The organism is Blattabacterium cuenoti (assembly GCF_014251575.1).
Lineage (GTDB): Bacteria > Bacteroidota > Bacteroidia > Flavobacteriales > Blattabacteriaceae > Blattabacterium > Blattabacterium cuenoti_N.
Map to the genome: position 1 here is coordinate 403,700 of NZ_CP059191.1, position 55,932 is coordinate 459,631.

General features: G+C 27.0%; 71 protein-coding genes and 1 other RNA gene (2 of these 72 only partly in view). 23 read left to right on the forward strand and 49 right to left on the reverse strand.

Going from position 1 to position 55,932, the window contains the following annotated elements; all coding sequences use genetic code 11:
• From rplO to rplM, 29 genes are all read right to left on the reverse strand, one after another.
• Nucleotides 1–214, reverse strand: partial view of a 50S ribosomal protein L15 gene (gene rplO / locus H0H67_RS01935; protein WP_185859098.1) — the 5' end (the start) only. Its footprint begins 263 nt before the window's first position; the window shows 214 of its 477 coding nt (coding positions 1–214); it begins with the start codon at nt 212–214; its stop codon lies beyond the left edge, outside the window.
• The gene (rpsE, locus tag H0H67_RS01940; RefSeq protein ID WP_185859099.1) at nt 207–719 is read right to left on the reverse strand and encodes a 30S ribosomal protein S5; all 513 of its coding nucleotides are present in this window, start codon (nt 717–719) and stop codon (nt 207–209) included. The genes rplO and rpsE overlap by 8 nt, the downstream gene beginning before the upstream one ends.
• A 5-nt stretch (nt 720–724) precedes the next feature.
• Nucleotides 725–1,048: a 50S ribosomal protein L18 gene (gene rplR / locus H0H67_RS01945; protein ID WP_185859100.1), complete on the reverse strand. Its 324-nt coding sequence runs from the start codon at nt 1,046–1,048 to the stop codon at nt 725–727.
• Between the two features lie 12 nt (nt 1,049–1,060).
• A complete protein-coding gene (rplF, locus tag H0H67_RS01950; RefSeq protein WP_185859101.1) occupies nt 1,061–1,606 on the reverse strand; it encodes a 50S ribosomal protein L6 in 546 nt (181 codons plus the stop codon).
• Nucleotides 1,607–1,629: 23 nt separating this feature from the next.
• Nucleotides 1,630–2,013, reverse strand: a complete 384-nt coding sequence (gene rpsH / locus H0H67_RS01955; protein ID WP_185859102.1) for a 30S ribosomal protein S8 — start codon at nt 2,011–2,013, stop codon at nt 1,630–1,632.
• A gap of 17 nt (nt 2,014–2,030) precedes the next feature.
• Nucleotides 2,031–2,300: a 30S ribosomal protein S14 gene (gene rpsN, locus H0H67_RS01960; protein WP_185859103.1), complete on the reverse strand. Its 270-nt coding sequence runs from the start codon at nt 2,298–2,300 to the stop codon at nt 2,031–2,033.
• Nucleotides 2,293–2,856 carry a 50S ribosomal protein L5 gene (gene rplE / locus H0H67_RS01965; RefSeq protein WP_185859104.1) on the reverse strand — a complete coding sequence of 188 codons (564 nt, stop codon included), beginning with the start codon at nt 2,854–2,856 and terminating at the stop codon, nt 2,293–2,295. The genes rpsN and rplE overlap by 8 nt, the downstream gene beginning before the upstream one ends.
• Complete coding sequence (gene rplX / locus H0H67_RS01970; protein ID WP_185859105.1) at nt 2,853–3,083, reverse strand: 50S ribosomal protein L24; 231 nt, start codon at nt 3,081–3,083, stop codon at nt 2,853–2,855. The genes rplE and rplX overlap by 4 nt, the downstream gene beginning before the upstream one ends.
• Before the next feature lie 11 nt (nt 3,084–3,094).
• Entirely contained in the window at nt 3,095–3,466 is a 372-nt protein-coding gene (gene rplN / locus H0H67_RS01975) for a 50S ribosomal protein L14 (RefSeq protein ID WP_185859609.1), read from the reverse strand.
• Between the two features lie 2 nt (nt 3,467–3,468).
• Complete coding sequence (gene rpsQ / locus H0H67_RS01980; protein WP_185859106.1) at nt 3,469–3,747, reverse strand: 30S ribosomal protein S17; 279 nt, start codon at nt 3,745–3,747, stop codon at nt 3,469–3,471.
• Complete coding sequence (rpmC, locus tag H0H67_RS01985; protein WP_185859107.1) at nt 3,731–3,931, reverse strand: 50S ribosomal protein L29; 201 nt, start codon at nt 3,929–3,931, stop codon at nt 3,731–3,733. Before rpmC ends, rpsQ begins: the two co-directional genes overlap by 17 nt.
• A complete protein-coding gene (gene rplP, locus H0H67_RS01990; RefSeq protein ID WP_185859108.1) occupies nt 3,928–4,347 on the reverse strand; it encodes a 50S ribosomal protein L16 in 420 nt (139 codons plus the stop codon). Before rplP ends, rpmC begins: the two co-directional genes overlap by 4 nt.
• A 12-nt stretch (nt 4,348–4,359) precedes the next feature.
• Nucleotides 4,360–5,058: a 30S ribosomal protein S3 gene (gene rpsC / locus H0H67_RS01995; protein ID WP_185859109.1), complete on the reverse strand. Its 699-nt coding sequence runs from the start codon at nt 5,056–5,058 to the stop codon at nt 4,360–4,362.
• A 7-nt stretch (nt 5,059–5,065) separates the two neighbouring features.
• The gene (locus H0H67_RS02000; protein WP_185859110.1) at nt 5,066–5,437 is read right to left on the reverse strand and encodes a large ribosomal subunit protein uL22; all 372 of its coding nucleotides are present in this window, start codon (nt 5,435–5,437) and stop codon (nt 5,066–5,068) included.
• 7 nt (nt 5,438–5,444) lie between these two features.
• Entirely contained in the window at nt 5,445–5,729 is a 285-nt protein-coding gene (gene rpsS / locus H0H67_RS02005; RefSeq protein ID WP_185859111.1) for a 30S ribosomal protein S19, read from the reverse strand.
• A gap of 9 nt (nt 5,730–5,738) precedes the next feature.
• Nucleotides 5,739–6,563: a 50S ribosomal protein L2 gene (rplB, locus tag H0H67_RS02010; protein ID WP_185859112.1), complete on the reverse strand. Its 825-nt coding sequence runs from the start codon at nt 6,561–6,563 to the stop codon at nt 5,739–5,741.
• A complete protein-coding gene (gene rplW, locus H0H67_RS02015) occupies nt 6,563–6,853 on the reverse strand; it encodes a 50S ribosomal protein L23 (protein ID WP_185859113.1) in 291 nt (96 codons plus the stop codon). Before rplW ends, rplB begins: the two co-directional genes overlap by 1 nt.
• Before the next feature lie 11 nt (nt 6,854–6,864).
• Nucleotides 6,865–7,494 carry a 50S ribosomal protein L4 gene (gene rplD / locus H0H67_RS02020; RefSeq protein WP_185859114.1) on the reverse strand — a complete coding sequence of 210 codons (630 nt, stop codon included), beginning with the start codon at nt 7,492–7,494 and terminating at the stop codon, nt 6,865–6,867.
• On the reverse strand, nt 7,491–8,117 hold the full coding sequence (gene rplC, locus H0H67_RS02025) for a 50S ribosomal protein L3 (protein ID WP_185859115.1): 627 nt from the start codon (nt 8,115–8,117) through the stop codon (nt 7,491–7,493). Before rplC ends, rplD begins: the two co-directional genes overlap by 4 nt.
• A gap of 5 nt (nt 8,118–8,122) precedes the next feature.
• Nucleotides 8,123–8,428 (reverse strand): 30S ribosomal protein S10, encoded by a 306-nt coding sequence (rpsJ, locus tag H0H67_RS02030; protein ID WP_012840772.1) that lies wholly within the window; start codon nt 8,426–8,428, stop codon nt 8,123–8,125.
• 1 nt (nt 8,429) lies between these two features.
• A complete protein-coding gene (fusA, locus tag H0H67_RS02035; RefSeq protein WP_185859116.1) occupies nt 8,430–10,538 on the reverse strand; it encodes an elongation factor G in 2,109 nt (702 codons plus the stop codon).
• Nucleotides 10,539–10,547: 9 nt separating this feature from the next.
• Nucleotides 10,548–11,024, reverse strand: coding sequence for a 30S ribosomal protein S7 (gene rpsG, locus H0H67_RS02040; RefSeq protein ID WP_185859610.1), 477 nt, complete (start codon nt 11,022–11,024; stop codon nt 10,548–10,550).
• A 4-nt stretch (nt 11,025–11,028) separates the two neighbouring features.
• Complete coding sequence (gene rpsL, locus H0H67_RS02045; RefSeq protein ID WP_185859117.1) at nt 11,029–11,406, reverse strand: 30S ribosomal protein S12; 378 nt, start codon at nt 11,404–11,406, stop codon at nt 11,029–11,031.
• Nucleotides 11,407–11,472: 66 nt separating this feature from the next.
• Complete coding sequence (gene map, locus H0H67_RS02050) at nt 11,473–12,300, reverse strand: type I methionyl aminopeptidase (RefSeq protein ID WP_185859611.1); 828 nt, start codon at nt 12,298–12,300, stop codon at nt 11,473–11,475.
• Nucleotides 12,301–12,307: 7 nt separating this feature from the next.
• Entirely contained in the window at nt 12,308–13,855 is a 1,548-nt protein-coding gene (gpmI, locus tag H0H67_RS02055) for a 2,3-bisphosphoglycerate-independent phosphoglycerate mutase (protein ID WP_185859118.1), read from the reverse strand.
• 21 nt (nt 13,856–13,876) lie between these two features.
• The gene (gene tsf, locus H0H67_RS02060) at nt 13,877–14,692 is read right to left on the reverse strand and encodes a translation elongation factor Ts (protein WP_185859119.1); all 816 of its coding nucleotides are present in this window, start codon (nt 14,690–14,692) and stop codon (nt 13,877–13,879) included.
• Entirely contained in the window at nt 14,689–15,405 is a 717-nt protein-coding gene (gene rpsB, locus H0H67_RS02065) for a 30S ribosomal protein S2 (RefSeq protein WP_185859120.1), read from the reverse strand. Before rpsB ends, tsf begins: the two co-directional genes overlap by 4 nt.
• A 28-nt stretch (nt 15,406–15,433) precedes the next feature.
• Nucleotides 15,434–15,811 (reverse strand): 30S ribosomal protein S9, encoded by a 378-nt coding sequence (rpsI, locus tag H0H67_RS02070; RefSeq protein ID WP_185859121.1) that lies wholly within the window; start codon nt 15,809–15,811, stop codon nt 15,434–15,436.
• Between the two features lie 7 nt (nt 15,812–15,818).
• Nucleotides 15,819–16,265 (reverse strand): 50S ribosomal protein L13, encoded by a 447-nt coding sequence (gene rplM / locus H0H67_RS02075; protein ID WP_185859122.1) that lies wholly within the window; start codon nt 16,263–16,265, stop codon nt 15,819–15,821.
• Nucleotides 16,266–16,468: 203 nt separating this feature from the next.
• On the opposite strand from rplM, the gene dnaK reads away from it, so the two are divergent.
• The gene (gene dnaK / locus H0H67_RS02080; protein ID WP_185859123.1) at nt 16,469–18,367 is read left to right on the forward strand and encodes a molecular chaperone DnaK; all 1,899 of its coding nucleotides are present in this window, start codon (nt 16,469–16,471) and stop codon (nt 18,365–18,367) included.
• Between the two features lie 20 nt (nt 18,368–18,387).
• On the opposite strand, the gene H0H67_RS02085 is transcribed toward dnaK, so the two are convergent.
• The 4 genes from H0H67_RS02085 to rsfS are packed head-to-tail and all read right to left on the reverse strand — an operon-like array spanning nt 18,388 to nt 22,247.
• Entirely contained in the window at nt 18,388–19,056 is a 669-nt protein-coding gene (locus H0H67_RS02085) for a phosphatidylserine decarboxylase family protein (protein ID WP_185859124.1), read from the reverse strand.
• 13 nt (nt 19,057–19,069) lie between these two features.
• Nucleotides 19,070–19,888 (reverse strand): phosphatidate cytidylyltransferase, encoded by an 819-nt coding sequence (locus tag H0H67_RS02090; protein WP_185859125.1) that lies wholly within the window; start codon nt 19,886–19,888, stop codon nt 19,070–19,072.
• 39 nt (nt 19,889–19,927) lie between these two features.
• On the reverse strand, nt 19,928–21,880 hold the full coding sequence (ftsH, locus tag H0H67_RS02095) for an ATP-dependent zinc metalloprotease FtsH (RefSeq protein ID WP_185859612.1): 1,953 nt from the start codon (nt 21,878–21,880) through the stop codon (nt 19,928–19,930).
• 49 nt (nt 21,881–21,929) lie between these two features.
• On the reverse strand, nt 21,930–22,247 hold the full coding sequence (rsfS, locus tag H0H67_RS02100) for a ribosome silencing factor (protein ID WP_185859126.1): 318 nt from the start codon (nt 22,245–22,247) through the stop codon (nt 21,930–21,932).
• Nucleotides 22,248–22,469: 222 nt separating this feature from the next.
• On the opposite strand from rsfS, the gene H0H67_RS02105 reads away from it, so the two are divergent.
• Nucleotides 22,470–23,105 carry a biotin--[acetyl-CoA-carboxylase] ligase gene (locus H0H67_RS02105; RefSeq protein WP_238784565.1) on the forward strand — a complete coding sequence of 212 codons (636 nt, stop codon included), beginning with the start codon at nt 22,470–22,472 and terminating at the stop codon, nt 23,103–23,105.
• Here the strand turns inward: H0H67_RS02105 and yidC are convergent, their stop codons facing one another.
• Both yidC and H0H67_RS02115 read right to left on the reverse strand, forming a co-directional pair.
• Nucleotides 23,106–24,845, reverse strand: coding sequence for a membrane protein insertase YidC (gene yidC / locus H0H67_RS02110; protein ID WP_185859127.1), 1,740 nt, complete (start codon nt 24,843–24,845; stop codon nt 23,106–23,108). It abuts the gene before it with no gap.
• On the reverse strand, nt 24,842–26,479 hold the full coding sequence (locus H0H67_RS02115; protein WP_185859128.1) for a CTP synthase: 1,638 nt from the start codon (nt 26,477–26,479) through the stop codon (nt 24,842–24,844). The genes yidC and H0H67_RS02115 overlap by 4 nt, the downstream gene beginning before the upstream one ends.
• A gap of 143 nt (nt 26,480–26,622) precedes the next feature.
• On the opposite strand from H0H67_RS02115, the gene ffs reads away from it, so the two are divergent.
• Nucleotides 26,623–26,723, forward strand: an RNA gene (ffs, locus tag H0H67_RS02120) — signal recognition particle sRNA small type.
• 27 nt (nt 26,724–26,750) lie between these two features.
• Nucleotides 26,751–27,965 (forward strand): ATP-dependent Clp protease ATP-binding subunit ClpX, encoded by a 1,215-nt coding sequence (gene clpX / locus H0H67_RS02125; protein WP_185859129.1) that lies wholly within the window; start codon nt 26,751–26,753, stop codon nt 27,963–27,965.
• A 3-nt stretch (nt 27,966–27,968) separates the two neighbouring features.
• Here clpX and obgE read toward each other — a convergent pair whose 3' ends face one another.
• The 3 genes from obgE to lpdA all read right to left on the reverse strand — a co-directional run bounded on the left by obgE (nt 27,969) and on the right by lpdA (nt 31,050).
• Nucleotides 27,969–28,949 carry a GTPase ObgE gene (gene obgE, locus H0H67_RS02130; protein ID WP_185859130.1) on the reverse strand — a complete coding sequence of 327 codons (981 nt, stop codon included), beginning with the start codon at nt 28,947–28,949 and terminating at the stop codon, nt 27,969–27,971.
• A 4-nt stretch (nt 28,950–28,953) separates the two neighbouring features.
• Entirely contained in the window at nt 28,954–29,544 is a 591-nt protein-coding gene (locus tag H0H67_RS02135) for an adenylate kinase family protein (protein ID WP_185859131.1), read from the reverse strand.
• A gap of 114 nt (nt 29,545–29,658) precedes the next feature.
• A complete protein-coding gene (gene lpdA, locus H0H67_RS02140) occupies nt 29,659–31,050 on the reverse strand; it encodes a dihydrolipoyl dehydrogenase (protein ID WP_185859132.1) in 1,392 nt (463 codons plus the stop codon).
• A 143-nt stretch (nt 31,051–31,193) separates the two neighbouring features.
• Between lpdA and fsa the strand changes: the two genes are divergently transcribed.
• A complete protein-coding gene (gene fsa, locus H0H67_RS02145; protein ID WP_185859133.1) occupies nt 31,194–31,856 on the forward strand; it encodes a fructose-6-phosphate aldolase in 663 nt (220 codons plus the stop codon).
• Here fsa and H0H67_RS02150 read toward each other — a convergent pair.
• The 5 genes from H0H67_RS02150 to H0H67_RS02170 form a co-directional block, all read right to left on the reverse strand.
• Nucleotides 31,853–32,167: a hypothetical protein gene (locus tag H0H67_RS02150; RefSeq protein WP_185859134.1), complete on the reverse strand. Its 315-nt coding sequence runs from the start codon at nt 32,165–32,167 to the stop codon at nt 31,853–31,855. The two genes, fsa and H0H67_RS02150, sit on opposite strands and share 4 nt — an antisense overlap.
• Nucleotides 32,164–32,691 (reverse strand): outer membrane protein assembly factor BamD, encoded by a 528-nt coding sequence (locus H0H67_RS02155; RefSeq protein WP_185859135.1) that lies wholly within the window; start codon nt 32,689–32,691, stop codon nt 32,164–32,166. Before H0H67_RS02155 ends, H0H67_RS02150 begins: the two co-directional genes overlap by 4 nt.
• 29 nt (nt 32,692–32,720) lie before the next feature.
• Nucleotides 32,721–33,215 carry a ferritin gene (locus H0H67_RS02160; RefSeq protein WP_185859136.1) on the reverse strand — a complete coding sequence of 165 codons (495 nt, stop codon included), beginning with the start codon at nt 33,213–33,215 and terminating at the stop codon, nt 32,721–32,723.
• A gap of 8 nt (nt 33,216–33,223) precedes the next feature.
• The gene (gene dapA, locus H0H67_RS02165; protein ID WP_185859138.1) at nt 33,224–34,108 is read right to left on the reverse strand and encodes a 4-hydroxy-tetrahydrodipicolinate synthase; all 885 of its coding nucleotides are present in this window, start codon (nt 34,106–34,108) and stop codon (nt 33,224–33,226) included.
• A 113-nt stretch (nt 34,109–34,221) separates the two neighbouring features.
• The gene (locus H0H67_RS02170; RefSeq protein WP_185859139.1) at nt 34,222–34,494 is read right to left on the reverse strand and encodes an RNA recognition motif domain-containing protein; all 273 of its coding nucleotides are present in this window, start codon (nt 34,492–34,494) and stop codon (nt 34,222–34,224) included.
• A 157-nt stretch (nt 34,495–34,651) separates the two neighbouring features.
• Here H0H67_RS02170 and pncB point away from each other — a divergent pair, with 157 nt between their 5' ends.
• The 7 genes from pncB (at nt 34,652) to groL (ending at nt 41,268) form a co-directional block, all read left to right on the forward strand.
• Nucleotides 34,652–35,842, forward strand: coding sequence for a nicotinate phosphoribosyltransferase (gene pncB, locus H0H67_RS02175; RefSeq protein WP_238784566.1), 1,191 nt, complete (start codon nt 34,652–34,654; stop codon nt 35,840–35,842).
• 48 nt (nt 35,843–35,890) lie between these two features.
• Complete coding sequence (miaB, locus tag H0H67_RS02180) at nt 35,891–37,258, forward strand: tRNA (N6-isopentenyl adenosine(37)-C2)-methylthiotransferase MiaB (protein ID WP_185859141.1); 1,368 nt, start codon at nt 35,891–35,893, stop codon at nt 37,256–37,258.
• Nucleotides 37,237–38,478: a sigma-54 interaction domain-containing protein gene (locus H0H67_RS02185; RefSeq protein WP_185859142.1), complete on the forward strand. Its 1,242-nt coding sequence runs from the start codon at nt 37,237–37,239 to the stop codon at nt 38,476–38,478. Before miaB ends, H0H67_RS02185 begins: the two co-directional genes overlap by 22 nt.
• A complete protein-coding gene (locus H0H67_RS02190; RefSeq protein ID WP_185859144.1) occupies nt 38,468–38,950 on the forward strand; it encodes a hypothetical protein in 483 nt (160 codons plus the stop codon). The genes H0H67_RS02185 and H0H67_RS02190 overlap by 11 nt, the downstream gene beginning before the upstream one ends.
• 48 nt (nt 38,951–38,998) lie before the next feature.
• The gene (gene secG / locus H0H67_RS02195; RefSeq protein ID WP_238784592.1) at nt 38,999–39,199 is read left to right on the forward strand and encodes a preprotein translocase subunit SecG; all 201 of its coding nucleotides are present in this window, start codon (nt 38,999–39,001) and stop codon (nt 39,197–39,199) included.
• 119 nt (nt 39,200–39,318) lie between these two features.
• Nucleotides 39,319–39,597, forward strand: a complete 279-nt coding sequence (locus tag H0H67_RS02200; RefSeq protein WP_185859147.1) for a co-chaperone GroES — start codon at nt 39,319–39,321, stop codon at nt 39,595–39,597.
• Between the two features lie 27 nt (nt 39,598–39,624).
• Nucleotides 39,625–41,268, forward strand: coding sequence for a chaperonin GroEL (gene groL / locus H0H67_RS02205; protein ID WP_185859148.1), 1,644 nt, complete (start codon nt 39,625–39,627; stop codon nt 41,266–41,268).
• A gap of 61 nt (nt 41,269–41,329) precedes the next feature.
• On the opposite strand, the gene H0H67_RS02210 is transcribed toward groL, so the two are convergent.
• From H0H67_RS02210 to H0H67_RS02220, 3 genes are all read right to left on the reverse strand, one after another.
• Nucleotides 41,330–41,830: a KdsC family phosphatase gene (locus H0H67_RS02210; protein ID WP_394366858.1), complete on the reverse strand. Its 501-nt coding sequence runs from the start codon at nt 41,828–41,830 to the stop codon at nt 41,330–41,332.
• A 56-nt stretch (nt 41,831–41,886) separates the two neighbouring features.
• A complete protein-coding gene (locus H0H67_RS02215) occupies nt 41,887–42,285 on the reverse strand; it encodes a DUF3276 family protein (protein ID WP_185859150.1) in 399 nt (132 codons plus the stop codon).
• An 86-nt stretch (nt 42,286–42,371) separates the two neighbouring features.
• The gene (locus H0H67_RS02220) at nt 42,372–44,099 is read right to left on the reverse strand and encodes an ABC transporter ATP-binding protein (protein ID WP_185859151.1); all 1,728 of its coding nucleotides are present in this window, start codon (nt 44,097–44,099) and stop codon (nt 42,372–42,374) included.
• A gap of 127 nt (nt 44,100–44,226) precedes the next feature.
• Between H0H67_RS02220 and nusB the strand changes: the two genes are divergently transcribed.
• From nusB to H0H67_RS02240, 4 genes are read left to right on the forward strand one after another with little or no spacing between them, the layout of a single operon-like run.
• On the forward strand, nt 44,227–45,123 hold the full coding sequence (gene nusB, locus H0H67_RS02225; protein ID WP_394366801.1) for a transcription antitermination factor NusB: 897 nt from the start codon (nt 44,227–44,229) through the stop codon (nt 45,121–45,123).
• 38 nt (nt 45,124–45,161) lie between these two features.
• A complete protein-coding gene (gene yajC, locus H0H67_RS02230; protein WP_185859153.1) occupies nt 45,162–45,491 on the forward strand; it encodes a preprotein translocase subunit YajC in 330 nt (109 codons plus the stop codon).
• Entirely contained in the window at nt 45,488–46,111 is a 624-nt protein-coding gene (gene coaE, locus H0H67_RS02235) for a dephospho-CoA kinase (RefSeq protein ID WP_185859154.1), read from the forward strand. The genes yajC and coaE overlap by 4 nt, the downstream gene beginning before the upstream one ends.
• Complete coding sequence (locus H0H67_RS02240; RefSeq protein ID WP_185859155.1) at nt 46,095–46,202, forward strand: 30S ribosomal protein THX; 108 nt, start codon at nt 46,095–46,097, stop codon at nt 46,200–46,202. Before coaE ends, H0H67_RS02240 begins: the two co-directional genes overlap by 17 nt.
• Here the strand turns inward: H0H67_RS02240 and H0H67_RS02245 are convergent.
• Nucleotides 46,199–46,903 (reverse strand): zinc metallopeptidase, encoded by a 705-nt coding sequence (locus H0H67_RS02245; RefSeq protein WP_185859156.1) that lies wholly within the window; start codon nt 46,901–46,903, stop codon nt 46,199–46,201. The genes H0H67_RS02240 and H0H67_RS02245 overlap by 4 nt on opposite strands.
• Nucleotides 46,904–46,990: 87 nt before the next feature.
• On the opposite strand from H0H67_RS02245, the gene H0H67_RS02250 reads away from it, so the two are divergent.
• On the forward strand, nt 46,991–48,268 hold the full coding sequence (locus H0H67_RS02250) for an NAD(P)/FAD-dependent oxidoreductase (RefSeq protein ID WP_185859157.1): 1,278 nt from the start codon (nt 46,991–46,993) through the stop codon (nt 48,266–48,268).
• On the opposite strand, the gene H0H67_RS02255 is transcribed toward H0H67_RS02250, so the two are convergent.
• Entirely contained in the window at nt 48,261–49,298 is a 1,038-nt protein-coding gene (locus H0H67_RS02255; RefSeq protein WP_185859158.1) for a chorismate-binding protein, read from the reverse strand. The two genes, H0H67_RS02250 and H0H67_RS02255, sit on opposite strands and share 8 nt — an antisense overlap.
• A complete protein-coding gene (locus H0H67_RS02260) occupies nt 49,291–49,749 on the reverse strand; it encodes a hotdog fold thioesterase (protein WP_185859159.1) in 459 nt (152 codons plus the stop codon). Before H0H67_RS02260 ends, H0H67_RS02255 begins: the two co-directional genes overlap by 8 nt.
• A gap of 84 nt (nt 49,750–49,833) precedes the next feature.
• Here H0H67_RS02260 and H0H67_RS02265 point away from each other — a divergent pair, with 84 nt between their 5' ends.
• From H0H67_RS02265 to aroC, 6 genes are all read left to right on the forward strand, one after another.
• Nucleotides 49,834–50,367 (forward strand): isopentenyl-diphosphate Delta-isomerase, encoded by a 534-nt coding sequence (locus H0H67_RS02265; RefSeq protein WP_185859160.1) that lies wholly within the window; start codon nt 49,834–49,836, stop codon nt 50,365–50,367.
• A gap of 3 nt (nt 50,368–50,370) precedes the next feature.
• A complete protein-coding gene (locus H0H67_RS02270) occupies nt 50,371–50,781 on the forward strand; it encodes a 6-pyruvoyl trahydropterin synthase family protein (RefSeq protein WP_185859161.1) in 411 nt (136 codons plus the stop codon).
• A complete protein-coding gene (gcvT, locus tag H0H67_RS02275; RefSeq protein WP_185859162.1) occupies nt 50,768–51,880 on the forward strand; it encodes a glycine cleavage system aminomethyltransferase GcvT in 1,113 nt (370 codons plus the stop codon). Before H0H67_RS02270 ends, gcvT begins: the two co-directional genes overlap by 14 nt.
• Before the next feature lie 172 nt (nt 51,881–52,052).
• Nucleotides 52,053–53,300 (forward strand): MATE family efflux transporter, encoded by a 1,248-nt coding sequence (locus H0H67_RS02280; RefSeq protein ID WP_238784593.1) that lies wholly within the window; start codon nt 52,053–52,055, stop codon nt 53,298–53,300.
• A gap of 95 nt (nt 53,301–53,395) precedes the next feature.
• Nucleotides 53,396–55,033: a DEAD/DEAH box helicase gene (locus H0H67_RS02285; RefSeq protein ID WP_185859164.1), complete on the forward strand. Its 1,638-nt coding sequence runs from the start codon at nt 53,396–53,398 to the stop codon at nt 55,031–55,033.
• Nucleotides 55,034–55,040: 7 nt separating this feature from the next.
• A protein-coding gene (gene aroC / locus H0H67_RS02290; protein WP_185859165.1) for a chorismate synthase crosses the window boundary here: on the forward strand, nt 55,041–55,932 show its 5' portion. It continues 194 nt past the right edge of the window; 892 of the gene's 1,086 nt are visible here — the first part of the coding sequence; the start codon lies at nt 55,041–55,043; the stop codon falls past the right edge of the window.

A 55,932-nucleotide genomic window follows, 5' to 3' on the forward strand; every position in this document is an offset into this window, starting at 1 on the left:
CAAATTTAGGAATTCTTCTTTGAAGAGGCATTTGTCCTCCTTCAAAACCTCTTTTTTTGGAAAATCCAGACCTAGATTTCGCTCCTTTATGTCCTCTTCCACAAGTCCCACCTTTTCCAGATCCTTGCCCTCTTCCCAATCTTAATTTTTTTTTATTAGATCCATTTTTTGGAGACAATTGATTAATATTTCTTGAAGTAATTTTTTCATCCATTATATACTTTTTTAATGGTAATTCCTCTCTGTTTTGCAATAATATGAACATCTCTCATATTACTCAATGCTTTAATAGTAGCTTTAATAACATTATGGTGATTAGAAGATCCTTTAGATTTTGACAAAACGTTTCTTAATCCTGCAGCTTCAAGAACAGCCTTCAAAGGTCCGCCTGCTATAATTCCAGTTCCATCAGATGCTGGTCGAATGAGAATATGAGCCCCTCCATATTTAGCTTCTTGATCATGAGGAATAGTTCCATTAGAAATGCAAACCTTACAAAGGTTCCTTTTAGCTTGTTCTCCAGCTTTGTGAATTGCATCAGGAGCCTCTTTGGATTTTCCAAAACCATAACCTACTATCCCATTTTCATTCCCTTTAACAACAATAGCACTAAAACTAAAATATCTTCTTCCTTTAGTAACCTTACAGACTCTCGTTACTCCAACTAATTTTTCTTTTAATTCTAATCCTGTATATTTTATTCTTTTATCCGATGCCATATTATCTAAAATTCTAATCCAACTTCTCTAATTCCTTCAGCTAAAGATTTCACTCTCCCATGATATAAATATCTTCCTTTGTCAAAAACTAATTTTTTTATTTTCAATTTTTTAGCTCTATTTCCCAGTAATTTACCTACTTCATTAGATAACTCTATTTTTGTTTCTTTATAATGAGAAAATATTTTTTCTCTTGATGATGATGAAACCAAAGTTTTTCCGGTTTCATCATCTATAATTTGTGCATAAATTCCTTTGTTACTTCTAAAGATAGAAATTCTAGGTCGTCCTGATTTTCCAAAAATTCTTTTTGATTTTTTCTTTTTCATTTTTGTTAAAAATTAAGCTGATTTTCCTGATTTTCTACGAACTTCTTCTTTTAAATACCTTATTCCTTTACCTTTATAAGGCTCAGGAACTCTCAAAGATCTAATTTTAGCACTTATCATCCCCAAAAGTTGTTTATCATGAGATTTCAAAATTAGAATAGTATTTTTTCCTTTTTCAGATTCTATCTCTATATGAACTTCCTCAGGAATCTGCATCATAATATTATGAGAAAAACCTAAATTCAGATCCAAAATGTTTTCTTTATAAGAAGCTCTATATCCAATTCCTACTAATTCTAATTCTTTCATAAATCCTTTTGTCACTCCTACAATCATATTGTTAATTAAAACACGATACAATCCATGCAAAGATTTAGATTCCTTATCTTTTTGATTTCTAGTAATTATTAATTGATTTTCATGAAAAATAAATTTCAGTTTTTTAGAAATTTTTTGACTCAAAGATCCTAAAATTCCTTTCACTAATATTTTATTATCAAATATTTTTACATTCACATTTTCAGGAATAAAAATAGGTTTTTTCCCAATTCTAGACATCTTAAAAAAAATTATTTATCATCTCAATACACATAACACAGAATTTCTCCACCTATTCTTTTTTTTCTTGCTTGTTTATCTGTTATTACTCCATTAGAAGTAGAAATTATAGCTATTCCTAATCCATTTAAAACACGAGGTAAATTTTTATACTTACAATATATCCTAAGTCCTGGTTTACTTATTCTGATTATTTGTTGAATAACAGAAATTTTTTCTTGATAGTATTTTAAAGCTATTTTAATAGTTTTTTTATCCTTTTCTATCTTATAACTCAAAATATACCCATCTTCTAACAAAACATTAGCAATTTCTTTTTTTATCTTAGAAGAAGTAACTTCTAAAAATCTATGTTTTGCTAAACTAGCATTTCTAATTCTAGTTAAAAAATCAGCAATTGGATCCATACAAAATAGATTTTTTTCTACCAACTAGCTTTTTTAACACCAGGGATTAGTCCCTGAGAAACTAAATTTCTAAAAACAATACGAGAAACACCAAATTGACGCATATACCCCCTACACCTTCCAGTAATAGAACATCTATTTCTTAAACGAACAGGAGATGCATCTTTAGGTAACTTTTGCAAAAGTTCATAACTTTTTGATTTTTTTAGATTTTTTCTTTTATTTGCATATTTCATTACCATTTTCTCTCTTTTTCTTTGTCTTGCTTTGACTGATTCTTTAGCCATTTTTGTTTTTATTATTAAAAGGTATTCCAAAAAAAGATAAAAGACTTTTAGCTTCTGCATCATTTTTAGCAGAAGTGACAAATGTAATATTCATTCCCATATTTTTTTTAATCTTATCAATATTTATTTCAGGATAAATCACTTGTTCTGTAATTCCCATATTATAATTTCCACGACCATCGAAACTACTTTCTTTTACACCATTAAAATCCCTTACTCTAGGTAGAGAGACTACAATAAGTCTTTCTAAGAACTCAAACATTTTTATTCTTCGTAAAGTAACTTTTACTCCTATAGGCATTCCTTTTCTTAGTTTAAACCCAGACTCATCATGTTTAGAATAACAAAAAATAGCTTTTTGTCCTGTTATGTCTGTTATTTCTTTTATAGAAAAATCTATTATTTTTTTATCTATAACAGATAAACCAATTCCTTGATGAACCACTATTTTTTTTAATTTGGGAACTTCCATAATAGATCTATATCCAAATTTTTTGATTAAATTAGGAACTATTTCTTTATTATACAATTTTTGCAATCTAGATAGATAAATCATTCTTTTTCTTTCACTTTTTTTAAGTTAGATATATGAATGGGAGATTCTTTTTTTATAATTCCTCCTTTAGGATTTTTCAAACTAGGTTTTAAATGTCTCTTTACCATATTTAAATTATGTACAATAGCTTTATTTTTTCTAGGAAAAACTTTCAAAACGACTCCTTTACTCCCTTTATAATTTCCTGACAAAACTAATACTTTATCTTCTTTTTTGATTCTTGTCATAATAAACAATATCACAATACTTCTTGTGCTAAAGATATAATTTTCATATATTCTTTTTCTCTAAGTTCTCTTGCCACAGGACCAAAAACTCTTGTTCCTATCATTTCTCCAGAAGCATTAATTAATACACAAGCATTATCATCAAAACTTATATAAGATCCATCTTTTCTTCTCGTTCTATTTTTTGTTCTAATAATCACAGCTTTAGATACTTGACCTTTTTTTACTGTACTTCCTCCAGAAACAGATACTTTTATAGTAACAACTATGGAATCTCCTAGAGAAGCATATCTTCTTTTTGTTCCTCCTAATACTCTAATAATCAAAGCTTCTTTAGCTCCTGTATTATCCGATACTTTACAAATAGACTCTTGTTGCAACATAATCATTTAGATTTTTCTAATATGGATACTAATCTCCAACATTTTTTCCTACTTATAGGACGTATTTCCATAATACTAACTTTATCTCCATTTTTAGAAATATTTTTTTCATCATGAACCATATATTTTTTTTTCTTTATAACACTTTTACCATAATATCTGTGTTTTATTTTTTTAACTTCAGAAACTACAACAGTTTTATTCATTTTATCACTTATGACAGTTCCTTGTTTCTGTTTCCTTCTATTACGAACAATGGATTTTTTATGTTCTACTATCATTTATTTTTTTATTTAACTCTGTTTTCAATCTAGCAATTTTCTTTCTCATAAATCTAATGATCATAGGATTTTTATTTATTCTTACAGAATGAGAAAATTTTATATTTTGATAATTATTTTCATAAATTTCGATTTCTTGAATCAAATTATCAATTGATAAAGTTTTAATATCTGAATCTTTCATAATTTAACTTCATTAGAAAAAATGAATTTCATCTTAATAGGAAGCTTTTGAGCCGCTAATCTTAAAGCTTCTTTTGCTTCATTTATTTCAACTCCATCGATTTCGAACAAAATTCTTCCAGGTTTAACTACAGATACCCAAAATTCAACAGGTCCTTTTCCTTTTCCCATACGTACTTCTTGTGGTTTCTTAGTAGCAGGTTTGTCTGGAAATATATTAATCCATAGTCTACCTTCTCTTTTCATATATCTAGTAGCAGCTACTCGTGCTGCTTCCAATTGCTTTGAAGTAATCCAACCTCCTTCTAGGGCTTTTATTCCATATAATCCTCTAGAAAGAAGAATTCCTTTTTTGGAATTTCCACGAATCCTTCCTTTTTGTTTTTTTTTATATTTTGTTTTTTTTGGTTGTAACATAAATACAATATCCTATTTCTTTTTTCTATGATAGGTTTTATTTCCTCTTTGTTTTTTTTGCATTCCTCCTAAAAAAGGAGACAATTCTCTTTTTCCATAAACCTCTCCTTTCATAATCCATACTTTAATCCCTATACTTCCATAAACAGTATGAGCGACAGCCATATGATAATCCACATCAGCACGAAAAGTTCCTAGAGAGATTCTACCTTCTTTATAGATTTCACATCTAGCCATTTCTGATCCATTTAATCTACCTGAAATCTGAATTCTTATTCCTTGAGCATTCATTCTCATAGCAGAAAAAATAGATAATTTAATTGCTTTTTTATAAGAAATTCGATTTTCTAATTGTCTAACTAAACCTTTAGCCACTAATGGTGCATCTAATTCAGGACGTTTAACTTCAGATATATTAATTTGAACTTCTTTTTTAGTAAGTTTTTTTAATTCTTTTCTAATTGTATCTACTTCATCTCCTCTTTTTCCTATAACAAGAGCTGGTCGTGATGTACGAATAGTAATAGTAATAAATTTTAAAGTTCTTTCAATGAAAATACGAGAAACTATACCTTTTGGTAATCTAGCTTCTATATATCTCCTCACTTTAAAATCTTCCTTTATTCTATCTTTATAATTATTACACCAGCTGGATTGCCATCCCATAATGATTCCAAGACGGTTAACAATTGGATTTGTTTTTTGTCCCATATAAAAATTATTTTCTTTTTTCTAAAAAAACTAGAACATTACTTGACCTTTTTCTGATTCTATGACCTCTACCTTGAGGAACAGGACGTAGCCTTTTTAAGGTTTTTCCTTGATTAACTCTAATTTCCTTTATATACAATAAATATTCCCTATTAGCATTAGAATAAGATTCATCATACTTTTTTTCCCAATTAGACAATAAAGAAAGAAGCAATTTCTTAAAAAAAAGAGATATTCTTTTTTTATGGCTATATGTTAATATATCCAAAGCTCTTTGAATTTCTTTATTTCGAATTAAATTTGCTACCAATCTCATTTTTCTTGGAGATGTTCTCACTCCATTCAAAGAAGCTGAAACTACATTAGTTTCTTGTTTCATTGTATTTTTAATTTTTCGCTTTCAATTTATTCTTGGAACCAGAATGTCCTCTAAAAGTGCGAGTAGGAGCAAATTCTCCCAATTTATGTCCAATCATATTTTCAGTAACATATACATTGACAAATTGCTTTCCATTATGAACAGCAAATGTTTGTCCAACAAAATCTGGTAAAATAGTAGAAGGTCTAGACCAAGTTTTAATAACAGTTTTTTTTTCTGATTTTAGATTGTTTAATACTTTTTTTTGCAATTTTATTGATACATATGGACCTTTCTTTAAAGATCTTGCCATGATAAAAATTTATTTTTTTCTTCTTTGTAAAATATATTTATTAGAATATCTTTTTTTAGAACGAGTTCTAAAACCTTTAGAAGGTTTCCCTTTTCTACTTCTAGGTATTCCTCCAGATGCTTTTCCTTCTCCTCCTCCCATTGGATGATCTACAGGGTTCATTGCCACACCTCTAGTTCTAGGTCTTCTTCCAAAATGTCTTCTTTTTCCTGCTTTTCCATATGTTTCCAATTGGTGATCAAGATTAGAAACAACTCCAATTGTTGCCATACAACTTTTCATAATCATTCTCATTTCTCCAGATGGAAGTTTAATTGTAACATATTTTTCATCTTTTGCGAATAATTGAGCAAAAGAGCCTGCACTTCTCGCTATTTTTGCACCCTGACCAGGTCTAAGTTCTATACAAGATACATTAGTTCCTAACGGAATTTCACTCAAAAAAGTAGAATTTCCCATATGAAAAGGTATATTTTTACCAGAAATAACTTTTTGACCTATTTTAAATCCATCTATGGCTACAATATATCTCTTTTCTCCATCTTTGTAATGAAGCAAAGCAATGAAAGAAGATCTATTTGGATCATATTCTATAGATTTTATAACAGCAGGAATTCCAAATTTTCTTCTTTTAAAATCTATTATTCTATAGTTTCTTTTATGACCACCTCCTAAATAACGCATAGTCATTCGTCCAGTATTATTTCTTCCTCCAGATTTACATTTTCCTTTTACTAAAGTTTTTTCAGGATCATAATTTGTTACTTGATCAAAACAATTTACTATTCTGAAACGTTGACCAGGTGTTACAGGTTTTAATTTTTTGATTGACATTAGACTTCTTTTTTATTGATAAAATCAATTTTCTGATTTTCTTCAAATTGAAGAACAGCTTTTTTTATCTTATTAGTTTTTCCATAAAGAAATCCTTTTTTAGTATATTTTGATTTATCTTTTCTGGGATAAATCATGGTTCTAACATTTTTTACAGAAACCCCAAATTTTTTTTTAATTTCTTTCTTAATTTGAATTTTATTAGATTTCACATCTACAGACAAAATATAACAATTATTTTTATTTTCTTTGGTAAACTTTTCTGTAACAAAAGGCTTGATCAAAATCATAGTCCATAAATTTATATAGATAAAAACTCATTAATTTTTTTTATGGAATTTTCAGAGAAAACTACATATGGAAAATTTAACAGAGAAAAACAATCCAGTTCATTCACATTTAATAGTTTAAAGTTTTCTAAATTACGAGATGACAAATATAAATTTTTATTTTTTTCTCCAAGTACCATCAATAATTTTTTACCTTTTAATTGTAGTGATTTTAATAATTCTAAAACAAATTTAGTTTTTGGAATATTTAATTCAATATTTTCTACAATCTTGATTCTATTCTGTATTAATTTTTGTTCAATAATGAACTTTTTAACCCTATTTTTGGTATGTTTATTTAATTTGATTAAATATTTTCTTGGTTTTGGACCAAATACTCTTCCTCCTCCTCTAAAAATAGGATTCTTAATGTCTCCTTTTCTGGATCCACCGGTTCCCTTTTGTCTATGTAATTTCCTGTTACTACCGGATAATTCTCCTTTTTCTTTGGATTTATGTGTTCCTTGACGTTGGGCAAACAAATATCTTTTTACTTCTAAATATATAGAATGATCATAAGATTTTTTTGAAAAAATTTTTTCGTTAAATTCTACTTTTTTGTCAGTCAAATTCCCCTTGATATCTAGAACTCTTAATTTCATTTTTTTTTATTAATCATCAAATATGAATTTTTGTTTCCTGGAACTGATCCTTTCAAAATTATCAAATTTTGATGAGTATCTATTTTTAATATTTTTAAGTTTTTAATCGTTACATTTTTTTTTCCCATTTTTCCGGCCATTTTTTTTCCTTTAAAAACACGCGAAGGATCAGATCCAGCACCTATTGATCCAGGAGCCCTTAATCGATTGTGTTGACCATGACTTCTTTCTCCCACACCTGAAAAATTATGTCTTTTAACCACTCCTTGAAATCCTTTCCCTTTAGAAATTCCTTTAATATCAACTAAATCTCCTTCTTGAAAAGAATCTACACTAACTTTTTTTCCTAAGTCAAAATGAGAAACTGAATCTTCTTTGAATTCTAATAGTTTTTTTTTCGGAGATAATCCAGACTTCTTAAAATGACCTAACAAAGGTTTATTTGTTTTTTGAATTTTTTTTTCATCAACTCCAAGTTGAACAGAAAAATAACCATCATTTTCTATTGTTTTTATTTGCACTACATAACAAGGATCTACTTTTACAACAGTGCAAGGTACGCATCTTCCATCATCCAAGAAGATGCTTGTCATTCCTATATTCTTTCCTATTAATCCGGACATTTTTTTTACACTTTTATTTCAGCTTCAACTCCACTAGGTAACTCTAGTTTCATCAATGCATCTACTGTTTTAGATGAGGCATTATGAATTTGTAAAAGTCTTTTATGAGTAGGAAGAAAGAATTGTTCTCTTGATTTTTTGTTTACATGTGGAGAACGTAATACTGTAAATATTTTCTTTTCAGTAGGTAAAGGAACAGGTCCATTCAATACAACTCCCGTAGGGAGTACTGAATTAACAATTCTTTCAGCTGATTTATCTAACAAATTATAATCATAAGATTTTAATTTAATTTTTATATCATGACCCATATCACTTATTTTTTTGTTTTTTATTACGGTTTTCTATAATAATCCTATCTATTACATTAGTAGGAACCGTGTCATAATGAGAAAATTCCATAACAGATGTTCCCCTTCCGGAAGAAAGGGTTCGTAAAACTGTTACATATCCAAACATTTCAGATAATGGAACTAAAGCTTGAATTATCTTTATATTATTTCGGGTACTCATATCTTGAACTATTCCTCTTCTACGATTTAAATCTCCTATTACTTCACCCATGTTTTCTTCTGGAACAATTACTTCTAATTTCATAATTGGTTCTAATAAAACAGGATTAGTTTTTTTAGCTGCTTCTTTAAACCCTAATTTTCCTGCTATTTCGAAAGAGAGCTGATCAGAATCAACAGAATGATAAGACCCATCTAGAATAGTTACTTTAGCACTATCTATTTCATATCCAGATAAAGGTCCATTTTTCATCATTTCTTTACATCCTTTTTCTATAGAAGGAATATATTCTTTTGGAATGTTTCCTCCTTTTATCTTATTAATAAATACCAATCCAGATTTTCCTATATTTCCAGGTTCTAATCTAAACAATACATCTGCATACTTTCCTCTACCACCTGTTTGTTTCTTATAAATTTCTCTATGTTCGACACAATCTGTTAAAGCCTCTTTATACTCTACTTGAGGCTTCCCTTGATTAACTTCAACTTTGAATTCTCTTTTCATACGATCTAAAATGATTTCCAAATGGAGTTCTCCCATTCCAGAAATAATAGTTTGACCTGTATAATCATCTGTTCTAACTTGAAAAGTAGGATCTTCTTCCATTAATTTAGATAAAGCAAAAGTCATTTTATCAATATCAGATTTGAATTTAGGTTCAATGGCTAAACCAATAACTGGATCAGGAAACAATATATTTTCTAATAAAATTGGATGTTTTTCATCACATAAAGTATCTCCTGTTTTAATATCTTTAAATCCAACTACAGCTGCTATATCTCCAGCTCCTATTTTTTCTATTGGATTTTGTTTATTTGCATGCATTTGATATATTCTAGAAATACGTTCTTTATTACCAGATCTTGCATTAAAACTGTAAGATCCGGATTCTATTTTTCCAGAATAAACTCTGAAAAAAGCTAAACGACCTACAAAAGGATCACTTGCTATTTTGAAAGCTAAAGCAGAAAAAGGTTCATTTTCATTGGGTCTTCTTATTTCTTTTTTTTGACTAATAGGATTGATTCCCACTATATCCTTAACTTCTAGAGGAGAAGGTAAATATCTGCATATAGCATCTAATATAGATTGCACTCCTTTGTTTTTAAAAGAAGAACCACATAGGATAGGAATCACTTTCATTTTTATTGTATTCTTTTGTAAAGAATGAATAATATCATCCTCTGATATAGGATAATTATTGTATAAAAACTTTTCCATTATAACATCATCATGTTCGGATAGAGTTTCAATAAGTTGATTGTGATAATCATCAACTATACTTTTCATATCCTCCGGAATAGGATGAATTTGATAAGTCATTCCATAATTTTTATCATCCCATATTATAGCCTTACTTCCTATTAAATCTACCACTCCTATAAAGTTATCTCCACTTCCAATAGGAAGTTGCAACGGAATTGAATTAGCTCCTAAAATTTTTTTTATTTGAGAACAAACATTAAAAAAATCAGAACCTTGTCTATCCATCTTATTGACAAAAGCTATCCTAGGTATTCCGTATTTATCCGCTTGTCTCCATACAGTTTCTGATTGAGGTTCAACACCATCAACTGCGCTAAATAAAACGACCATCCCATCTAAAACTCTCATTGATCGTTCTACTTCCACAGTAAAATCTACATGCCCTGGAGTATCTATAATATTAATCTGATATTTTTTATTATTATACATCCATTCGCAACATGTAGCTGCAGATGTTATAGTTATTCCACGTTCTTGCTCTTGCTGCATCCAATCCATAGTGGCAGCTCCATCATGAACTTCTCCTATTTTGTGATTAATTCCCGTATAAAACAAAATCCTTTCTGTGGTAGTTGTCTTTCCTGCATCAATATGTGCTGCAATTCCTATATTTCTTGTATAATTTAAGTCTTTTTCCATAATAAATAACTAAAATCTAAAATGCGAAAAGGCTTTATTGGATTCAGCCATTTTGTGAATATTTTCTTTTCTTTTAATAGCTTCTCCTTGTTCTTTAAAAGCATCCCATATTTCAGAAGCTAACTTATTTGCCATAGTTTTTTCTTTTCTAATAGATGCGCAAGATATCAACAATTTCATTGCTTTTGTCATTTTGCTATTAGAGGAAATAGGAACAGGAACTTGAATATTAGATCCTCCCATCCGACGAGTTCTCACTTCTACATGAGGCATTACATTTTTTAATCCATCTTTCCATATTTCTAATGCTGATTTTTCTTCTCTTTCTTTTATTAAATCTATTTTTTTCATAGCATTATAAAATATTTTATATGCCACGTTTTTTTTTCCATTTTTCATCAAATGATTGACAAAACGTGTAACAAGTGGATCATTGAATTTTGGATCTGGCAAATATATTTTCTCTTTATTTTTTACTTTTCTCATTAATTCAACCTTTTTTAGGTAATTTAGCTCCATATTTACTTCTGCTTTTTTTTCTTCCACTGACTCCTGCTGTATCACGAGCACCTCGCACAATTTTGTACTTTACTCCTGGCAAATCTTTCACTCTCCCTCCTTTAACCAATACTATTGAATGTTCTTGAAGATTATGACCTTCTCCTGTTATATAACTAATAACTTCTCTTCCATTTGTAAATCTAACACGAGCTACTTTTCTCATAGCTGAATTTGGTTTTTTGGGTGTCGTAGTATAAACCCTAGTACAAACTCCTCTTCTTTGAGGACAAAATTCCAATGCAATAGATTTCCTTTTTTTAGAAACAGAAGTACGACCTTTTCTAATTAATTGTTGTATAGTAGGCATATTCTATATTTAGAACGCAAATTATGCTATTTAATAAAAAAATACAACTAAATCAATAAATTAACATCAAAAATTGTCAATATTAATTTTTTTGTTTTGAAAAGGATCCTCTTCGAATGATTGAATATTAAGTTCTTTGTAAATATAACGAAAAGTAGAAAGTAAACAAGGAAATCCATCTACAATAGCTATGTTATGTTCATAATGAGCAGATATTTTATTATCTAAAGTAGTAATTGTCCATTCATCTTTGTGAAAAGAAATTTCTGAAGAACCTAAATTAACCATGGGTTCTACAGAAAGCACCAATCCATTTTTTAATGGAAATCCTTTTCCTTTTTTTCCGAAGTTAGGAACTTGAGGTTCTTCATGCATTTCTTTACCTAACCCATGACCTACAAGATCTTTTACAACATTGTATCCATTCTTTTCAATATAAGATTGTATAGAATAACCTATATCTCCAATATGATTTCCGATTAAACATTTGGAAATTCCAATATAAAGAGATTTTTTGGAACAATTGAGAAATTTTTTTATATCGTTAGAAACAGTTCCAACTTCAAAAGTGTAAGCATGTTCTCCATAGAACCCATTCATATAAACACCACAATCTATAGACAAGATGTCTCCTTCACACAAAGGAGATTCATTAGGAATTCCATGGACTACTTGATGATTTGGAGAAACACATAAAGTATTTGGAAAATCATATAATCCTAAAAAAGCTGGTTTTCCTCCGTGATCACGAATAAAACCTTCTGCAAGTTTATCTAAATAAAGAGTATTTACCCCAGGTTTAACTTCTTTAGCTAACATTCCTAATGTTCTAGAAGCTAAAAAAGCACTTTTTTTGATTAATATTATTTCTTCAATAGTTTTTAACTGTATCAAAACACAATTATTTTTTTCGATATTTTCTAATAATAGAAGTTCCACTCATAACATGAGGAATAGGTAATTCCATTAATTGAAGTATGGTAGGGGCTAAATCGGGTAAAGAACCTTTATTTTTTAGCAATATATTTTGTTTTTTGATGTCTTGATCTAAAAGAATAAAAGGGACTAAAGATGTCGTATGAGCAGTATTAGGACTTCCATCGGGATTAATCATGTAATCTGCATTTCCATGATCTCCCACTATAATAACTGTGTATGAATTTTTTATTGCTTCTTCAGAACAAAATTTTGTATATTGATCAACATATTCACAAGCTTTTATTGTCTCTTTCATTTTTCCAGTATGGCCTACCATGTCTGGATTCGCAAAATTTAAACAAATAAAATCTGAGTTTTTTCTTTTTAATTCGGGAATAATTTTTTTTACAATATTTTTTGCGCTCATTTCAGGTTTTAAATCATAAGTAGAGACTTTAGGAGACTCACATAGAATTCTAGTTTCTTTATCAAAAGGGATTTCTCTTCCTCCCGAGAAAAAAAAAGTAACATGTGGATATTTTTCTGTTTCTGCTATACGAATCTGTTTTTTCCCTTCTTTTTCCAAAATTTCGCCTAATGTTTCTGTCAAACACTCTTTTTCAAAAAGAACATAAATATCTTTATATTTTGAATTAAAACAGGTCATAGTAATGTAATCAGATAAATTTAACTTTTTTATATCTGAAAAAGAATTATATCCAATAAAAAGTTCTGTGATTTGTCTAGAACGGTCTGGTCGGAAGTTAAAACAAAAAACAACATCTCCATCTTCTATTCTTGAAACAGGATTTTCTTGATTATCAGTAATTATTAAAGGAGGTAAAAACTCATCTGTCACTCCATTTTTATATAATTCTTCTATAGAAGAAAAGACATTTTTAGTATAAAAACCTTTTGAATAAACCATTGCATTATATGCTTTTTTAGTTCTTTCCCATCTATGATCTCGATCCATTGAATAATATCTTCCAATAACAGAAGATAATTTTCCAACGTATTTTCTAGTTTTTTTTAGAAGTTCTTCAATGTAAGAAATACTATTTTTTGGTGAAGAATCTCTACCATCTGTGAACACATGTATAAAAACATCTTTTATTCCTTTTTCATAAGCTATTTTAAGTAAAGCAAAAAGATGATTCATGTGTGAATGGACTCCTCCATCAGATAATAATCCAATAAAGTGGATTTTTTTTCTGGATAAATAAATTTTATCAAAAATAGTGCTTACCTTTTTTTTGAAAAATCCACTTTCAATAGATGCATTTATTTTTTCTAAACTTTGAATAACTTTTCTTCCAGATCCTAAACTTATATGACCTACTTCAGAATTTCCCATTTGTCCTTTTGGTAACCCTACATAAGATCCTGAAGCTTCCAATTTGCTAAAAGGATAATTATTACAACAATAATTAATAAATGGTGTGTTAGCTTGTTCTATAGCAGAAGAAGATAAATTTATAGAAGAAGAAATTCCCCAACCATCCAAAATTATCAACATTAGTTTTTTCATCCAAATTATTTTATCATTAAATTAAATACTTACTCTTTTGAAGAGATTTATTTTTATATTTTTATTAAATTTATTCAAATACTCCTGAATATTTATTTTATTATCCTTTATAAATTTCTGACTCATAAGAGTATTGTTTAAAATAAATTTTTTAATTTTTCCTTGGATGATCTTTTTCTCCATATTTTCTGATTTCCCTTTTTTTTTCACTTGATTTTTGATGATATCTATTTCTTTTTTCATTAGTAAATCTGGTATTTCAGACTCATTTATAGCTATAGGATTCATAGCAGTAATATGCATTGCTATATTTCTAGCTACAGATATATTTATTTCAGAAGAAAATCCAACTAATGTTGCAATTTTATGATTGTTGTGAGTATAATCTATGACAAATGGAGAATCTATTTTTTCAAAAATTTTTAATTCTAATCTTTCTCCCGATACACCCATATGACTAATAATCATTTCCTTAACAGTTTTTTTTTCATGGAAAAAACTGGATAAAAAATCTTCTTTAGTATGACATGTTAAAGACTTCTTAGATAGTATAGATAAAAAACTTAAAAATTCATAACTCTTAGATAAAAAATCAGTTTCACAACTAAGACCTATAATTGTTCCAGAAGAATAATCAGAATTTATAGAAGAAATAAGTGCTCCATCTTTTATTTGAAAGTGAGATCGATTAATTGCTATTTCTTCTCCCTTTTTTCTTAAAATAAGAATAGCTTCATCTATATTTCCTTTGGAATCAATCAAAGCTTTTTTGCAATCCATTACTCCAACCCCTGTCATTTTTCTAAGTTTTTTGATTTGAAATGCAGAAATTTTCATAATTTTTTATTTGTATAATTTTTTTCTTCTTTGCTGATTTCAATTCCATTTTGAATGGCTTCTGTAACAAATTTTAAAATAATATTTATAGATTTTGATGAATCGTCATTAGAAGGAATAGGATATTGAATTCCATTAGGATCAGTATTAGTATCAACCATAGCAAATATAGGTATTCTCAATTTTTGAGCTTCTGTTAATGCTATTTTCTCCTTATTTGGATCCACTAAAAAAATACCACCTGGTATATGACTCATGTTTGAAATACTTCCTAAGTTCTTATGTAATTTTTCATACAATCGACTAATTAATAGTCTTTCTTTTTTGGATAAAGTATTGAAAGTTCCATTTTTTTTCATTTTTTCTATACTATTCATCTTTTTAACAGATTTTCGAATAGTTGTAAAGTTTGTCAATAATCCACCTAACCATCTTTCTGTTACACAAGGCATATTTATACTTTTTGCATAAAAAGAAACCTTTTCCTTAGCTTGAGCTTTAGTTCCAACCAACAATATTTTTTTTCCAGTTATTGCTATTTTTTTTAATCCATTACAAGCCTCTTCCAGCTTATAAATTGTTTTTGATAAATCAATAATATGAATTCCTCCTTTTTTCATAAAAATAAAAGGACGCATATTTGGATTCCATTTTCGTGTAATATGCCCAAAATGAACACCAGCTTTCAACAAATCTTGAGTATTAATTTTCATTTTTATTTTTTCAGTTTTTTTATTTGTACTAACGTTTTGAAAATTGGTATTTTTTTCTAGCTTTTTTTTGACCAAACTTTTTTCTTTCAACTTCTCTAGAATCTCTAGTTAATAATCCCTCAGATTTTAATTTACTTCTATGTTTTAAATCAAATTGACAAAGGGCACGAGATATAGCAAGGCAAATCGCTTCTGCCTGTCCGTTAAATCCTCCTCCAACCACTTTTATATTCATATCAAATTGATTTAATTTATCGATCATCTTAATAGGATATAAAACTTTTTGATGAACATATCTTGGAAAATACTGATTCAATTTTTTGGAATTAATAGTTATTAATCCATTTCCCAGTTTTAAATAAACACGGGCAAGAGACCTTTTCCTTCTTCCTATAGTATGTATCATGATTTTTTTAATTAGACTTGAATAAAATAGGTTTTTGAGCTTTATGTTTGTGATTGGATTTTTGATATACATGAAGATTTTTCAAAACTGAACGTCCTAAACGATTTTTAGGAAGCATTCCTTTTACTGCTTTGTATATCAATATTCTAGAGTCTTTATTAAACAAATTTTTAACAAGAGTTACTTTTCTTCCTCCAGGATATCCAGTATAACGGATATATTTTTTATGATTCCATTTTTTTCCAGTGAGTCTAATACTGTTAGAATTGATAACAATAACATAATCTCCACAGTCTACATGTGGAGAAAAAAAAGGTTTATGTTTTCCTATTATAATAGAAGCTATTCTAGAAGAAAATCTACCAAGAATTTGATTAGTTGCGTCCATTATTACCCATGACTTCACTATTGAACTTCTTTTGGATGAAGCAGTCTTTAAACTTAACGGATCCATATTTTTTTATTTTCTTTAACTGTAATATAAGAAATTTTAAAAATATTCATAAAATGACTTTTTGTCATAAAAAAAATTTTTTTCAAAAGCTTTTTATTGTCATACATTCTTCCCCCTTTATTTGTAAAGGGTTTTATTTTCATTATGGCATAATGATTGGAGAGCTATTGATTGACTAATTAATATGAAAAAACGTAATAAAAATGAGTAAAATTATAGGAATAGATTTAGGAACAACAAATTCTTGTGTTGCTGTCATGGAAATTAATGATCCCCTTGTTATCCCTAATTCTGAAGGGAAAAGAACTACTCCATCTATAGTTGCTTTTGTAGAAGGAGGAGAAAGAAAAATAGGAGATCCAGCAAAAAGACAAGCGGTCACTAATCCACAAAAAACTATTTTTTCAATTAAACGATTTATGGGAAGAATGTATTCGGAAGTAACAGAAGAATTAAAACATATTCCCTACAAAGTTATAAAAGGAGGAAATAATACACCCCGTGTAGATATAGAAAAAAGATTGTATGCCCCTCAGGAAATATCAGCAATGATTTTGCAAAAAATGAAAAAAACAGCTGAAGATTATCTTGGAGAAGAAGTTAATAGAGCTGTAATCACAGTTCCTGCTTATTTCAATGATGCACAAAGACAAGCTACTAAAGAAGCAGGAGAAATAGCAGGATTAAAAGTGGAACGAATTATTAATGAACCTACTGCAGCAGCATTAGCTTATGGATTAGACAAAAGCAATCAAAATAAAAAAATAGTCGTATATGATTTAGGAGGAGGAACTTTTGATGTTTCTATTTTGGAATTAGGAGATGGAGTTTTTGAAGTTCTTTCTACAAATGGAGACACTCATTTAGGTGGAGATGATTTTGATCAAGTAATAATTGATTATCTTGCAAACGAATTTAAATCTAAAGAAGGATTAGATCTTAGAAAAGATCCTATGGCTTTACAACGTTTAAAAGAAGCTTCTGAAAAAGCAAAAATAGAATTATCTTCTTCTAACCAAACAGAAATTAATCTTCCATATATTACAGCAACAGGGTCTGGTCCAAAACATTTAGTTATTCTTTTAACTCGTGCAAAATTTGAGCAATTATCAGAAAAATTAATACAACGTTCTATCAATCCTTGTTCTAAAGCTTTAAAAGCTGCAAGTTTAACCACTAAAGATATAGACGAAGTTATTTTAGTAGGAGGATCTACACGTATACCTAAAGTACAGGAAGAAGTAGAAAAATTTTTCAAAAAAAAACCATCTAAAGGAGTAAATCCAGATGAAGTGGTTGCTATTGGAGCAGCTATACAAGGAGGAGTTTTAACTGGAGATGTACAAAATGTATTGTTATTAGATGTCACTCCTTTGTCTTTAGGAATTGAAACCTTAGGAGGAGTTTTTACAAAACTTATTGAATCTAATACTACAATTCCAACTAAAAAATCTGAAACTTTTTCTACAGCATCTGACAATCAATCAGCAGTAACTATACGAGTTGGACAAGGAGAAAGACCAATGTTCAATGATAATAAAGAGATAGGTCGATTTGATTTAGTAGATATTCCACCAGCTCCTAGAGGAATTCCTCAAATAGAAGTAACTTTTGATATAGATGCTAACGGTATACTTAATGTATCTGCAAAAGATAAAGGAACTGGAAAAGAACAATCTATACGTATTGAAACTTCTTCAGGGTTGAATCAAGAAGAAATAGAAAAAATGAAAAGAGAAGCGGAAGAAAATGCTCAAAAAGATGATAAAATAAAAAAAGAAATAGAAAAATTAAATCATGCTGATAATCAGATTTTTCAAACCGAAAAACAGTTGAAAGACTATGGAAATAAATTATCAGAAAATAATAGAAAAAATATAGAAGTTTCGTTAGAAGAATTAAAAAAAGCTCATTCCAAAAAAGATTTTTCTTCTATTGATAGCAGCATAAAAAAACTGAATGAAGCTTGGACTAACGCTTCTCAAGAACTTTATGCAAAAAAAAATAATAATCAGTCAAACAAAAAAGAAAATGATGAAAAAAGTGACAATAGTAAAGGAAATGAAAATGTACAAGATGTAGATTATGAAGAAGTGAAATAAAAATTGATAAAGGGAGTTGATTATGATTGGATAATGGAAATTTTAGTTTCCCCTCCAGAAACCTTTTCTCCCTTTTTCACTAAAATCACAGAATTTAAAGGTAAAAAAACATCAATTCTAGATCCAAATTTGATAAATCCAAATTCTTCACCTTTTTTCGCTATAGAATTTTTTCTTGCATAAAGAATAATACGTCTAGCCAAAAATCCAGCTATTTGCCTAAATAATACTTTTTTCCCCTTATTTGTTTCTACAACGATAGTTGTACGTTCATTATTCAATGATGATTTTTTGAACCATGCTATTAAGTATTTACCTGGATGGTATTTGGTATAAATCACTTTTCCAGATACAGGAAATCTATTAACATGCACATTAAAAGGAGACATAAAAATAGAAATGCATATACAATTTTTCTTTAAAAATTCAGTCTCAAAAATATTTTTTATTTCCACAATTTTCCCATCAGCGGGAGAAATTACTATTTCTTTTTCTTTGTCAAAATTTTTTTCATGAAAACTTTTTTTTGGATTTCTAAAAAAAAAGATCAAAAAAATATAAAAAATCATCAAAAAAATAAATGTTAAAAAAGAAATTAGATTGGAAAATAAAAAAAAAGAAATAAATATTAATGATAATATTATTATAAAAGCATAAACTAAAAATAAAATCCCTTCTCTATGAATCACTTTGAATATTCTTTTAAAATAAATAAACCAAACTAGCTACTATTGTAGCTATAACTGGAATTACAAAAATAAAACTATCTAATCTATCTAAAAATCCACCATGTCCAGGAAACAAAATACCAGAATTTTTTACGTTATAAGATCTTTTAATAGCAGATTCAACAAGATCTCCAATAGTAGAGAAGACAGGGACCGTAAAAGATAAAATAAACCAATATTTTTTCCCCCATATTTTATACAGAAAAAACCCCAATATTAAACAAAATAATAAACCTCCAATAAAACCTTCTACAGATTTTTTTGGAGAAATAGACATAGCTATTTTTCTTTTTCCCCATTTTCTTCCAATTAAATAGGATAAAGAATCATTTGTCCAGATTAAAATAAAAATACCTAAAATTAATTCTTTTCCATGATGTATGGTGGTATACATGTAAGAAGCTAAATAAAAAGGAATTATAATATAGACCAATCCAAAAGTTAAATGACTGATTTGTGTTATCTTTTCTAGATGAGAATATTTTTTAGAGAACAGTTGAATAACAAAAAAAATTATAGAATAAGGAATAAAACATATGATATATGAAATAAGTCCTTTTTTTATGAAAATATCCATTAAAATGGAAAACAAAAAAAACAAAGAAGTTACTTTAATTAAAATTATATCAGTACCTGATATAATCAAAAATTCGAATAGACAAAGAAAAGATAACATCATCATTACGATTCTGAAAATTTTATCTCCTTTCTCGATAGAAAAAATAATCAAAACAACATAAATAAAACCAGTAAAGAATCTTATTAAAAGATCTAAGTCTTTCTTTTTTTTCATTTCATATATCTAAGTTTTTTCTTAAATGGAAATAATTAATTAAGAAGAGGAAATATTCCCTAACATATCTCCAATTTCATCAGGATAAGGCCTTTCCCCAAATATCTTTTTCAAATCTTCTCTAAAGATAACTTCTTTTTCCAATAATTCATTAGCTAACATAGATAATTTTTTTTCATTATTTTTCAATATTTCCTTAGCTCTTTGATATTGTTCCGTTATAATTTTCGATATTTCTTCATCTATAATTTGAGCTGTTTTTTCACTATAAGGTTTTGAAAAAGAAAATTCATTTTGTCCTTCAGAATCATAATAAGAAACATTTCCAATTCTTTCATTTAACCCGAAAATAGCCACCATAGATTGCGCTTGCTTAGTCACTCTTTCTAAATCATTCAAAGCTCCGGTAGAAATGCTACTAAAAATGATTTCTTCTGCTGATCTTCCTGCTAATAATGCGCAAATTTCATCTTTCATTTGTTCTGGAGTAGTCAATTGTCTTTCTTCTGGAAGATACCATGCAGACCCCAAAGATCTTCCTCTTGGAACTATAGTAACCTTTACTAAAGGAGATGCGTGTTCTAGTAACCAACTTATTGTAGCATGTCCTGCTTCATGATAGGCTATTCGTTTTTTTTCATTTGGTTTGATTATCTTATTCTTTTTTTCTAACCCTCCTATTATACGATCTATTGCATCCAGAAAATCTTGGTTTTCTATTTTAGATCTGTCTTTTCTTGCTGCAATAAGAGCAGATTCATTGCAAACATTTGCTATATCTGCACCACTGAAACCTGGAGTTTGCCTGGCTAAGAAATCTATATCTACATTATTAGATAATACTAATCTTTGAAGATGAACTCTAAATATTTCTTTTCTTTCATTTAATTCAGGAGGATCAACTAATATAGTACGATCAAAACGTCCAGGACGAAGTAGTGCTTTATCCAAAATATCTGATCTATTTGTTGCTGCCAATACAATTACATTTGTATGAGTTCCAAATCCATCCATTTCTGTTAATAATTGATTCAAAGTATTTTCTCTTTCATCATTTGATCCAGCTATACTACTTTTTCCTCTAGCTCTTCCTATAGCATCTATTTCATCAATAAATATTATACATGGAGATTTTTCTTTAGCTTTCTCAAACAGATCTCTTACTCGAGAAGCCCCAACTCCTACAAACATTTCTACAAAATCTGAACCTGATAAAGAAAAAAATGGGACTCTAGCTTCTCCAGCTACTGCTTTTGCCAATAAGGTTTTTCCTGTTCCTGGGGGACCTATCAATAAGGCTCCCTTAGGTATTTTTCCTCCAAGCTTAGTATATTTTTGAGGACTTCTTAAAAATTCTACTATTTCTTGAACTTCTTCTTTTGCTCCTTCTAATCCAGCTACATCTTTAAATGTAATTTTTACATTATCATTTTCATCAAATAATTTGGCTCTAGATTTTCCTATATTAAATATCTGACCTCCAGGGCCTCCTCCTGTAGAACCTATTCTTCTAAAAAGAAAAATCCAAAAAATTACTAATAATATAAAAAATATACCATAGTCAAAGAAAAATTTTGTTATTGTATATTCTGGCTGATTCTTAAAATCAATGATGGTATTCAGATTATACTTTTTTTTATATTCTTCAAATTTTTTCTGAAAAAATTGCAAATCTCCTATTTCAAATTCGTACTGTAACGGTTGCGTAATAAATCTTTTTTCATTTCCATTTCTAGGAAATGTAGTAGTATTTCTATTGATTCCGTCAGAAGATAAAAATTTTTTCTTTAAATAAACATGCACTATTTCTCTATGTTTCACTATAATTTTTTGAACTTCTCCTTTTAATAGGATATCAAAAAAAGTATCCTGATCTATTTTTCTAGGATTAGAAAAAGAAGATTTAAAAAAAAATATCCCAATAAATATAGCAAATATGACTGCATATACCCAAAAAAAATTATTTTTGCTTTTGGCTTTTTTATCTATCATATTAGGTTTCTTCATTATTGAATTTAAATAAAAACCAAATTTTTTTTTATTAATTTTGATTCCAAAGAGTTTCTATATTATAATGCGATCTCACTTCTTTTTGAAAAATATGGACAACAATAGAAACATAATCTACCAATATCCACTCTCTTTTTTTTAATCCTTCTATATGCCAAGGTTTTTTCTGTAATTGTTTAATTGTAGTTTTTTCTATAGATTGGGAAATAGCATAAACTTGATTATGAGAATCACCGTTACAAATAACAAAATAATCACAAATAAAATTTTCCCTGTTTTTTAAGTTTATAACAGATATATCTTTTCCTTTAACCATTTGAATCCCTTCTATGATTTTTTTTAGCAACAAAACGAGAATTGTTTTTTAATATTGTTAAATAAGTATTTTTTTTTAAATTTCAAAAAACAAAAATAAGGTTTTCACTTTAAAGAAGTTAAATTTTCCAATATAAAACATTTTGAAAAAATTTATTTGGCCTATAGATTTAGTTCTATTACAAAAAGTAAATTCCACAAACCAATATGCAAGGAAATATACTTATAAAAAAAAAATTGGATAGTGATCTGGTCCATGAATCAAACTAAAGGAATAGGAGTGGGTGATAATTTATGGCATTCTGAAAAAGAAAAAAACTTAACTTTCAGTATTATTTTTAGACCTATGAATCCTTTTCCTATCAAAAAAAAATATTTGATCAACGTTATCACAAGTAATGCTATTCATAAAGCTTTATTAGACTATAATAAGAAAAAAATTTGGATTAAATGGCCTAACGATATTATTTTATACAGTAAAAAAATAGGAGGAATTTTAATAGAAAATAGTATTTATCTAAAAAAAATTTATTCTTCCATTATTGGAATTGGTTTGAATGTTCATCAAACGGAATTTAAAAAAGAATGGAATGCTTCTTCTTTAAAAAAATTTTTTAACATAAATTTTGAATTAGACGATATTTTTTATAAAATTATATATTCTATTCAAAAAGAATATTTTCTTTTCACAATTTACGGAGAAAATTTTGTACGAGAATATTATATTAATCATCTTTATTTGAAAGATAAAACTTCTCTTTTTTATATTCACAAAATAAATAGTTTTATTCAAGGAACAATACGATCTATAACAGATCAAGGTTTTCTAATAATTGAATTTAATAAAAAATTCTATTCTTTTTATCAAAAAGAAATTAAATTTCTTGAATAATTATTGAATCGTTTTTTGACTATATTTTCTTAGTTTTTTTTCTTGAATTTTCATAAGAATTTTCTTCTCATCCAACATAAACTCTTTGATGAAAAAGAAAAAACCAATATTGATCATATTAGAAGTAAAATAATATAGAGATAAAGCAGAAGCATAACTATTTATAAAAAATAACATGATAATAGGCATCAAATATAATATGAAGTTCATATCGGGGAGAGAACTATTCTCATCTTGAGAAAAGTCTTTTTTTCCATTATTACTTAATTTAGTATAAACCAACAATGCAAATGAATACAATAAAGTAAGTAAACTCACGTGATTACCGTAAAAAGGAATAAAAAAAGGAAGTTCAAGAATTGAATCATATGAAGTGAGGTCTTCTACCCATAAAAAAGATTTTCCTCTTAAATTGATTATAGTAGGAAAAAATTTAAATAATGAATAAAAAATAGGAATTTGAAATAGTGTAGAAATACATCCAGACATTGGATTTACGCCTACTTTTCGATATAATTCCATCATAACTCTTTGTTTTTTTAAAGCATCTTCGTTATTTTTATATCTATTGTTTAATTCTTCTATTTCCGGACGAATTAATTTCATTATAGCGCTTAATTTATATTGTTTATAAGTAATTGGAGATAATATAAGTTTCACTACTATGGTCATCAAAATAATAATAACACCATAATTTAAATTTGTTTTTTCCAGAAATTGAAAAATTATCAGAAAAAAATATTTATTAATCCACTTTAAAAAACCCCATCCAAATGGAATAATATTTTCAAATCCGCTCTTATATTCTTTTAATAAATTAAAATCTAAAGGACCAAAATAGAAACGAAAAGAAAAATGAAATTCTTTATTTTCTTTTCTATTTATAGATGTTTTAAATTGAATTTTCTTCAGAAAATTTCCTGAAGAAAAATTTTCTGATTGAACAAAAGTATTTTTTAATATTTTTTCCGGAATGAATATAGAAGCAAAAAATTGTTGTTTATAAGCTATCCAATTTATATTGGATATATTTTTTTCTTCTGTTTTTTTTTCGGATAAATATTTTACAGTTTCAGAATTTTTATTAAAAACAGAATAATATGCCTGAGTATAAGAATTTTCCCAATTTCTATCCTTTTCCATGGATAAAATTTTTTGTTCCAAATTGATGGAAACTAATTTACTAAAAGGATAAATATTTATTGTTTTTACAGAAAAGCCAATGTCATATTGATTTTCTTTTCCAATTGTATATATGTAATCGAAAAATCCTTTTCCATAAGGATTTTTCGCTCTCATTATAAGAATTTTAATTCCTTTTTTTTTGTTTTCCAATGAAAAAGGTTGAAAAAGTAAATTTTTTGTATCAATATTTAATTCTTTTTTGTTAGAAAAGGACATATTGTATAAAAAACTAGAATTTTTTACCAAATAAAGATTTTTTGCATGATATGATAATGAAGGATCATATGCCTTATATTTTTTTAAAAAAACTTCACTTATTATTCCTCCTACATTAGATATTTTTAGTCTTAATACATTATTTTCCAATAAAAAAAAATTATTTTTTTCTTTTTGTTCCTTTTCAAAAAGGATAACTTTTTTTCGATCGAAAAATTCTTTATTATTTATTTTATATTTTTTTTCTTGTTCATTATTAAAATATGTGAAAATCGTTAAAATCAACAATATAAGAAATAGTCCTATCATAGAACTATAATCTAAATTTTTATCCTTCATATATAAGAAGAATTCTGATAATCAAAAGATTTGTAAATTTTGGAAACTTTTACAAAATAAGTGAACAAAGGATGTGGATTAGTTACTGTGCTCTGATACTCTGGGTGATATTGAACTCCCAAGAAGAATACATGATTTTCTAACTCAATAGCTTCTACTAAACCTGTATCTGGATTTATTCCGACTGCTTTCATTCCAGCATTAGAAAAATATTCTAAATAATTATTATTAAATTCATATCTATGACGATGTCTTTCTAAGACCTCTTTTTTTTCTCCATAAATAGAGAATATTTTTGATCCTTCTACAAAAGAACACTTCCAGTTTCCTAAACGCATAGTTCCTCCTTTGTGAGTTATTTTTTTTTGTTTTTCCATTAAACAGATTACTGGATGAGAAGTATATGGATTCGTTTCATAACTTTCTGCTTTTTTTAACCCCAAAACATTTCTAGCAAATTCTATTACAGCTATTTGCATCCCTAAACATATCCCTAAAAATGGTATTTTATTCTCTCTTGCATATTTTGCTGCAAGAATTTTTCCTTCTATTCCTCTATTTCCAAATCCTGGAGCGACTAAAATTCCTGAAATTCCCTCAAAATATTTCTTTATGTTTTTTTCTTTTATCATTTCCGAATAAATCCATTTTATATTAACGTAAGTTTCGTTTTCAGTCCCTGCATGAATTAATGCTTCAGTAATTGATTTATAAGAATCGTGTAAAGAAACATATTTTCCAACTAATGCTATTTTCGTTTCATATTTTGGTTTTTTATATTTCTTAATAAAAATATTCCATTTTTTTAAATTAGGAGAAATAATAGTGGATAAATTTAAATGATTTAATACTACTTCATCAAAATTTTGCAAATGCAATAAACAAGGTATTTCATATATAATTTTAGTATCAATTGATTCTATTACATGTTTCGGCTTTACATTGCAAAACAAAGCTAATTTTTCTCTAATTTCTTTAGAAATTTGTTTTTCTGTTCGACAGACAATAATATCTGCTTGTATTCCATTTTCCATTAAATTACGAACAGAGTGTTGTGTTGGTTTTGTTTTGATTTCTCCAGTAACTGTTATATATGGTAGCAATGTTAAATGAATTACTAATCCATTGAACTTTCCTAATTCCCACTTTAATTGACGTACTGATTCAATATATGGTAAACTTTCTATATCTCCAACTGTTCCTCCTATTTCAGTAATAATAATATCGTAATTATTTGATTCTCCGAGAATTTTAATACGTCTTTTAATTTCATTAGTAATATGAGGAATAACCTGAACCGTTTTCCCCAAATAATTTCCTTTTCTTTCGTTATCTATAACTGTTTTATATATTAATCCAGATGTTACATTATTCTCTTTAGTAGTAGGTTGGTTTAAAAATCGTTCATAATGTCCTAAATCCAAATCTGTTTCTGCTCCATCTTTAGTAACAAAACACTCTCCATGTTCATAAGGATTTAAAGTTCCTGGATCTATATTGAAATAAGGATCTAGCTTCAAAATTGAAACTTTATATCCTCTAGATTTTAACAGCATTCCTAATGAAGCTGAAACGATTCCTTTTCCCAAAGAAGAGGTTACTCCTCCTGTAACAAAAATATATTTTATTTCCATCAAAAATCAAAATGAAATAATACGAAGAAATCAACAATTTTAATTATGATAATAATTACGAAAAATTTTTATTTCACAGAATGTGAATTTTTATTTAAAAAAATGAGAATTTATGATTTTTTTTTTATATTTACCAAGATTTGGAGCAAGTTCTACACAATCAGCTCCCTATGAATCCTCCAGGGTGGGAACACAGCAAAGGTAATAAGGTTGTAGCGATGTGATGTAGTCAAGCTTGCTCCAATTTATATGGAAGATGGAATAAAAATTTATGGAAAACTTATTGAAATGTAATTTTTGTGGAAGAAAAAAAAATGATATTACTTTTCTTGTATCGGGAATTAACGGACATATCTGTAATTTTTGCATAGAAAAAACTTATTCCATAATTCATAGAGAATTTTTAGATAAAAATATTGAAAAAAAAAAAAAAACGGATTTACAAAAATTAAAAAAACCTAAAGAAATCAAACTTTTTTTAGATAAATATGTTGTTGGACAAAATGAAGCCAAAAAAATTATTTCCGTCGCTGTGTACAATCATTATAAAAGAATACATCATAATTTTTCAAATTCAGAAAATCAAGATATAGAAATAGAAAAATCCAATATATTATTAATTGGAAAAACCGGAACAGGAAAAACTTTGCTAGCGAAAACCATATCAAAACTTTTGAAAGTTCCTTTTGCTATAGCTGACGCAACTACTTTAACTGAAGCAGGATATGTTGGAGAAGATGTAGAATCCATATTGACAAAATTATTACAATCAGTCAATTATGATATAAATTCTGCTGAAAAAGGAATTATTTTTCTAGACGAAATAGATAAAATATCTAGAAAAAGGAATAATCCTTCTATTACTAGAGATGTTTCTGGAGAAGGAGTACAACAAGCATTACTTAAAATATTAGAGGGATCAGTGATCAATGTTCCTCCCCAAGGAGGAAGAAAACATCCAGACCAAAAAATGATACAAATTAATACTGAAAACATATTATTTATAGCTGGAGGAACATTTGATGGAATAGAAAAAATTGTTTCTGATAGAATAGAACAAATTTCGATAGGTTTTTTAACTCAAGAGAAAAGAAAAAAAAATAACTATAAAAATTATATAAAAAATATTATTGCTACAGATTTAAAAAATTTTGGATTAATCCCCGAATTGATAGGAAGATTTCCTGTCACCACTTATTTAAATCCATTGAATAAAAAGATGTTGAAAAAAATTTTGTTGGAACCCAAAAATTCCTTAATCAAGCAATATCAAAAATTATTTAATATGGATAATATATCTATGAATATAACAGATGAAGCTTTAGATATTATAGTAGATAAAACTTTTCAAGTTGGGATCGGTGCAAGAGGGTTACGGACTTTTTGTGAGAAAATATTCTTGGATTATATGTATGATATAGAAAATATTCGTTCTGTTTTGAATATAGATAAAGACATTGTAATGAATAAACTGAATTATCAATGAATATTAACTTTTAATTAATTTCCATAATTTTATTTTCAATTTTATTAATCCTTCTTTCGTAAAAGAAGAAATAAAAGTAATGTCTTCTTTTAAAAATATTTTTCTTATTTTATCCTTTTCTTTATCATCAATTAAATCTGATTTGGAAATTGCTAACAAACGTTTTTTCTTTAAAAGATTTGAGTTAAATTTATTGAGTTCATTTAACAAAATGAAATACTCTTGTCTTCTATTTTTTGTTTCTGAAGAAATTAAAAACAATAAAACAGAATTTCGTTCTGCATGTCTAAGAAAATGATGACCCAATCCTTTTCCTTCAGATGCTTTTTCTATAATACCAGGAATATCTGCAACTAAAAAAGAATCAAAATTAATCTTGACTACTCCTAAATTTGGAATCTTAGTTGTAAAAGAAAAATTACCTATCTTAGGTTTTGCTTTTGTGATAACAGAAAGTAAAGTTGATTTTCCAGTGTTTGGAAATCCTATTAATCCTACATCTGCTAAAATTTTTAATTCCAAAAAAATCCAACAACCTTTTGTCTTTATACCTTTTTGTGCACAATAAGGAGATTGATGTATTGAATTTTTAAAAAAAGCGTTTCCTTTTCCTCCCTTTCCTCCTTCAAATAAAATTTTTTTTTCTTGGTTTCTAGTAATTTCTGTTATTACATTTTTTTTTTCATTTTTTACCACAGTTCCTATCGGAACTTCTATTAATAGATCTTTTCCATTGGATCCAGTAATATTATTATTTTTTCCAGGGGATCCTGATTTTGCTATCCAATGTTTATTATATCTTAAATGAAAAAAAGTATGAATATGAGAATTTCCTTGAATAATAATATTCCCGCCTTTTCCCCCTGTTCCTCCATCGGGACCTCCTCTAGTTATAGATTTATCCCTATAAAAATGAATGCATCCAGATCCACCATCTCCACTTTTACAGTAAATTTTTATGAAATCAACAAAACAATTTTCCATGAGTTTAATTTTTTTTTAAAAAATTTTTTATTTTTTCTTCTATGAAAAGAGAAATTTTTTCTACAGATAGAGAAGCATTTAATTTGATTATATTATTTTTCCATTTAGGATCACTATTCCAAATCAAAGAAGTTTCTTTGTTATATTCTTCTATTCTTTTTTGAACCGTCATGATATTTGTGTCATCGTTACGATGACTTGTTTTTCCTCTTTTTAATAATCTATCTATTATCAAATTTTTTTGAATAGAAAAATAGAAAATTATATTGACTGTTCCCAAACAAAACTTTTTTAAAGTTTTTTCTAAAGAAAAAATTTGATTTCTAGTTCTAGGATATCCATCAAAAATAATGCCTTTGGAATAAAAATTTTTTTGAATTTCTATATTTAACATATTTGTAGTAATCATATCAGGAACCAATATTCCTTTATTAATATAAAAACTAGCAAGTTTTCCTAAATCCGTTTTTCTCTTCATATGATTTCTGAATATCATTCCAGTAGATAAGTGGGAAAAACCAAATTTGTTTGCAATAATTTTAGCTTGAGTTCCTTTTCCACATCCCGGTGGTCCAAACAATATAATATGTATCATAAAATAATAAAATTCATAATTTTATGCAAAGAGTAGATGTAAAAAGGTAATTTATTGGTAATGTGAAATGAATATATGATTGTGGGAACAAAAATACATGTAATGAAAAGAAATTTACAAATGAATAGCTCTACCATAAGCGTTAGCTACAGACTCTAAAATAGATTCACTCAATGAAGGATGAGGATGTATACTTCCCATAATTTCATAACTGGTAGCTTCCAACTTTCTTGCAACTACTACTTCTGAAATTAAGTCTGTTACATTGTTTCCAATCATATGACACCCTAACCATTCATCATATTTAGCATCAAAAATTACTTTAACAAAACCATTGGTATTTTCATCGGAAATAGCTCTTCCAAGAGCACTAAATGGGAATTTAGCTACTTTAATCTGAAATCCTTTTTCTTTGGATTCTTTTTCAGTATATCCTACTGAAGCGATCTCAGGAAAAGAATAAACACATTTTGGAACATTGTTATAATCTATTTTTTGACAATTTAATCCTTTTATATTTTCAATACAGTTTACTGCTTCATGTGACGCAACATGAGCCAAAGAAGGAGTCTGAATGACATCTCCAATAGCATAATATCCATCTATGTTTGTACGATAATTTTCATCTACAATAATAAATCCTTTATCAATTTGAATCCCTATCTCTTCCAATCCAATATGTTTGATATTAGGAATAATTCCAATAGCGTAAAGAACTATATCTGCTTCTAAAACAATATTTTCTACAGAAGATTTGATTTCTACAAGAACTATTCCATTATTAGAAGTAATTTTATTTATAGAAGAAGATGTATAGCTTTTAATTCCCATTTTTTCAAAAGAATATTTCAAATGATCAGATATTTCATCATCTCCATTTGGAAAAAGTTTTGTACAAATTTCTATGATGGTAACATGTGTTCCCATAGAATGATAAAAATAAGCAAATTCTAATCCTATAGAACCAGATCCTATAATGATCATTTTTTTTGGTAAAGAAGATAAAGAAAGAGCTTCTTTATATGTTATGATTTTTTTTCCATCATATTGAAATTTATTTTCAATTTTAGGAATTGCACCAGTAGAAATAATAATATGCGAAGCAGAATATTCTCCTATATTTTTTTCATTTTGAAAAATTTCAATTTTTTTTTCTTTTTTCAATATTGCATTTCCATGAATGACATAGATTTCATTCTTCTTCATTAAAAATGAAATTCCTTTTTTCATTTTTTCTACTACATTTCTACTTTTAGTAATAATTTGGGAATAATCTATTTTGATTTGATCTTTTTTTATTCCAAAAAGTTCCCCATTTTTTTTTATGGATTGCAAAATTTTTGCACTGTTCAAAAGAGATTTAGTAGGAATACATCCCCAATTTAAACAAACACCTCCAAGAGATTCTTTTTCAATCAGAGCTGTTTTCATTCCAAGTTGCGCTGATCGTATGGAAGCTACATAACCCGCTGGTCCACTTCCCAAAATAATAACATCAAAATGCATAGACTAATATGTATGTTGTATGTGTGAAACGTTATTTTATAAATTTACAGATTTTTCTACTCAAAAATTTTTTACAATAGAAAAACAATAAAATTCGTTTTCAAAAAATATTTTAAATTTGCATTTAAAATGATATATGGATTATGAAATTTTTTGTAGATACAGCAAGTTTAAAAGAAATTAATGAAGCAAGATCACTTGGAATATTAGATGGAGTTACGACAAATCCATCCTTAATTTCCAAGGAATCTGTTTCTAGTCAAAAAGAAATTCATGATCATTATATGTCTATATGCAGTCTTCTGAGAAATGAAGAAGATGTTAGTGCAGAAGTTATTAGTACTGATTATATAGAGATGATTCAAGAAGGAGAAAAACTTTCTCTTATACATCCAAGAATTGTTGTAAAAATTCCAATGACTCATGATGGGATCAAAGCAATTAAATATTTTTCTAATAAAAAAATTAGAACTAATTGTACTCTTGTTTTTTCTACAGGACAAGCCATTTTAGCTGCTAAAGTTGGAGCAACTTATGTTTCTCCGTTCATAGGAAGAGTAGATGATGTATCTTATGATGGATTGTATTTGATACGAGAAATTAAAAATATATATAACAATTACCATTTTGGTACCAAAATTTTGGCAGCATCTATACGTCATCCTTTGCATATCATAGAGTGTTCAAAGATTGGAATATACGCAGTCACCTCTCCTATGAAAGTTATTTATTCTCTACTGAATCATCCATTGACAAATATAGGATTGGAAAAATTTTTAACAGATTATAAAAAGAAAATCAATTAAGTTTTTATTTTTTCATCCAATAAATATTGAATAGAGATAGATGTAGCTTTTGGAAGATTTTCATAAAATCTTGATAGTTCTATTTGTTCTTTATTCTCGAAAATTTCTTCCAAATTATTTTTGTTCATCATATTAAATTCTTCCAATTTTTTATCCATATCTACCTTAATATCGTTGCTGATTTTATGACTTATTTTTTCCAAAATGCATATAGTTTCATATATGTTTTTTCCTGATTTTTTTTCTAATTTTACACGATCTATTGTTTCAGTATTTATTGGAACATGATTTATATCTCTCAAAAAATTCATAAATTTGTAAGTCTTTTATACAAAACTTTTAATTTTTTTGCATTAGAATGGTGTGGAAAACATTTCATATATTCATAATATGACTTAAAAAAATCTTTTTTTCTAGAAAGTTGATATTGAGATACACAAATTTTATACAAAACTTTTTCCTTTAAATGACTTTCTGGAAAATCTCTTATAAAATCTTGAAAATAAATTAAAGAAGCTTGATACCTACGCATCAAGAAATAAGAATCAGCTATGCAATAATTTTTTTTTTCTATTTTCATTAACAAATTGTTAATCAACCTATAAGCTTCTTTTATTTTTGAACTATCAGGATATTCTCTGACAAATTGATTCAATTTGTTAATTGCAATGTTAGTTTTTGTTTGATCTAAATCAAAATTTAAAGAAGAAAAATAATGATGTTTTCCACTTTCAAATAAACCTTTTTCTCCTGATTCATCTTCTTTCCATGAAAGAACAGGTTTTTTTTCTGAAAAAATAAAACAACTTTCAAAAAAAGTTATGAATACTACCATCAAAAAAATAGTTTTGATATTCACTATTTTTATTGTTTATGAAAATTTCTTATGTCTTTATCAAATAAATATAATCCTCCTTTATCTTCTCCTACTAGTTCAATCTTATCTAAAATCATTTTACTTAAAGTTTCTTCTTCTATCTGTTCTTCAACATACCATTGCAAAAAATTATATGTAAAATAATCTTTTTCTTGTAAAGATAATTCTACTAAAAGATTAATCTCATTAGAAATTTTCTTTTCATGTTCAAATAATATTTGAAATAATTCTTTCAAAGATCCATATGTTACTTTTCTGATGAAAATGTTATCTAAAATAGCATGACCTCCTCTCTTATTAATATACCTTATCAACTTTAACATATGCATTCTTTCTTCATGTGAATGATCATATAAAAATTCGCATATTCCTTCAAAACCTTTCTTTTCTACCCATGAAGCCATAGACAAATACAATTGAGAGGATTCAGATTCTCTATTTAATTGTTTTGTTAATCCTATTTGTATTTTTTCGCTAAGCATATAAATTTCTATGAGTTGATTTGTTTTAATAAATTTATCATTTTCTTTTTTAAAGAAGGACTACCAATTATCAGAGGTAATCTAACATATGGATTACATATTCCTATTATATTTAAAAAAGTCTTAATCCCTGTCGGATTTCCTTCTTCATAAATGAGATCTATCATTTTAATAATTTTATAAAAGATAGAAAAAGCTTTTTCAACCTGATTTTTCCTAGCTAAAGAAACCATTTCAGAAACCTTATCAGGAAAACCTTGAGCAATTACAGAAATAACACTTTCTCCACCTCCCAATATAACAGGTAAAGTGATAAAATCATCTCCTGATATCACACTAAAATTTTTTGGTTTTTTTTCAATAACTTTATAAGTTTGTAAAACATTTCCAGAAGCTTCTTTTATTCCTATTATGTTATTAAAATTATTAGCTAAACGTAATACAGTATCTGGCATGACATTAGAACCTGTTCTTTTAGGAACATTATAAACAATTATATTAGCTTCAGTACAATTCACAATAGATTTAAAATGTTCATATATTCCTTCTTGAGAAGGTCTATTATAATAAGGAGATACTGAAAGAATAGCATAAAAAATTGACAAATTTTTTATGCTATTGATTTGATCAACAACATCTTTTGTATTGTTTCCTCCCACTCCTAGTATTAAAGGAAGTTTTTTATAATTTGTACTTTGAATGCATTCAACAATATCTTGTTTTTCTTCTTTATTTAAAGTAGCTGTTTCAGCTGTAGTCCCCAATGCTACCAAATAATCAACTTCATTATCTAAAACATATTTTACGAGTCTTTCAAGTCCATTGAAGTCGATTTTTCCATCCTTTTTAAAAGGAGTAACTAACGCTACACCTGTTCCATATAATTTTTTCATAAATATGTGATATTAAATATCGTTGTTATTTCATATTGAGATATCATTAATCGTTATTTTTTTAAAAAAAACAAAAAAACAGATGTAAGCGTACATGCATAGAAAAGTAATGACTAATAATCTTTTCTTGTTCTTGGTCTAGCTGCAGATACAATAATATTTCTTCCCATAAATTCTGTTCCATTTAATTTTTCTATAGCTTGTTTTGCATTTTCTTCATTAGACATTTCTATAAATCCGAATCCTTTACTTCTTTTGTTAGATGTAGATTCGTCAAAAATTATCTTAGCATGAGTTACTTCCCCTATAGATTCAAAATATTCCTTCAATTCTTGTTCTGTCATATCATAAGATAAGTTACCTACGTATAATTTCGTATTGTCCATATTAAAAATAAATTGTTTTAAAAGCAAATTTAGAGAAATATTTTTTCTAAAAAAGAAAAATATACTACTTAACAAATTATGATTTATTTATCAAAATAAAAATTTTCCATTTTTTTATCTTAAATTGAAAATTTTTTTATGATCTGAATTATCAAGAATGCTTTTAATAAACAAATTGAATAATTTTTCTATTATATCATCATTATTGGACAATGATTTTTATAAGTTTACTATGCAAAATGCTGTTATTAAATTATTTCCATCTGCAAAAGCTAAGTATGAATTTATTAATAGAGGAAAACATTCTTTTCCAAAAGATTTTGATGAAATATTAAAAGAAAACCTAAAAAAAATGGCTTATTTGAAACTTTCAAATGAAGAAAAAAACTATTTGAAAAAATATTGCCCTTATTTAGATTCTTCTTATTTAGATTATTTAAATAAATATCAATATAATCCAAAAGAAGTAAATATATGTCAAAAGGGAAAAAATATAAGAATGAATATAGAAGGATTATGGAGTAGAACTATATTATGGGAAGTTCCTTTAATGGCTATTATATCTGAATTATATTATAAACTAACAGGTGCTAAACGGATATCTGATAAAAAAATTATAATTCTCACTAAAGAAAAATTGAAAAAATATAAAAAACTAAAGGTTAAAATTGGAGAATATGGAACAAGAAGAAGATATTCTTATCAAGTTCATAAATTGGTTTTGAAAATACTCATAGAAGAAGGTTATCCATTTTTTATGGGGAGTAGTAACGTTCATTTATCTCATATTTTCTCAATTAAACCGATAGGAACCCAAGGACATGAATGGATTATGTTTCATGCCGCAAAATATGGATTCAACAAAGCAGATCGTATTGCTATGGAAAATTGGTTAAATATTTATAGAGGAAATTTAGGAATTGCTTTATCTGATACATACACATCTTCAGTTTTTTTCAAAAACTTTAATAAAAAACTTTCTGACACTTTTAAAGGAGTTAGACATGATAGTGGAGATCCGATTTCTTTTGCTCAAGAAACTATAAAACATTACAAAAATTTTCAAATAAATCCTATCAAAAAAAAAATTATATTTTCGGATAATCTTGATCCATGCAAAGTGGCTTCTATTTCTTCTTTTTGCAAAAAAAAAATTAATCCTTTTTTTGGGATAGGAACCAATTTTACTAATGATGTTGGGCTCCCTTCTATGAACATTGTAATAAAAATGGTTAAAGCTATTCCAGAAAATAAGTGGATTTCAGTAGTAAAACTCTCTAATGTAGAGGAAAAATCAACTGGAAAAAAAAAAATGATTTTTTTTGCTAAAAAAATTCTTCATTTATGACATAATGTCATTTTGTTTTTACCTTTATTTACTAATAAATTATATGTGATGGAAAAAAATCAAAGAAAATTGAATAAAAGTTTTTATATAGAAACCTATGGTTGTCAAATGAATATCGCTGATAGCGAAATAGTGACTTCTATTTTGTGCAACGATGGTTATTCTTTGTCCGAATATTTAGAGGAAGCGAACATTATATTATTCAATTCTTGTTCTGTTCGAGAAAAAGCAGAATTAACCCTAAAAAAAAGATTGGATCAATTACAATTTATCAAAAAAAAGAAAAAAACCTTATTTGGCGTTATAGGATGTTTGTCAAAACAAGTAAGAGATATTCTTTTAAAGGAAAAAAAAATAGATTTTTTTGTAAATCCAAATTCTTATAAAGAAATGTCTAATTTTATTCGTTATGCTATGATTGGTCAAAAAAACTTAAGTATTAATCATCAAAAAAACGAAACATATGCAGACATAAGTCCATTTCTAAAAAGAGACAAAATAACAACTTTTTTAAGTATAACCAGAGGATGTGATAATATGTGTACATTTTGTATAGTCCCTTTTACCAGAGGAAGAGAAATAAGTAGTAATCCATATTATATCATTGATGAATGTAAACGTTTGTATCAAAATGGATATAAGGAAATTACTCTTTTAGGACAAAATGTTGATTCTTATAGATGGACTCAAGGGTTAATTACTATAGATTTTTCAGAATTATTGAATTTTTTAGCTATAGAAATTCCCTCAATAAGAATAAGATTTTCTACATCTAACCCTCATGATATGTCGGATAAAGTTCTGAAAATAATTTCTAAACATTCAAATATCTGTAAGCATATTCATTTACCCGTTCAATCTGGAAGCAACAAAATACTGAAATTAATGAACAGAAAATACACTCGTGAAAAGTATCTTTCTTTAGTTAATAGAATCAGAGCTATAATTCCTGAATGTTCTATTTCACATGATATCATGACTGGTTTCTGTAATGAAGAAGAAAAAGATCATCAAGATACTCTTGATTTAATGAATAAAATTCAATATAATTACGGTTATATGTTTTCTTATTCTCCTAGACCTGGTACTTATGCATATAAAAAATTAAAAGATAATGTTCCTCAAAATGTTAAAATAGAACGATTGAAAGAGATTATTGATTTACAAAAAAAACACTCATCATTTCGAATGAAAGAATACTTAGGAAAAGTCCAAGAAGTTTTGATAGAAGGTGAATCAAAAAAAAATAATCAATATTGGTATGGAAGAAATACACAAAATTTAATTGTGGTCTTTCCGAAAGAATCCTATAAAATTGGAAATATCGTATCTGTGAAAATCAATGATTGTACCCCTGCAACTTTAATTGGAAAAATTTATAAAGATGTAAAAAAATGGAATCCATCCAAAATATAAAACAAAAATTTGGAATCATTGGATATGATTATGCTTTACATCGAGCTTTAGAAAAAACAGTACAAGTCGCTCCTACCGATATTTCGGTATTGGTTCTTGGAGAAAGTGGAGTAGGAAAAGAATTTATCCCAAAAATTATTCATCAATTCTCTTCCAGAAAACATAATTCTTATATTGCGGTAAATTGTGGAGCCATTCCAGAAGGAACTATTGATAGTGAACTTTTTGGACATGAAAAAGGATCTTTTACAGGTGCTACAAGTATGAGAAAGGGTTATTTTGAAGGAGCTAATGGAGGAACTATATTTTTAGATGAAGTAGGAGAACTTCCTTTAACGACACAAGTACGTCTTCTTAGAATATTAGAATCAGGAGAATTTATTAAAGTAGGTTCTTCTAAGATTCAAAAAACTAATATACGAATTGTTGCTGCTACTAATTTAAATATGATAGAATCTATACAAAGAGGGAAATTTAGAGAGGATTTGTATTATCGTCTTAATACAGTACAAATTAATGTTCCTCCTTTACGATTTCGTAAAAATGATATCAAATTTTTGTTCAAGAAATTCTCCAATGATTTTTCTGAAAAATATCATATGCCTCCGGTTATTCTTACTGAAGAGTCTTTGAAATATTTAGAAAATTATTCTTGGCCAGGAAATATCAGACAATTAAAAAATCTTACAGAACAAATTTCTGTGGTGGAAACAAAACGTGAAATTTCTATAGAAAAATTAAAAGAATACATTCCAGAGAATATTCCTTCAATATCATTTTCTCACAATGAAACTTTCTTTCAAGGCTTTTCTAGGGAAAGAGATTTGCTGTATAAAATTTTGTTTGATATAAAAAAAAATTTTAATGATTTGAAAAATATTACTTTTCAATTGATTAAAAATCATCCAAACCCCAGATTTATTAAAGATAATCAACAAATTATGGAAAAAGTTTTTGGAAAAATGATTCATAACAGTGATAATTCAATTTTTCAATTGGAAGATTCATCTAAACCTTCTTCGGAGGAGGATTTTGATTATGAAGAAGTAGAAGAAGACTCATCAAAAAATGAATTATCTTCTTTTTCTTTACAAAAAAAGGAAATAGAGTTTATTCAAAAAACTCTAAAAAAAAATAATGGTAAAAGAAGAAAAACAGCTAAAGAATTAGGAATTTCAGAAAGAACACTATATAGAAAAATTAAACAATATGGCTTATAATAAAATTGTTTTTATTCTTATGTTTTTTGTTTTTACTAGTTGTTATCATCCTTCTATTTATTCATTTTTTAATCCAAAAAAAACAATAGAAATAGGAGAATTTTCAGAAAAAATAAATATACCTAGAAGATCTATTGCTTTTGATTTCAAGAAATATCTTGAAGATTATATTATGATACATAATCCTTCTAATTTAGTATTAAAAGACGGAGATGCTATTTTAGAAGGAAAATTTTTAGATTATATAATTCTTTCAAGGAAAAATTATCCATTAAGAAAAATTCAAGTAACAGTAAAGATATATTATAAGGATAATTTTGAACCAGAAAAAAACTGGGAGAAATGTTTTGTGATATCAGAAGATTTTTATCACAAAAAAGAACTCTTTTTAGAAAAACCCATTGATAAAATCATAGAAAAACTTACTATTCAAGTGTATAAAAAAATATTTAATGAAAATAATAATTGGTAAATGGAAATAACACCTACTATAACTATAGTTGGATTTTTTATTATCACAATGTGTCTTCTACTTATCTTGTTTATTCTAATACAAAATCCTAAAAAAGAAAGTATTAATCAAACTTTTATGGAAAAAAACTTTAGATTTTTTGGGGTTAAAAGAACAAATACATTTTTAGAAAATGTTACTTGGTTTTTATCCATTATTATATTCTTATTAACTCTGTTTTTCAATTTTTTTCTAAAATCAAAACATTAAATATGTATGTCATAATGACATTTAATATTGCTTAAATGAAAAAAATTCAATAATTTTTCATTTGGCATGTTTTTGGCTTTGGACGATTAGTATCGTAAACTCTAAAAATTATTTAAAATATGGTGGAAGTAAAGATTAAACCTTTAGCAGATCGTGTTCTCGTACAACCTGACCCTGCTGAAACAAAAACAGCTTCAGGTATAATTATTCCTGATACTGCAAAAGAAAAACCACAAAAAGGGACCATAATAGCAGTAGGGAAAGGAAAAAAGGATGAACCTATGATTCTAAAAAAAGGAGATAGAATTTTGTACGGAAAATATTCTGGAACAGAATTAAAATGGGAAGGAGAAGAATATCTCATTATGCGAGAATCCGATGTAATAGCTATCATATGATCATATAACTTAAAAAATTAAAAAATTATGGCAAAAGATATAAAATTTGATATTGAAGCAAGAGATAAACTAAAAAAAGGAGTGGATGCATTAGCTAATGCAGTCAAGGTGACTTTAGGACCAAAAGGTCGTAATGTTGTATTGCAAAAATCATTTGGAGGGCCTCAAGTCACAAAAGACGGTGTTACTGTAGCTAAAGAAATTGAATTAGAAGATCCTATAGAGAATTTGGGGGCTCAAATGGTGAAAGAAGTTGCTTCTAAAACAAATGATGTAGCTGGAGATGGAACTACAACTGCAACTGTTTTGGCACAAGCTATTGTTAGAGAAGGATTGAAAAATGTTGCTGCTGGAGCTAATCCTATGGATTTAAAAAGAGGAATAGACAAAGCTTTAGAAGCTGTAATTCTAGATTTAAGAAAACAATCTAGAGAAGTTGGAGGAAATACAGAGAAAATAAAGCAAGTAGCTTCTATTTCTGCAAACAACGACGAAAAAACTGGTTCTTTAATAGCTGATGCTTTTGAAAAAGTAGGAAAAGAAGGAGTCATTACTGTAGAAGAAGCAAAAGGAACAGATACATCAGTTGATGTTGTTGAAGGTATGCAATTTGATAGAGGTTATCAGTCTCCATATTTTGTTACAAATACCGAAAAGATGATCACTGAATTTGATCAACCTCAAATTTTATTATCTGATAAGAAAATAGCAGCAATGAAAGATTTGTTGCCTATATTAGAGCCTGTAGCACAATCTGGTAGACCACTGCTTATTATTTCTGAAGAAGTTGAAGGAGAGGCTTTAGCTACATTAGTAGTAAATAAAATACGTGGAACTCTAAAAGTGGCTGCTATTAAAGCTCCTGGATTTGGAGATAGAAGAAAATCCATGTTAGAAGATATAGCTATTTTGACAGGAGGGACAGTTATTTCTGAAGAAACAGGGAGCAAATTAGAAGATGTAAAATTAAATATGCTAGGAAAGGCGGAAAGAGTTATTATAGATAAAGATAATACGACTATTGTTAATGGAGGAGGAAATAAAAGAGATATAAGAGCACGTGTAGATCAAATAAAGGCACAAATAGAATCAACTACATCAGATTATGATAAAGAGAAATTGCAGGAACGTCTCGCAAAATTAGCAGGAGGAGTTGCAGTTCTTTATGTTGGAGCAGCCTCTGAAGTAGAAATGAAAGAGAAAAAAGATCGTGTCGATGACGCTTTAAATGCTACAAGAGCCGCTGTAGAAGAGGGAATAGTAGCAGGAGGAGGTGTGGCTTTAGTTCGCGCTGTTAATTCTTTGGATAATCTCAGAGGAGAAAATGTAGATCAAGATACTGGAATCCAAATAGTCAGAAGATCTTTAGAAGAACCTTTGCGTCAAATTGTAGCTAATGCGGGTGGAGAAGGATCTGTTGTTGTTGCTAAAGTGGCTGAAGGAAAAGGTGATTATGGGTATGATGCTAAAATTGGAGAATATAAAAATATGATTGTGGAAGGAATCATAGATCCTACTAAGGTTGCTAGAGTAGCATTAGAAAATGCAGCTTCAGTATCCGGAATGTTGTTAACTACTGAATGTGTTGTAACAGAAATCAAAAAAGACGAGGCAAATGCAGCGCCTCCAATGCCAGGATCTGGAGGAGGTGGAATGGGAGGAATGATGTAAATCTGATCTATAATATCTATAAAAAAATAGTGTCTTTTTCAGGACACTATTTTTTTAATTTTTAAAACCAATTTTTTTGAACTTTCAAAGTTTGTTCAATTACATCTCTCACGCAGCCTCTTCCTCCTCTTTTCGGAGAAATATATTTAGATATATCTTTAACTTCTTGAACTGCATCTATTGGAGAACAAGGCAATGCTACAGATTTCATAATTTCAATATCCGGAATATCATCTCCCATATAAAGAATTTTATTCTTTGTAATATTTTGAATATTACAATATTCATCCAAATATTTTTTCTTGTTATCAACTCCTTGATAAATATAACGGATATTCAAACCTCTTAAACGTCTAAAAACCATTAAATCTGATCCCCTTGTAATAACACACAAATTATACCCTTTCTTTTTTGCTAACTGCATTGCATATCCATCTTTAGCAAACATTTGGCGAACCATGTTCCCATCTGGGAATAAATTCAAAGCACAATTCGTTAATACTCCATCTACGTCAAATACAAAAGTATTAATATCATTCATTATATTCATATAGTTCTCCATCTCTTTCATCTCCTTAAAAAACAACCTTAAACTTATCCCCCCCTCCATCCAACTTATTAAATATCCTCAAAATTAATATTTGTGAAATCCTTTATTTCTGATGTTTTTTTTTGAACCTCTTTTACCTCTTGACTTTGATTATATGTTGTATGATTTTTAAAATCTTTCTGATGACGTTCAGAAATTACTTCTCTCCCTTTTTCATTAATAATAAACCGAATCATATCATCAAGTATGCTTTGGAATTTTGAAAAATCCTCCTTATACAAATAGATTTTGTGTTTTTTATAAGTTACTTCTCCTGTTTCAGAAAAACTTTTCTTACTTTCAGTGATGGTCAAATAATAATCGCCAGCTCTTGTTTCTCTCGCATCAAAAAAATATGTTCGGCTACCAGTTTTTAGAGTCCGTGAACAAATTTCATTTCTTTCTTTGATATTTTCTTTTTCGTCCATTTCAAAAAATATTATAATCCTAATAAAGCAAATCTAAATAAAAAAAATATAGGATGATTATTCAAAATCAATTTTTTTTAAAAATTCTACAACAAAATATTATTACTTTTTATTCTTGATATTTTCCCATTTTTTAAATTAATAAATAAGTCAAAATCAGAAACATAAGAAGTATCATGAGTGATAATAATAATGGTACTATTTTTCATTCCTTTTTTTATATAATTAATGATTAACTTTCTAGTTTTCTGATCTATAGCAGAAAAACTATCATCAAATATAAGAATTTTCGGATTTCTTATAAGAGCTCTTGCTATACATATTCTTTGTTTTTGTCCACCAGATAAAGTAATTCCTCTCTCTCCTATAACTGTTTCATATCCATTTTTAAAATTTAAAATCTCATCTTCTATCATAGCTTTTCTTGCCGCTTCATACACTTTACATCGAGTAACTTTTTTTATACTTCCTAAAGCAATATTATTGTAAATCGAATCTGAAAAAAGAAAAGATTCTTGAGGAACATAACCTATATGATTTCTGAAATCATATAAATTATGATTTTTTAAAGATAAATTATCTATTAATATTTCTCCTTGATGAGGATCATATAAACGTGATATTAATCTTCCTATAGTTGTCTTTCCTGATCCTGTTTCTCCCGTTAGAATCAAAGTTTCTCCTTTCATAAGACTAAAAGATATTTTACTAATTGTATGATTTTTATTTTTTATATCATTTTTATTTTTATAAATGAAGCTAACGTCTTTGAACTGAACTTCTCCAAAAATTTTCGTTTTTATCAAGTTATTATTGAAAATTTCTGGTTTCTCTTTCAAAAATTCACTTATTCGAATTTGCGATACTTTAGCCCTTTCTACAATAGAAACAACCCATCCCAACATAATGAAAGGAAAAATCAATACATTAATGTATGTAAAAAATTCAGCAATGGTTCCTATTTCTTTTATCTCTCCTTCAAAATATTTTTTTCCTCCAAAAAAAAGAATTAATAAATGACTAGTTCCTATAAAAAATATTATAACAGAAGATAAAATAGTATTTATTTTTGCTAATTCTATATTTTTTTTTTTGTAATCAGATATGATTCTCTTATGTTTCTTTTGAAAAAAAGGTTCTGATACAAATGATTTAATAACATGAATTCCAGAAAAAGTATCTTGAATAAAAGAACATATAAGTGATTGATAACTTTGAACTTTTTCACTTTTTTTAGTAATATAAATACTTATATAATAAATGGAAATAAAAAGAACAGGAATAGGCAAAATCACATAAAAAGTTAGAATTTCGTTAATTCGTAACATTTGGACAAAAACCATGAAAAAAAGAACAACAAGGTTCACAAAATACATTATTCCAGGACCTATGTATTGTCTGATAAAAGAAACATCTTCTGTTAGTCTATTCATCAAATCTCCTGTTGAATTTTTCTTATAAAAAGACAAACTCAATTTTTGATAATGTGAAAAAATTTCATTTTTTATATCAAATTCTATCATTCTAGATGTTGTTATAATACATTGTCTCATGTGATATTTAACAAATCCTCCAATGATTGGAACTATCAGTATGATGCTAGTATAAATACAGATTTCTTTTTTTAAATAGGAAGAATTTGATGCAGTTGAAAAACTGGTAAATAAATTTTTAATTGTGTTAATAGATTTTCCTATATAAGGAATAGGAAGTAGAGTTAAAATATTTGATATTAGAATCAATAAAAAACCTATACACAAACGTAATTTGTATCTTTGACAATATTTTTTGCTAAAAGCAAATAAACCACTCATATAACATGCAAAAATACAAACTTTTTAAGTTTGATTTTTATTTATATAATTGCAAAAAAGATCTTGTTGTGTAAAACAATCAACATCATAAAAAATGTCAATAAGACGACGCTTCAGAATAAAAAGTTTGCAATTCTTATATGCTCAACATTTATCTAAAATGGATTCAAATCAAGTTGAAAAAAACATGCTTCAAAGCATTGAAGAATTGCATAATTTATATATTTCTCTTCTTTTTTTAATCTTAAAAATTAGAGAAAATGCTCTAAAAATAAATCTACACAATATAAAAAACACAGATCCAATAAAAAAATTTGCATACAACTCCGTAATCAAAATACTGTCTAATAATAAGTACTTAATTGAAGAATATAGTTCTACAGAAAATTCTGGAAAAATATTATGGAAAAAACAAGAAAAACACATCTTTCTTTTATTGCAAGAAATGCAAAAATCAATTTTTTGCAATAAATATTTTAATAAACCTAGCTCTTCTTTTGAAGAAGAGAAAAAATTTCTCATAAAATATTATAAAGAAATCGTGATTCCAAATAAAAAACTGATAGGATATATAGAAGATTTATATATTAACGGACAAGAAAATTTGTGTATAGCTCATACCATGGTTTGCAAAACTTTACGATTTATAAAACATTCTACACCTCCAAATTTTAAATTATATAACATTTACAAAAATAATGAAAATAAAAAATTCATTATTGATTTGTATAGGAATACAATTTTTCACAAAGATGAATTTAATAATTTAATCAACAATATATCAAAAAACTGGGATATAAAAAGAATAGCTATTATAGATTTAATTATATTGCAAATGGCTATTTGTGAATTTTTATATTTTCCGAACATACCTCCGAAAGCAACTATGAATGAATATATAGAAATTGCAAAAATATTTTGTATGGAAAAAAGTAAAATTTTTATTAATGGAATATTAGATCAAATCTTTAGACTTTTGCGTAAAAAGAATAAAATATTTAAAATAGGAAAAGGCCTTCTATAAATCTGATGATCTATTCTCTAAACTTTAAATGTTATTTTATGTTTTTTTTATTGCAACAAAATTCTATTGCAAATACTATTTGGATGTTTGCATTGATTTTTATTATATTCTATTTTTTTATGATACGTCCTCAAATACGAAAACAAAAAATTGAAAAAAAATTTCAGGATAATCTAAAAAAAGGAAATTATATAGTAACCAATTCAGGAATGCACGGAAAAATCATAGATATTACAGATAATGTTTGTGTACTAGAAACTATTACAGGAAAAATAAAACTTGAAAAAAATACAGTTTCAAAGGAACTAACTCAATTACGTTATAGTGAAACTTTGAATCAACAAAATGAAAAACAGGAAAAAAAATGAAATTTTTTTTGATAGGAATAACGGGAAAAATGGGATCTGGAAAAAGTTTATTTTCTTCTTTTTTCAAAAAAAAAGGAATCCCTGTTTACCATTCAGATGAAAGGGGAAAAATATTAATGAATCAAACAGAAATTATAAAAAAAAATGTTATTAAACATTTTGGAAAAGATTCTTATAAAAAAGAAAAAATTAATAGAACCTATTTATCTGAAATTGTTTTCAAAAATTCTTCTGCATTAAAATTACTATGTTCTATTGTACATCCATGGATTTCAATTGATTTTAAAAATTGGATTTATTCTGTACAAAAAAAAACTCTATATTTTATAAAAGAATCTGCTATTTTATTTGAAAGTGGAAGTTATAAAGAATGTGATATCATAATCACTATAACTTCACCTATGGAAAAAATGATTGAAAGAATTATAAAAAGAGATCATCTAAGTGAAAATCAAATTATAAATCGTCTAAAAAATCAAATATCTAATAAAAAAAGAGAAAAAAAATCTCATTTTATTATTAATAACTATTCATCTGCAACTTTTTTACAAAAAAAAGCGGATATAATACACGAATTACTCGAAAAATTATACACAAATCAATATGGGAAAAGGAGATAAAAAAACTAGAAGAGGAAAAATAAAAAAAAAAACTTATGGAAATCTTCGTCCAAATCCAAGAAACGCTAGAAAAAAGAAAAAAAATAATTAAAGTTGTTCATCTTTTTTACTTGCACTTGTGAAAAAAGATAAGAAATATATCAGTTGAGATAAACTGCCTAAAGCAGAAACCACATAAGTCATAGCAGCCCAATTTAAAGATTCTTTCGCTTTATTGTATTCTTGATAATTAACTACATTTTTTTTTCTCATCCAAGTTAAGGCCCTGTTACTTGCATCAAATTCTATTGGCAAAGTTATAAAAGAAAAAAGAAAAACAAAAAAAAATAATCCTATTCCTAGTTTAAGAAGAAAAGAATCTTTTCCTCCTGAACTGTAAAAAATTGTTAATCCAGACACTATAGCTAGATTAGTAAATTTGGAACTAAAATTCAAAATAGACACTAAATGATTCCGTATTTTCAACAAATTATAACCCAACTTATGTTGTAATGCATGACCACATTCATGAGCAGCTACCGCAACAGAAGCTGCAGATCTACCATTGTAAACTTTTTCGCTTAAATTTATTGTTTTGTTTAGAGGATTATAATGATCTGTCATCTCTCCTTCAACTGAAAGAACATAAACATCCGTAATTCCATTATCTTTTAACATTTTTTCCGCTACTTCTTTTCCACTCATATAAGAATGCAAATGAAATTTAGAATATTCTCTAAATTTATTTTTTAAGATTGTATTAACAATAACACTTACTAAAAAAGTAGTGCCAATAATGAAATAGTAAGTCATTAGAATCTATTTTTAAACAAAAATATTAATTTATCAATATAAAATGAAAATATATATAAATTTAGCTTATGTGTCAAATTTTTGACTATGAATATTCCAAAAATAAATAATCTAAAAAGAGTCGTGATTATTGGTGCAGGATTTGCGGGGTTGCAAGTCGCAAAAAAACTAAGAAGAGATAAATTTCAGGTTATTCTTATAGATAAGAATAATTATCATACATTTCAACCATTGTTATATCAAGTAGCTACAGCTGGTTTAGAACCGGATTCTATAGCGCATTCCATTAGAAACATTATCAAAAAAACAAAAAACTTTTTTTTCAGATTAGCTTATGTTCATTATATCAATACAGAAAAACAGAAAATTTATACAAATGTAGGTGATTTATCTTATGACTATTTAATTATATCTACAGGATCTGTTACTAATTATTTTGGAAATAAAAATATTGAGTCTTTTTCCTTACCAATGAAATCAATTCCAGAAGCTTTAAATCTTAGAAGTCTTATTTTGCAAGATTTTGAATTTGCTTTGCTAACAAAAGATGCTAAAGAAAGAGAAAGACTTATGACTTTTGTTATTGTAGGAGGAGGCCCTACCGGAGTAGAACTTGCTGGAGCTTTAGCTGAAATGAAAAAATATGTCCTTCCACATGATTATCCTGATTTAAATATTCAATCTATGAATATTCACTTGTTACAAGCTTCTCATAGACTGTTAGATGGAATGTCTGAAAAATCAGCAAAACAAGCTTATAAAAATTTGAAAGAATTAGGGGTTATCATTTGGTTAAATTGTTTAGTTAAAGATTACGATGGAAAAGTAGTTTTTGTAGAAAAAAATAAAAGGATAGAATCTGCTAACGTTATATGGGCCGCTGGAGTAAAAGGATCTATAATAAAAGGATTTCTAAATGAAGACATAAAAGGACATAGGATTTTGGTAGATAATTATCTCAAAACTATAAAATATAAAAATATTTTTGCTATTGGAGACGTTGCTTATATGAAGTCTTATCCTAATGGTCATCCTATGACCGCTCAACCTGCTATTCAACAAGGTAATTATTTAGCTGAATATTTTAATCTTTTTTCAGAAAAAAGAAAAATTAACCCTTTCATTTACAAGAATTTAGGATCTATGGCTACTATTGGAAGAAACAAAGCTGTATGTGATTTTCCCTATTTTAAGTTAAAAGGTTTTTTAGCATGGATTGTATGGATGTTTGTTCATCTAGTCAGTTTAGTTGGATTTAGAAATAGAGCAATAGCCTTAACAAATTGGATTATTCAATATTTCCATTATAATAAAAGCGTACGTTTGATTATAAGACCATTTCATAGAAAAAAAAAAATCATTTAAAAACAAGTTTAGAAAGAATATTTTTGACTTTTTTTTCTGTTTCTATATATTCTTGATCTATATTACTATCCATAGTGATTCCACTGCCAGCATACAAAGTTATTTCTTTTTTATTTTCTTTGATTCTTGCACATCTCAAATGAAGATATAATTCCATGTCTTTTCTGTTTACTGTACCAATGTATCCTGTATAAAAATTTCTTTTATATCCTTCATATTTTTGAATAAAATCTAAAGATTCCTTTTTAGGAAAACCACATATAGAAGGAGTAGGATGCAGTTGATCTAATACTTTAGAATAATCAGGTTCTTCCAAAAAAGAAAAATAAATTGGAGTTTTCAAATGTTTTAAATGACCCATTTTTACCGTTTTAGTTTTTTTTAAGAAAATGGATCCTTTATAAGATTTCAATAAATGAATAATGTATTTTATTACAATTTTATGCTCTTCTATTTCTTTTTTCGTCCATTTCTTTTGATTCCAAACAGTTCCTGCTAAAGCTACGGTTTGAAATTTATTTTTATGAGATTTAATGAGCAACTCTGGAGAACATCCTATCCAAAATCCATGATGGATATCATACCAAAGACTGATTAAAGCATTTGGATAAGAAAAAATTAATTTTTGAAAAGTTTTTTTCAAATAAAAACTGTGAAAAGAAATTTTTATAGATCTGGATAAAACTACTTTTTTAAAGTGTCCTTTTCGTATTTTTTCTACTGCTTTTTGAATCAAATTTTTATATTCTGAAGAGTAAGTTAAAAGAAAAGAATTCTCTTCAGCTTCAGATGTTTCTTTTAAAAAAGATTTCCGTATATCTACATAATAGACTTTTTTTGGAACGATTTTGATCGTGTAATTATGATCAAAATCTTGAATTAGAAAAAATACATCTCCTTTAGAACCATAATGAGAATAAAAAAAAACTTTATTTCCGTAAGGTTTCCTGAAAATAACAAATTGATTTTGGTTCCAATAATTTTTTATAACTTTTTTATAAAAAGAAAAAATACTGATTTTTTTAAACATATTTTTTAATTATAATATTAGTCATTTTACAAAAACTAATGATAGTTTCTTTTTCATTATAAACATCAATTTGAATAACATGTAAAGTTTTTCCTTTATGAAAAATTTTAGCTTTAGCAAATAAAAATCCTTTTTTTATACATAGAATATGATTGGCAGAAATTTCAATGTTAAAAACATTGAAATTATTTTTTTCTGCACTTTTTGCACTTTTATCTTCTTCAAGATTAATAAAAGATAAAGAACATCCTACAGTTTCAGCCAAAGTGATTGTAGCTCCTCCATGAAGATAACCAAAAGGTTGTAAAATCTTATTACTTATTGGCATTTTTGCTATCAAAAAATCTAATTCTGTGGATAAAAAAATAAACTGAATGTGCATTTCACTTATCAATGTATTTTTTTTTAGATTATTTAATTCATTTAATAATTCTTTAATTCTTTTTTTCATACAAAAAATAAATTAAAGATAACCTTTTGGTCTAATTTTCTAGATTACATTATTTTGTTTGCTTAAGATTTAAAATTAACGAATATGAATAAAATAGTAGATGAAGACTTTATTCCTTTGATAGGAAAAGGAAATCAAATTATTGGATTTGAAAAAAAAGAAAAAATTCATTCAGAAGGACTTTTTCATAGCGCTGTTTCTGTATTTATTTTTAATCCAAAAAATGATTTAATGTTACAAAAAAGATCTTCAAGAAAATATCATTCTTCTTTACTTTGGACTAATACATGTTGCAGCCATCCTAGAAAAAATGAATCTGTTTTAACAGCAGCTCATCGTTGTTTAATAGAGGAAATGGGATTTGATTGTTTCTTAGAAAAAAGATTTTGTTTTACTTATTATGAATATTTAAACAATGGACTGATAGAAAATGAATTAGATCATGTTTTTGTTGGATATTATGAAAAATCTCCAATTATCAATTATAAAGAAGTTGATAATTGGAAATGGACTTCGTTAAATGAATTAATTAAAAATGTTCATCTTTATCCAGATTCTTACACAATCTGGTTAAAAATTATCCTGAAGAATTATATAAATCAGTTAAACATTCATTAAATCATGAAAGCAACCATAAGTAGAAAAGGGTATTTCAGTGCAGCACACAGACTTTATAATAGACATTGGAATTATCAAAAAAATATAGAAATATTTGGAAAATGTGCATATTTAAATTATCATGGACATAATTATGAATATATAGCCAGTGTCACAGGTGAAGTTGATAAAGAAACAGGATTTGTTCTTAGTCTACATAAATTAAGAGATCTTCTTCGTGAAGAAATAGAAAAACTTTTTGATCATAAAAACATTAATTTAGATTTGAAAGAGTTTTCTTCTGTAAATCCTACTGCGGAAAATATTGTTATTTTCATGTGGAATAAAATAAATAAAAGAATATCTTCTAATTTTGATTTGAAAATAACTTTATACGAAACGGGAAATAATTTTGTTGAATATGATGGAAAATAATTTGAAAAAAACAATTTTATATGAAAATCATATACGTTTAGGCGCTAAAATGATTGATTATTCTGGATTTTGTATGCCTCTTCAATACACTTCTTCTTTAATAGAACATATGTCTGTAAGAAATAAAGCTGGTATTTTTGATGTTAGTCATATGGGGAAGTTCATTTTGAATGGAAAACATTCCATGGATTTAGTACAGTATTTAACCACAAATGATTTGTCGAAAATAAAAATAGGACAAGCTCAATATAGCTGTTTCATTAATAATCATGGAGGAATTATAGATGATTTAGTGATTTATAAGATTTCTGAAAAAAAGTTATTACTTATAGTTAATGCAGTTAATATTGAAAAAAATAAAAAATGGATAAATTATCATATAAAAAAAAATTCTTATAATATAGAATTTATAGATTTTTCTCAAAAATATTCTCTATTGGCTATTCAAGGACCATTATCATTGTTTTATATTCAAAAATTAACTAATATACCATTGCAAAAAATTCCTTTTTATAATTTTGAAATAGGAGAATTTTCAGGAATTAAAAACGTATTGATTTCTTGTACTGGATATACGGGATCTAAAGGAGTGGAAATTTATATTCCTAATGAATATGCTGAAAAAATATGGAATGATATTTTAGAAGTAGAAAAAAATAAAATAATTCCTTGCGGAATAGCCAGTAGAAACTCATTAAGATTAGAAATGGGATATCGTTTATATGGACAAGATCTTTGTGAAGAAATAACTCCCATAGAAGCAGGATTATCTTGGATCATAAAATTTGAAAAAAAATTTATTGCAAGAGAAATACTACAAAAACAAAAAAAGAAAGGAGAATACAAAAAATTTATATCTTTTCTTGTAGAAGAAAAAGGAAAAATTCCAAGACAGGGATACTTTTTAATAGATAAAGATGATAATCTTATTGGAAATGTAACTTCTGGTATTTTTTCTCCAGTTTTAAAAAAAGGAATTGGATTAGGATATTTTTTGAATCAAAAACAAAAAAAAGATTCTGTTTTTCTTTCAATAAGAAAAAAAAAGATTCCTATTAAAGTGGTAAATTTACCCTTTATAAATATTAAAAATGATTAATTTTTATTCAATTCATAATAGACTAAGAATTCAAAAATGAATCATTTCAAATATTAATTTTATCAAAAAAAACGAAACATATTCGAAACATATTAAAAAAAATTTCTTGTTAGCTATTCCTGTATTTTTTACTCAATTAGGAGTTATATGTATAGGTTTATCTGATAATATTATGGTTGGTTTTTTGGGTAAAAAAGCTTTATCTTCAGTTTCATTAGCCAATGCTGTTTTTTTTATTACAGTCATTTTTGGATTGGGAATATCTACATCTATTTCTTCTCTAATAGCATCTATAGATGCAAAACAAGAATACAAAAAAGGTGCTATTATTTTTTATCATGGATTGATTATTAATTTTTTTTTATCCATATTTATGTATGGGTTAATACATGTTTTTTCTTATATCCTACCTTATTTAGGACAACCTAAAGAAATATTGAGTGAAACTATATCATTTCTAAAGATAATAGCTATTTCTTTTATTCCATGGATGATATTTGAAGTTTTTAGAAAATTTTCGGAAGGATTATCCTTAGTTTTTCCAGGTCTTATTATTACTTGGGTTTCAGCTTTCATTAACATCATATTAAATTATGTATTTCTTAACGGAATCTGTGGATTTCCTAAATTAGGAACTGTGGGAGTAGCTTATTCTACCTTAGTATCTCGTATAACTATGCTAATAGGAATTTTAATTTTATTGTACCAACATAGAAAAGTCCATAATTATTATAATCATTTTAAATATTTTTTTCTAAAAAAAAAATATTTAAAAAAAATACTCCAAATAGGGATTCCTTCTGGATTACATATGTTATTTGAAATGAGTGCTTTTGCTGTTTCTTCTTTTATATCAGGAAAATTTGGGATTAAAGTATTGGCTGCCCATCAAATTGTTATCAGTTTGGTCTCTTCTACCTTTCTTCTAAATACAGGTCTTTCTGTAGCTGCCACAATAAGAATAGGAAATCAGTTTGCTTTAAAAAATTATTCTGAGTTAAGAAAAATAGGAAAATCTATTTTTTTAATGGGAGTTGTTTTTATGTTAATTTGTAGTTTATTCTTTTTTTTCTTTAGAAGATATATTCCTCACATTTATATAAAAAATGATTATGAGGTAGTTCAAATTGCAGAAAAAATGATTATTATTGCTAGTTTTTTTCAGTTATCTGATGGGTTACAAGGAATTATTCTTGGAGCTTTAAGAGGATTGCAAGATGTTCATATTCCTATGTGGATCAGTTTTTTTTCCTATTGGATTATTGCTTTACCTACAGCTTGGTTTTTATCTATTAGAATAGGAGGACATGGAGTCTGGATTGGATTAGGATTAGGACTTACTGTATCAGCTATACTTCTTTTTATAAGATATGAAACTATAACTAAAAGACTTACGAAAGGAAATATAATAAATAACTAATATTCAATTAAATAATCATAGTTAATAATAATTATCTATATTTGTTAATATAATAAGTGAAAAATTAAAAAATTTAATTTTTTAACCATTCTTTTATGAAAAAAACATTTAAAGAATACAATTTTTTTAACAATAATATTCTTAAAGCTTTAGAAGATATTGGTTTTAAATATCCTACTCCTATACAAGAAAAAGTTATTCCATTCTTGCTTTCTTCAGAAAGAGATATTATAGCATTAGCTCAAACAGGAACTGGAAAAACAGCCGCTTTTGGATTACCAATCATTCAAAATATAAATTTTGATCTGAGTATCCCTCAAGCTTTTATTTTATGTCCTACGAGAGAACTTTGTATACAAATTACTCGTGATCTCTGTCGTTTTTCTAAATTCTTATCGTCAATTAAAATTATTTCTTTGTATGGAGGAGTAAATATAGATTCTCAAATTAAATCATTGCAAAATAAGACTCACATTATAATAGGAACTCCAGGTCGAATTATTGATTTAATAAAAAGAAAGAAATTGCATCTTGCAAATATTAAATATTTGATTCTTGATGAAGCGGATGAAATGCTAAATATGGGATTTAAAGAAGAGTTGGATTACATAATAGATATGTTACCAAAAAAAAGACAAAGTCTTCTTTTTTCAGCAACAATGTCCAAATATATGAATATCATTGCTCATACTTATTTAACGGATCCAGTGGAAATAATTACAGGTCAAAAAAATATTGGATCTGATGATATCAAGCACATTTATTATATAGTAGGTCATTTAAACAAAAAATATTTAGCTCTAAAAAGAATTGTAGACATTAATCCTGATATTTATGGAATTATATTTTGTAGCACAAAAAAAGAAACTAAAGAAATAGCTGAACATCTCATAAAAGATGGTTATAATGCTGATGCTTTATATGGAGATCTTTCACAAACACAACGTGAATCTGTGATGAATCGATTTAGAAACAAAAATTTGCAATTTCTCGTTGCTACGGATGTAGCGGCTCGTGGATTAGATATCAATAATATAACTCATGTCATAAATTATAATCTTCCAAAAGAAAGTGAGATCTATCTACATAGAAGTGGTCGTACTGGAAGAGCTGGAAATTCTGGAATTTCTGTTTGTATTATACACACCAAAGAAACCAGAAATTTAAAAGAGTTTGAAAGGAAAATTGGAAAAAATTTTGAACGATTCATGGTTCCTAGTGGAAAAGAAATATGCGAAAAGCAACTGCTTTATTTTATAGGAAAAGTCAAAAAAGTAGTTGTAGATGAACAATTAATGAAAAAATTTCTTCCTGAAATACAAAAAAATTTAGAGTTTTTTGACAAAGAAGAATTGATAAAACGTTTTTCTTGGATTGAATTTAATCGTTTTATAAATTATTATAAAAATTCTAAGGATATAAATCCCAATAATAATATTATTGTCAATAATAAATTCAAAAAGAAACTTTTGTCAAGGTCAAAAAAATCAAGAAAAGAATCTTTTTCCAAACTTTTTTTGAATAGAGGATCTAAAGACAATTTAACAAAATTAGGGTTAATCAATTTAATTAATCAAGCAGTTAAAAATTCACGTATTCATATTGGACATATAGAAATTTTATCAAATTCTTCATTATTCGAAGTAGAAAAACGTTATAGAAATAAAATATTAATAGGAATGAGTAGAATCAACCATTTAGGAAGACCTATTTCTGTAGAGATTAAAAATTAAAATTGATATGGCAGGGAATACTTTTGGTAAATTATTTAGAATTAGTACTTTTGGAGAAAGTCATGGAACAGCTTTAGGAGGTGTAATAGATGGATGTCCAGCAGGTTTGGAATTAAATTTTGATGAAATTCAATATGAATTAAATCGTAGAAAACCAGGTCAATCATCTATAGTCACTCAAAGAAATGAACCTGATCAAGTGAATTTTTTATCTGGAATTTTTGATAATAAAACAACAGGAACTCCTATTGGTTTTATTATTTATAACAAAGATCATAATTCAGATGATTATAAACATATTAAGGATGTTTATCGTCCATCTCATTCAGATTTTACATATGAAAATAAATATGGAGTTAGAGATTACAGAGGTGGAGGGCGCTCTTCTGCCAGAGAAACAATATGTAGAGTGGTAGCTGGAGCTATAGCCAAACAATTAATAAAAGATATAAAAATTACATCTTATGTTTCTTCTGTAGGAGATATTTCTATTAATAAATCTTATCAAGAATTGGATTTATCCAGAAGATCTATAGAAAGGAATCCTATAAGATGTCCTGATCCATCTGTCGCAAAAAAAATGATATGTAAAATTAAAAAGATAAAAAATAAAGGAGATACAATAGGAGGAACTATTACTTGTGTTATTCAAAATGTTCCAATAGGAATGGGAGAACCAGTTTTTGATAAATTACATGCTGAACTTGGAAAAGCGATGCTTTCAATTAATGCTGTGAAAGGGTTCGAATATGGAAGTGGATTTTATGGAACTAAACTAACCGGTTCTCAACATAATGATCTATTTCATAAAAATGGAAAAACTAAAACAAACTTATCTGGAGGAATACAAGGTGGGATATCAAATGGAATGGACATTTATTTTAGAATAGCTTTCAAAC

Excerpts from the sequence above, each read along its gene's own strand:
- H0H67_RS02105 (WP_238784565.1), top strand. The coding sequence starts at position 22,470 with ATGAATCAAACTAAAGGAATAGGAGTGGGTGATAATTTATGGCATTCT.
- fsa (WP_185859133.1), top strand. The coding sequence starts at position 31,194 with ATGAAATTTTTTGTAGATACAGCAAGTTTAAAAGAAATTAATGAAGCA.
- rplE (WP_185859104.1), bottom strand. The coding sequence starts at position 2,856 with ATGATTTATCTATCTAGATTGCAAAAATTGTATAATAAAGAAATAGTT.
- H0H67_RS02215 (WP_185859150.1), bottom strand. The coding sequence starts at position 42,285 with ATGGACGAAAAAGAAAATATCAAAGAAAGAAATGAAATTTGTTCACGG.
- H0H67_RS02160 (WP_185859136.1), bottom strand. The coding sequence starts at position 33,215 with ATGCTTAGCGAAAAAATACAAATAGGATTAACAAAACAATTAAATAGA.
- rplX (WP_185859105.1), bottom strand. The coding sequence starts at position 3,083 with ATGACAAGAATCAAAAAAGAAGATAAAGTATTAGTTTTGTCAGGAAAT.
- rpsN (WP_185859103.1), bottom strand. The coding sequence starts at position 2,300 with ATGGCTAAAGAATCAGTCAAAGCAAGACAAAGAAAAAGAGAGAAAATG.
- rpsH (WP_185859102.1), bottom strand. The coding sequence starts at position 2,013 with ATGGATCCAATTGCTGATTTTTTAACTAGAATTAGAAATGCTAGTTTA.
- H0H67_RS02245 (WP_185859156.1), bottom strand. The coding sequence starts at position 46,903 with ATGACTTACTATTTCATTATTGGCACTACTTTTTTAGTAAGTGTTATT.
- H0H67_RS02000 (WP_185859110.1), bottom strand. The coding sequence starts at position 5,437 with ATGAAACAAGAAACTAATGTAGTTTCAGCTTCTTTGAATGGAGTGAGA.
- H0H67_RS02240 (WP_185859155.1), top strand. The coding sequence starts at position 46,095 with ATGGGAAAAGGAGATAAAAAAACTAGAAGAGGAAAAATAAAAAAAAAA.
- rplC (WP_185859115.1), bottom strand. The coding sequence starts at position 8,117 with ATGTCCGGATTAATAGGAAAGAATATAGGAATGACAAGCATCTTCTTG.
- H0H67_RS02280 (WP_238784593.1), top strand. The coding sequence starts at position 52,053 with ATGGTTGGTTTTTTGGGTAAAAAAGCTTTATCTTCAGTTTCATTAGCC.
- fusA (WP_185859116.1), bottom strand. The coding sequence starts at position 10,538 with ATGGAAAAAGACTTAAATTATACAAGAAATATAGGAATTGCAGCACAT.
- H0H67_RS02270 (WP_185859161.1), top strand. The coding sequence starts at position 50,371 with ATGAAAGCAACCATAAGTAGAAAAGGGTATTTCAGTGCAGCACACAGA.
- secG (WP_238784592.1), top strand. The coding sequence starts at position 38,999 with ATGTGTCTTCTACTTATCTTGTTTATTCTAATACAAAATCCTAAAAAA.
- H0H67_RS02200 (WP_185859147.1), top strand. The coding sequence starts at position 39,319 with ATGGTGGAAGTAAAGATTAAACCTTTAGCAGATCGTGTTCTCGTACAA.
- rplD (WP_185859114.1), bottom strand. The coding sequence starts at position 7,494 with ATGAAATTAAGAGTTCTAGATATCAAGGGGAATTTGACTGACAAAAAA.
- clpX (WP_185859129.1), top strand. The coding sequence starts at position 26,751 with ATGGAAAACTTATTGAAATGTAATTTTTGTGGAAGAAAAAAAAATGAT.
- rpsG (WP_185859610.1), bottom strand. The coding sequence starts at position 11,024 with ATGAGAAAAGTAAAAAATAAAGAGAAAATATATTTGCCAGATCCAAAA.
- H0H67_RS02115 (WP_185859128.1), bottom strand. The coding sequence starts at position 26,479 with ATGGAAATAAAATATATTTTTGTTACAGGAGGAGTAACCTCTTCTTTG.
- H0H67_RS02255 (WP_185859158.1), bottom strand. The coding sequence starts at position 49,298 with ATGTTTAAAAAAATCAGTATTTTTTCTTTTTATAAAAAAGTTATAAAA.
- H0H67_RS02170 (WP_185859139.1), bottom strand. The coding sequence starts at position 34,494 with ATGGACAATACGAAATTATACGTAGGTAACTTATCTTATGATATGACA.
- rpsQ (WP_185859106.1), bottom strand. The coding sequence starts at position 3,747 with ATGATAGTAGAACATAAAAAATCCATTGTTCGTAATAGAAGGAAACAG.
- H0H67_RS02190 (WP_185859144.1), top strand. The coding sequence starts at position 38,468 with ATGGCTTATAATAAAATTGTTTTTATTCTTATGTTTTTTGTTTTTACT.
- rplM (WP_185859122.1), bottom strand. The coding sequence starts at position 16,265 with ATGGATCCGTTAAGTTTAAAGACTGCTTCATCCAAAAGAAGTTCAATA.
- rplP (WP_185859108.1), bottom strand. The coding sequence starts at position 4,347 with ATGTTACAACCAAAAAAAACAAAATATAAAAAAAAACAAAAAGGAAGG.
- yidC (WP_185859127.1), bottom strand. The coding sequence starts at position 24,845 with ATGAAGGATAAAAATTTAGATTATAGTTCTATGATAGGACTATTTCTT.
- pncB (WP_238784566.1), top strand. The coding sequence starts at position 34,652 with ATGCTTTTAATAAACAAATTGAATAATTTTTCTATTATATCATCATTA.
- gpmI (WP_185859118.1), bottom strand. The coding sequence starts at position 13,855 with ATGAAAAAACTAATGTTGATAATTTTGGATGGTTGGGGAATTTCTTCT.
- H0H67_RS02090 (WP_185859125.1), bottom strand. The coding sequence starts at position 19,888 with ATGAAAAAAAAGAAAGACTTAGATCTTTTAATAAGATTCTTTACTGGT.
- groL (WP_185859148.1), top strand. The coding sequence starts at position 39,625 with ATGGCAAAAGATATAAAATTTGATATTGAAGCAAGAGATAAACTAAAA.
- rpmC (WP_185859107.1), bottom strand. The coding sequence starts at position 3,931 with ATGAAAGATTCAGATATTAAAACTTTATCAATTGATAATTTGATTCAA.
- coaE (WP_185859154.1), top strand. The coding sequence starts at position 45,488 with ATGAAATTTTTTTTGATAGGAATAACGGGAAAAATGGGATCTGGAAAA.
- H0H67_RS02135 (WP_185859131.1), bottom strand. The coding sequence starts at position 29,544 with ATGATACATATTATATTGTTTGGACCACCGGGATGTGGAAAAGGAACT.
- rpsS (WP_185859111.1), bottom strand. The coding sequence starts at position 5,729 with ATGGCAAGATCTTTAAAGAAAGGTCCATATGTATCAATAAAATTGCAA.
- miaB (WP_185859141.1), top strand. The coding sequence starts at position 35,891 with ATGGAAAAAAATCAAAGAAAATTGAATAAAAGTTTTTATATAGAAACC.
- dapA (WP_185859138.1), bottom strand. The coding sequence starts at position 34,108 with ATGAAAAAATTATATGGAACAGGTGTAGCGTTAGTTACTCCTTTTAAA.
- H0H67_RS02155 (WP_185859135.1), bottom strand. The coding sequence starts at position 32,691 with ATGGTAGTATTCATAACTTTTTTTGAAAGTTGTTTTATTTTTTCAGAA.
- H0H67_RS02220 (WP_185859151.1), bottom strand. The coding sequence starts at position 44,099 with ATGAGTGGTTTATTTGCTTTTAGCAAAAAATATTGTCAAAGATACAAA.
- rplB (WP_185859112.1), bottom strand. The coding sequence starts at position 6,563 with ATGTCAATCAAAAAATTAAAACCTGTAACACCTGGTCAACGTTTCAGA.
- H0H67_RS02260 (WP_185859159.1), bottom strand. The coding sequence starts at position 49,749 with ATGAAAAAAAGAATTAAAGAATTATTAAATGAATTAAATAATCTAAAA.
- rplF (WP_185859101.1), bottom strand. The coding sequence starts at position 1,606 with ATGTCTAGAATTGGGAAAAAACCTATTTTTATTCCTGAAAATGTGAAT.
- lpdA (WP_185859132.1), bottom strand. The coding sequence starts at position 31,050 with ATGCATTTTGATGTTATTATTTTGGGAAGTGGACCAGCGGGTTATGTA.
- H0H67_RS02150 (WP_185859134.1), bottom strand. The coding sequence starts at position 32,167 with ATGAATTTTTTGAGAGATATAAATCATGTTCCAATAAATACTGAAACA.
- gcvT (WP_185859162.1), top strand. The coding sequence starts at position 50,768 with ATGATGGAAAATAATTTGAAAAAAACAATTTTATATGAAAATCATATA.
- H0H67_RS02210 (WP_394366858.1), bottom strand. The coding sequence starts at position 41,830 with ATGGAGAACTATATGAATATAATGAATGATATTAATACTTTTGTATTT.
- H0H67_RS02265 (WP_185859160.1), top strand. The coding sequence starts at position 49,834 with ATGAATAAAATAGTAGATGAAGACTTTATTCCTTTGATAGGAAAAGGA.
- rplW (WP_185859113.1), bottom strand. The coding sequence starts at position 6,853 with ATGATTTTGATCAAGCCTTTTGTTACAGAAAAGTTTACCAAAGAAAAT.
- ftsH (WP_185859612.1), bottom strand. The coding sequence starts at position 21,880 with ATGATAGATAAAAAAGCCAAAAGCAAAAATAATTTTTTTTGGGTATAT.
- tsf (WP_185859119.1), bottom strand. The coding sequence starts at position 14,692 with ATGAAAATTTCTGCATTTCAAATCAAAAAACTTAGAAAAATGACAGGG.
- rpsE (WP_185859099.1), bottom strand. The coding sequence starts at position 719 with ATGGCATCGGATAAAAGAATAAAATATACAGGATTAGAATTAAAAGAA.
- rpsJ (WP_012840772.1), bottom strand. The coding sequence starts at position 8,428 with ATGGGTCATGATATAAAAATTAAATTAAAATCTTATGATTATAATTTG.
- H0H67_RS02185 (WP_185859142.1), top strand. The coding sequence starts at position 37,237 with ATGGAATCCATCCAAAATATAAAACAAAAATTTGGAATCATTGGATAT.
- obgE (WP_185859130.1), bottom strand. The coding sequence starts at position 28,949 with ATGGAAAATTGTTTTGTTGATTTCATAAAAATTTACTGTAAAAGTGGA.
- rpsC (WP_185859109.1), bottom strand. The coding sequence starts at position 5,058 with ATGGGACAAAAAACAAATCCAATTGTTAACCGTCTTGGAATCATTATG.
- yajC (WP_185859153.1), top strand. The coding sequence starts at position 45,162 with ATGTTTTTTTTATTGCAACAAAATTCTATTGCAAATACTATTTGGATG.
- H0H67_RS02285 (WP_185859164.1), top strand. The coding sequence starts at position 53,396 with ATGAAAAAAACATTTAAAGAATACAATTTTTTTAACAATAATATTCTT.
- rpsL (WP_185859117.1), bottom strand. The coding sequence starts at position 11,406 with ATGCCTACTATACAACAATTAATTAGAAAAGGTCGTACTTCTGTTTCT.
- rplR (WP_185859100.1), bottom strand. The coding sequence starts at position 1,048 with ATGAAAAAGAAAAAATCAAAAAGAATTTTTGGAAAATCAGGACGACCT.
- rpsI (WP_185859121.1), bottom strand. The coding sequence starts at position 15,811 with ATGATACATACTATAGGAAGAAGGAAAAGGTCTCTTGCCCGTGTTTAT.
- rpsB (WP_185859120.1), bottom strand. The coding sequence starts at position 15,405 with ATGAAAATTAATACTCAAGATTTGTTGAAAGCTGGTGTTCATTTTGGG.
- H0H67_RS02250 (WP_185859157.1), top strand. The coding sequence starts at position 46,991 with ATGAATATTCCAAAAATAAATAATCTAAAAAGAGTCGTGATTATTGGT.
- rplN (WP_185859609.1), bottom strand. The coding sequence starts at position 3,466 with ATGTTGCAACAAGAGTCTATTTGTAAAGTATCGGATAATACAGGAGCT.
- dnaK (WP_185859123.1), top strand. The coding sequence starts at position 16,469 with ATGAGTAAAATTATAGGAATAGATTTAGGAACAACAAATTCTTGTGTT.